General features: G+C 47.0%; 63 protein-coding genes and 1 other RNA gene (2 of these 64 cut by a window edge). 7 read left to right on the top strand and 57 right to left on the bottom strand.

Going from position 1 to position 56,252, the window contains the following annotated elements; translation table 11 throughout:
• The 3 genes from QMZ64_RS01695 to QMZ64_RS01685 all read right to left on the bottom strand — a co-directional run.
• A protein-coding gene (locus QMZ64_RS01695) for an ATP-dependent DNA helicase (protein ID WP_301441099.1) crosses the window boundary here: on the bottom strand, positions 1-1,829 show its 5' portion. It extends 91 nt beyond the left edge of the window; only the first 1,829 of its 1,920 coding nucleotides appear in the window; the start codon lies at positions 1,827-1,829; its stop codon lies beyond the left edge, outside the window.
• 108 nt (positions 1,830-1,937) lie between these two features.
• Positions 1,938-2,114 (bottom strand): hypothetical protein, encoded by a 177-nt coding sequence (locus QMZ64_RS01690; RefSeq protein WP_165427288.1) that lies wholly within the window; start codon positions 2,112-2,114, stop codon positions 1,938-1,940.
• A gap of 202 nt (positions 2,115-2,316) precedes the next feature.
• Positions 2,317-2,679: a hypothetical protein gene (locus QMZ64_RS01685; protein ID WP_265626636.1), complete on the bottom strand. Its 363-nt coding sequence runs from the start codon at positions 2,677-2,679 to the stop codon at positions 2,317-2,319.
• 525 nt (positions 2,680-3,204) lie between these two features.
• Here QMZ64_RS01685 and QMZ64_RS01680 point away from each other — a divergent pair.
• Positions 3,205-3,636 carry a hypothetical protein gene (locus QMZ64_RS01680; RefSeq protein ID WP_301441098.1) on the top strand — a complete coding sequence of 144 codons (432 nt, stop codon included), beginning with the start codon at positions 3,205-3,207 and terminating at the stop codon, positions 3,634-3,636.
• Between the two features lie 127 nt (positions 3,637-3,763).
• On the opposite strand, the gene QMZ64_RS01675 is transcribed toward QMZ64_RS01680, so the two are convergent.
• The 8 genes from QMZ64_RS01675 to QMZ64_RS01640 form a co-directional block, all read right to left on the bottom strand.
• Complete coding sequence (locus tag QMZ64_RS01675) at positions 3,764-4,915, bottom strand: THUMP domain-containing class I SAM-dependent RNA methyltransferase (protein ID WP_243941013.1); 1,152 nt, start codon at positions 4,913-4,915, stop codon at positions 3,764-3,766.
• A gap of 94 nt (positions 4,916-5,009) precedes the next feature.
• Positions 5,010-5,396: RNase P RNA component class B (gene rnpB / locus QMZ64_RS01670), an RNA gene on the bottom strand.
• A 52-nt stretch (positions 5,397-5,448) separates the two neighbouring features.
• Positions 5,449-5,745, bottom strand: coding sequence for a cell division regulator GpsB (gene gpsB, locus QMZ64_RS01665; protein ID WP_003182873.1), 297 nt, complete (start codon positions 5,743-5,745; stop codon positions 5,449-5,451).
• An 80-nt stretch (positions 5,746-5,825) separates the two neighbouring features.
• A complete protein-coding gene (locus QMZ64_RS01660; RefSeq protein WP_265626629.1) occupies positions 5,826-6,377 on the bottom strand; it encodes an SLOG family protein in 552 nt (183 codons plus the stop codon).
• Between the two features lie 116 nt (positions 6,378-6,493).
• Complete coding sequence (locus tag QMZ64_RS01655; protein ID WP_020451911.1) at positions 6,494-6,763, bottom strand: CotD family spore coat protein; 270 nt, start codon at positions 6,761-6,763, stop codon at positions 6,494-6,496.
• A 241-nt stretch (positions 6,764-7,004) separates the two neighbouring features.
• On the bottom strand, positions 7,005-8,318 hold the full coding sequence (locus tag QMZ64_RS01650; protein ID WP_265626625.1) for a ribonuclease H-like domain-containing protein: 1,314 nt from the start codon (positions 8,316-8,318) through the stop codon (positions 7,005-7,007).
• Between the two features lie 5 nt (positions 8,319-8,323).
• Entirely contained in the window at positions 8,324-10,567 is a 2,244-nt protein-coding gene (locus QMZ64_RS01645) for a DEAD/DEAH box helicase (RefSeq protein WP_265627796.1), read from the bottom strand.
• A 132-nt stretch (positions 10,568-10,699) separates the two neighbouring features.
• Positions 10,700-11,206: a PTS sugar transporter subunit IIA gene (locus QMZ64_RS01640; RefSeq protein WP_243941017.1), complete on the bottom strand. Its 507-nt coding sequence runs from the start codon at positions 11,204-11,206 to the stop codon at positions 10,700-10,702.
• A 175-nt stretch (positions 11,207-11,381) separates the two neighbouring features.
• Between QMZ64_RS01640 and QMZ64_RS01635 the strand changes: the two genes are divergently transcribed.
• Positions 11,382-11,801 carry an Hsp20/alpha crystallin family protein gene (locus QMZ64_RS01635; protein ID WP_301441096.1) on the top strand — a complete coding sequence of 140 codons (420 nt, stop codon included), beginning with the start codon at positions 11,382-11,384 and terminating at the stop codon, positions 11,799-11,801.
• Between the two features lie 18 nt (positions 11,802-11,819).
• On the opposite strand, the gene QMZ64_RS01630 is transcribed toward QMZ64_RS01635, so the two are convergent.
• Positions 11,820-12,266 (bottom strand): YppG family protein, encoded by a 447-nt coding sequence (locus tag QMZ64_RS01630; RefSeq protein ID WP_301441095.1) that lies wholly within the window; start codon positions 12,264-12,266, stop codon positions 11,820-11,822.
• A gap of 178 nt (positions 12,267-12,444) precedes the next feature.
• Here QMZ64_RS01630 and QMZ64_RS01625 point away from each other — a divergent pair, with 178 nt between their 5' ends.
• Positions 12,445-12,645 carry a YppF family protein gene (locus QMZ64_RS01625; protein ID WP_011198064.1) on the top strand — a complete coding sequence of 67 codons (201 nt, stop codon included), beginning with the start codon at positions 12,445-12,447 and terminating at the stop codon, positions 12,643-12,645.
• Between the two features lie 235 nt (positions 12,646-12,880).
• On the opposite strand, the gene QMZ64_RS01620 is transcribed toward QMZ64_RS01625, so the two are convergent.
• Both QMZ64_RS01620 and QMZ64_RS01615 read right to left on the bottom strand, forming a co-directional pair.
• Positions 12,881-13,252, bottom strand: a complete 372-nt coding sequence (locus QMZ64_RS01620) for a YppE family protein (protein WP_322784715.1) — start codon at positions 13,250-13,252, stop codon at positions 12,881-12,883.
• Positions 13,253-13,309: 57 nt separating this feature from the next.
• Positions 13,310-13,537 (bottom strand): YppD family protein, encoded by a 228-nt coding sequence (locus QMZ64_RS01615; protein WP_165427381.1) that lies wholly within the window; start codon positions 13,535-13,537, stop codon positions 13,310-13,312.
• A 199-nt stretch (positions 13,538-13,736) separates the two neighbouring features.
• Between QMZ64_RS01615 and sspM the strand changes: the two genes are divergently transcribed.
• A complete protein-coding gene (gene sspM, locus QMZ64_RS01610; protein WP_025811234.1) occupies positions 13,737-13,841 on the top strand; it encodes an acid-soluble spore protein SspM in 105 nt (34 codons plus the stop codon).
• Positions 13,842-13,872: 31 nt separating this feature from the next.
• On the opposite strand, the gene QMZ64_RS01605 is transcribed toward sspM, so the two are convergent.
• Positions 13,873-14,832, bottom strand: coding sequence for a DUF2515 domain-containing protein (locus QMZ64_RS01605; protein WP_409365384.1), 960 nt, complete (start codon positions 14,830-14,832; stop codon positions 13,873-13,875).
• A 54-nt stretch (positions 14,833-14,886) separates the two neighbouring features.
• Between QMZ64_RS01605 and recU the strand changes: the two genes are divergently transcribed.
• Together recU and QMZ64_RS01595 are read left to right on the top strand one after the other, a co-directional pair.
• Complete coding sequence (gene recU / locus QMZ64_RS01600; protein WP_003182896.1) at positions 14,887-15,483, top strand: Holliday junction resolvase RecU; 597 nt, start codon at positions 14,887-14,889, stop codon at positions 15,481-15,483.
• Between the two features lie 58 nt (positions 15,484-15,541).
• Positions 15,542-18,211, top strand: a complete 2,670-nt coding sequence (locus QMZ64_RS01595) for a PBP1A family penicillin-binding protein (protein WP_265626615.1) — start codon at positions 15,542-15,544, stop codon at positions 18,209-18,211.
• A gap of 20 nt (positions 18,212-18,231) precedes the next feature.
• Here QMZ64_RS01595 and QMZ64_RS01590 read toward each other — a convergent pair whose 3' ends face one another.
• The 18 genes from QMZ64_RS01590 to QMZ64_RS01505 all read right to left on the bottom strand — a co-directional run bounded on the left by QMZ64_RS01590 (position 18,232) and on the right by QMZ64_RS01505 (position 34,470).
• Positions 18,232-18,735: a YpoC family protein gene (locus QMZ64_RS01590; RefSeq protein WP_409365383.1), complete on the bottom strand. Its 504-nt coding sequence runs from the start codon at positions 18,733-18,735 to the stop codon at positions 18,232-18,234.
• On the bottom strand, positions 18,732-19,394 hold the full coding sequence (gene nth / locus QMZ64_RS01585; protein ID WP_265626614.1) for an endonuclease III: 663 nt from the start codon (positions 19,392-19,394) through the stop codon (positions 18,732-18,734). The genes QMZ64_RS01590 and nth overlap by 4 nt, the downstream gene beginning before the upstream one ends.
• A 16-nt stretch (positions 19,395-19,410) precedes the next feature.
• On the bottom strand, positions 19,411-20,109 hold the full coding sequence (locus tag QMZ64_RS01580) for a DnaD domain-containing protein (RefSeq protein WP_243941031.1): 699 nt from the start codon (positions 20,107-20,109) through the stop codon (positions 19,411-19,413).
• 74 nt (positions 20,110-20,183) lie between these two features.
• Positions 20,184-21,476, bottom strand: coding sequence for an asparagine--tRNA ligase (asnS, locus tag QMZ64_RS01575; RefSeq protein WP_165427387.1), 1,293 nt, complete (start codon positions 21,474-21,476; stop codon positions 20,184-20,186).
• A gap of 148 nt (positions 21,477-21,624) precedes the next feature.
• Entirely contained in the window at positions 21,625-22,809 is a 1,185-nt protein-coding gene (locus QMZ64_RS01570; protein ID WP_243941033.1) for a pyridoxal phosphate-dependent aminotransferase, read from the bottom strand.
• A gap of 21 nt (positions 22,810-22,830) precedes the next feature.
• Positions 22,831-23,316, bottom strand: a complete 486-nt coding sequence (gene tseB / locus QMZ64_RS01565) for a cell wall elongation/penicillin-binding protein regulator TseB (RefSeq protein ID WP_020451926.1) — start codon at positions 23,314-23,316, stop codon at positions 22,831-22,833.
• A 9-nt stretch (positions 23,317-23,325) separates the two neighbouring features.
• Complete coding sequence (locus QMZ64_RS01560) at positions 23,326-23,496, bottom strand: YpmA family protein (RefSeq protein ID WP_003182913.1); 171 nt, start codon at positions 23,494-23,496, stop codon at positions 23,326-23,328.
• 138 nt (positions 23,497-23,634) lie between these two features.
• On the bottom strand, positions 23,635-26,427 hold the full coding sequence (gene dinG / locus QMZ64_RS01555; RefSeq protein WP_265626608.1) for an ATP-dependent DNA helicase DinG: 2,793 nt from the start codon (positions 26,425-26,427) through the stop codon (positions 23,635-23,637).
• Positions 26,428-26,551: 124 nt separating this feature from the next.
• Complete coding sequence (panD, locus tag QMZ64_RS01550; RefSeq protein WP_003182918.1) at positions 26,552-26,935, bottom strand: aspartate 1-decarboxylase; 384 nt, start codon at positions 26,933-26,935, stop codon at positions 26,552-26,554.
• Positions 26,935-27,801 (bottom strand): pantoate--beta-alanine ligase, encoded by an 867-nt coding sequence (gene panC, locus QMZ64_RS01545; protein ID WP_165427391.1) that lies wholly within the window; start codon positions 27,799-27,801, stop codon positions 26,935-26,937. Before panC ends, panD begins: the two co-directional genes overlap by 1 nt.
• 2 nt (positions 27,802-27,803) lie before the next feature.
• Positions 27,804-28,637, bottom strand: coding sequence for a 3-methyl-2-oxobutanoate hydroxymethyltransferase (gene panB / locus QMZ64_RS01540; protein ID WP_265626603.1), 834 nt, complete (start codon positions 28,635-28,637; stop codon positions 27,804-27,806).
• Between the two features lie 249 nt (positions 28,638-28,886).
• Positions 28,887-29,870, bottom strand: coding sequence for a biotin--[acetyl-CoA-carboxylase] ligase (locus QMZ64_RS01535; RefSeq protein WP_301441094.1), 984 nt, complete (start codon positions 29,868-29,870; stop codon positions 28,887-28,889).
• Positions 29,855-31,048 (bottom strand): CCA tRNA nucleotidyltransferase, encoded by a 1,194-nt coding sequence (locus QMZ64_RS01530; RefSeq protein WP_301441093.1) that lies wholly within the window; start codon positions 31,046-31,048, stop codon positions 29,855-29,857. The genes QMZ64_RS01535 and QMZ64_RS01530 overlap by 16 nt, the downstream gene beginning before the upstream one ends.
• Positions 31,008-32,189: an N-acetyl-alpha-D-glucosaminyl L-malate synthase BshA gene (bshA, locus tag QMZ64_RS01525; RefSeq protein ID WP_165427395.1), complete on the bottom strand. Its 1,182-nt coding sequence runs from the start codon at positions 32,187-32,189 to the stop codon at positions 31,008-31,010. Before bshA ends, QMZ64_RS01530 begins: the two co-directional genes overlap by 41 nt.
• Positions 32,189-32,890: a bacillithiol biosynthesis deacetylase BshB1 gene (bshB1, locus tag QMZ64_RS01520; protein ID WP_243941201.1), complete on the bottom strand. Its 702-nt coding sequence runs from the start codon at positions 32,888-32,890 to the stop codon at positions 32,189-32,191. Before bshB1 ends, bshA begins: the two co-directional genes overlap by 1 nt.
• On the bottom strand, positions 32,883-33,296 hold the full coding sequence (mgsA, locus tag QMZ64_RS01515) for a methylglyoxal synthase (protein WP_265626595.1): 414 nt from the start codon (positions 33,294-33,296) through the stop codon (positions 32,883-32,885). Before mgsA ends, bshB1 begins: the two co-directional genes overlap by 8 nt.
• A gap of 19 nt (positions 33,297-33,315) precedes the next feature.
• The gene (gene dapB / locus QMZ64_RS01510) at positions 33,316-34,119 is read right to left on the bottom strand and encodes a 4-hydroxy-tetrahydrodipicolinate reductase (RefSeq protein ID WP_265627792.1); all 804 of its coding nucleotides are present in this window, start codon (positions 34,117-34,119) and stop codon (positions 33,316-33,318) included.
• Between the two features lie 12 nt (positions 34,120-34,131).
• Positions 34,132-34,470 (bottom strand): nucleotide pyrophosphohydrolase, encoded by a 339-nt coding sequence (locus tag QMZ64_RS01505; RefSeq protein ID WP_265626593.1) that lies wholly within the window; start codon positions 34,468-34,470, stop codon positions 34,132-34,134.
• Between the two features lie 137 nt (positions 34,471-34,607).
• On the opposite strand from QMZ64_RS01505, the gene QMZ64_RS01500 reads away from it, so the two are divergent.
• A complete protein-coding gene (locus tag QMZ64_RS01500) occupies positions 34,608-35,480 on the top strand; it encodes a YitT family protein (RefSeq protein WP_301441092.1) in 873 nt (290 codons plus the stop codon).
• Between the two features lie 43 nt (positions 35,481-35,523).
• Here the strand turns inward: QMZ64_RS01500 and ypjB are convergent, their stop codons facing one another.
• From ypjB to hepT, 24 genes are all read right to left on the bottom strand, one after another.
• Complete coding sequence (gene ypjB / locus QMZ64_RS01495) at positions 35,524-36,324, bottom strand: sporulation protein YpjB (protein ID WP_243941056.1); 801 nt, start codon at positions 36,322-36,324, stop codon at positions 35,524-35,526.
• A 74-nt stretch (positions 36,325-36,398) separates the two neighbouring features.
• The gene (gene lhaT, locus QMZ64_RS01490; RefSeq protein WP_020451941.1) at positions 36,399-36,983 is read right to left on the bottom strand and encodes a lipoprotein heptaprenylglyceryl N-acetyltransferase LhaT; all 585 of its coding nucleotides are present in this window, start codon (positions 36,981-36,983) and stop codon (positions 36,399-36,401) included.
• Between the two features lie 52 nt (positions 36,984-37,035).
• On the bottom strand, positions 37,036-37,185 hold the full coding sequence (locus QMZ64_RS01485; protein WP_265626589.1) for a hypothetical protein: 150 nt from the start codon (positions 37,183-37,185) through the stop codon (positions 37,036-37,038).
• 35 nt (positions 37,186-37,220) lie between these two features.
• Positions 37,221-37,988, bottom strand: a complete 768-nt coding sequence (locus QMZ64_RS01480) for a menaquinol-cytochrome c reductase cytochrome b/c subunit (protein ID WP_165427400.1) — start codon at positions 37,986-37,988, stop codon at positions 37,221-37,223.
• Between the two features lie 32 nt (positions 37,989-38,020).
• Positions 38,021-38,695: a menaquinol-cytochrome c reductase cytochrome b subunit gene (qcrB, locus tag QMZ64_RS01475; RefSeq protein WP_003182952.1), complete on the bottom strand. Its 675-nt coding sequence runs from the start codon at positions 38,693-38,695 to the stop codon at positions 38,021-38,023.
• 2 nt (positions 38,696-38,697) lie between these two features.
• A complete protein-coding gene (locus tag QMZ64_RS01470; protein ID WP_003182954.1) occupies positions 38,698-39,204 on the bottom strand; it encodes a QcrA and Rieske domain-containing protein in 507 nt (168 codons plus the stop codon).
• Between the two features lie 146 nt (positions 39,205-39,350).
• Entirely contained in the window at positions 39,351-39,797 is a 447-nt protein-coding gene (locus tag QMZ64_RS01465; RefSeq protein WP_165427401.1) for a YpiF family protein, read from the bottom strand.
• An 82-nt stretch (positions 39,798-39,879) separates the two neighbouring features.
• Positions 39,880-40,419: a ReoY family proteolytic degradation factor gene (locus tag QMZ64_RS01460; protein ID WP_020451944.1), complete on the bottom strand. Its 540-nt coding sequence runs from the start codon at positions 40,417-40,419 to the stop codon at positions 39,880-39,882.
• A gap of 68 nt (positions 40,420-40,487) precedes the next feature.
• Positions 40,488-41,762, bottom strand: a complete 1,275-nt coding sequence (locus QMZ64_RS01455; RefSeq protein ID WP_265626583.1) for a tetratricopeptide repeat protein — start codon at positions 41,760-41,762, stop codon at positions 40,488-40,490.
• Between the two features lie 232 nt (positions 41,763-41,994).
• Positions 41,995-43,281 carry a 3-phosphoshikimate 1-carboxyvinyltransferase gene (gene aroA / locus QMZ64_RS01450; protein WP_243941060.1) on the bottom strand — a complete coding sequence of 429 codons (1,287 nt, stop codon included), beginning with the start codon at positions 43,279-43,281 and terminating at the stop codon, positions 41,995-41,997.
• A gap of 10 nt (positions 43,282-43,291) precedes the next feature.
• Positions 43,292-44,407: a prephenate dehydrogenase gene (locus QMZ64_RS01445; protein ID WP_243941062.1), complete on the bottom strand. Its 1,116-nt coding sequence runs from the start codon at positions 44,405-44,407 to the stop codon at positions 43,292-43,294.
• Between the two features lie 53 nt (positions 44,408-44,460).
• Positions 44,461-45,546, bottom strand: coding sequence for a histidinol-phosphate transaminase (hisC, locus tag QMZ64_RS01440; RefSeq protein WP_265626581.1), 1,086 nt, complete (start codon positions 45,544-45,546; stop codon positions 44,461-44,463).
• 9 nt (positions 45,547-45,555) lie between these two features.
• Entirely contained in the window at positions 45,556-46,359 is an 804-nt protein-coding gene (trpA, locus tag QMZ64_RS01435; RefSeq protein ID WP_243941064.1) for a tryptophan synthase subunit alpha, read from the bottom strand.
• Positions 46,328-47,554, bottom strand: a complete 1,227-nt coding sequence (gene trpB / locus QMZ64_RS01430) for a tryptophan synthase subunit beta (protein ID WP_265626578.1) — start codon at positions 47,552-47,554, stop codon at positions 46,328-46,330. The genes trpA and trpB overlap by 32 nt, the downstream gene beginning before the upstream one ends.
• The gene (locus QMZ64_RS01425) at positions 47,535-48,191 is read right to left on the bottom strand and encodes a phosphoribosylanthranilate isomerase (RefSeq protein WP_265626576.1); all 657 of its coding nucleotides are present in this window, start codon (positions 48,189-48,191) and stop codon (positions 47,535-47,537) included. Before QMZ64_RS01425 ends, trpB begins: the two co-directional genes overlap by 20 nt.
• A complete protein-coding gene (gene trpC, locus QMZ64_RS01420; RefSeq protein ID WP_265626574.1) occupies positions 48,191-48,949 on the bottom strand; it encodes an indole-3-glycerol phosphate synthase TrpC in 759 nt (252 codons plus the stop codon). Before trpC ends, QMZ64_RS01425 begins: the two co-directional genes overlap by 1 nt.
• Positions 48,942-49,958 carry an anthranilate phosphoribosyltransferase gene (gene trpD, locus QMZ64_RS01415; RefSeq protein WP_265626572.1) on the bottom strand — a complete coding sequence of 339 codons (1,017 nt, stop codon included), beginning with the start codon at positions 49,956-49,958 and terminating at the stop codon, positions 48,942-48,944. Before trpD ends, trpC begins: the two co-directional genes overlap by 8 nt.
• Positions 49,930-51,477, bottom strand: a complete 1,548-nt coding sequence (gene trpE, locus QMZ64_RS01410; RefSeq protein WP_265626570.1) for an anthranilate synthase component I — start codon at positions 51,475-51,477, stop codon at positions 49,930-49,932. Before trpE ends, trpD begins: the two co-directional genes overlap by 29 nt.
• A 246-nt stretch (positions 51,478-51,723) precedes the next feature.
• A complete protein-coding gene (gene aroH / locus QMZ64_RS01405) occupies positions 51,724-52,107 on the bottom strand; it encodes a chorismate mutase (RefSeq protein ID WP_165427411.1) in 384 nt (127 codons plus the stop codon).
• Positions 52,104-53,192, bottom strand: a complete 1,089-nt coding sequence (aroB, locus tag QMZ64_RS01400) for a 3-dehydroquinate synthase (protein ID WP_265626568.1) — start codon at positions 53,190-53,192, stop codon at positions 52,104-52,106. The genes aroH and aroB overlap by 4 nt, the downstream gene beginning before the upstream one ends.
• On the bottom strand, positions 53,192-54,364 hold the full coding sequence (aroC, locus tag QMZ64_RS01395; protein ID WP_265626566.1) for a chorismate synthase: 1,173 nt from the start codon (positions 54,362-54,364) through the stop codon (positions 53,192-53,194). Before aroC ends, aroB begins: the two co-directional genes overlap by 1 nt.
• A gap of 71 nt (positions 54,365-54,435) precedes the next feature.
• The gene (locus QMZ64_RS01390) at positions 54,436-55,203 is read right to left on the bottom strand and encodes a CheR family methyltransferase (RefSeq protein WP_165427414.1); all 768 of its coding nucleotides are present in this window, start codon (positions 55,201-55,203) and stop codon (positions 54,436-54,438) included.
• 140 nt (positions 55,204-55,343) lie between these two features.
• Entirely contained in the window at positions 55,344-55,790 is a 447-nt protein-coding gene (gene ndk, locus QMZ64_RS01385) for a nucleoside-diphosphate kinase (RefSeq protein ID WP_243941079.1), read from the bottom strand.
• A 124-nt stretch (positions 55,791-55,914) separates the two neighbouring features.
• Positions 55,915-56,252 carry the end of a heptaprenyl diphosphate synthase component II gene (gene hepT, locus QMZ64_RS01380; RefSeq protein ID WP_165427416.1) on the bottom strand. The gene runs 625 nt beyond the window's last position, so only the last 338 of its 963 coding nucleotides appear in the window; its start codon lies off the right edge, out of view — the gene reads right to left on this strand; its stop codon occupies positions 55,915-55,917.

Below are 56,252 nucleotides of genomic sequence, written 5' to 3'. Positions count from 1 at the left end.
CCGCGGTCGCCGTTTGATCTGATCAGACGTCCGACGCCTTGGCGCAGTCTTAGCAGCATGTAAGGGAGGTCTACTTCGCGAAAGGCGTTTTCCAAACCGCTCCGCTTCGCTTCAAACACAGGATCATGCGGCGGAAAAGGAAGCGACCAGATGATGACATGTTGCAGCGGGTCTCCGGGAATATCGAGCCCTTCCCATAGATGCACAGAGCACAAAACGGATTCTTCAACCGTTTGAAACTTTTCAACGATTGTACTGATTTCTTCATCCCCTTCAAAGTAAACAGGAAACGAAAATGATTCCTGTGCAGTCCGGCGCTTGAAGGACAGAAGCTCCTCAAAAGACGGAAACAGGATCAGCGTCTTCCCGCCCGATTCTTTGATTGCACGGATTGCCGCTTTTTCTTTCGTTTCTCTTTCCTCAATTCGATGGATGTACACTTTCATCTGCTCTTCATAATCGTACGGCGAATCAACGGTAAATGATAAGTAGTCGCGGATTCCAAGGCTTGTCGCCAAATAATCGAACGATCCGTTTTCCGATAATGTCGCCGATGAGAAAATAAACGGAATCTGCTTGGAGAACACTTTTTCTCCGAGAACTTCGGAGACGGTTCTCGGCATGACGACGAATGTCGACTCGAACTCTTTTTGCTCAAGCCAGCTGATCGCATTTTTCCTGTAGAGCGAAAGGGAGTAAGCCATCTGTTCGAGATACTCCTCGACAACGGTTAAAGCGTATTGGTCAATCGTGTACAGCTCGCCTTCAAAAACGAGCGCCTCCCCGATTTTTTCAAGCAAATCATACAGCTCGGCGGCCGCTTTTTTCAGATTGGCATGATCTTTGATGCGCATGCGCTCAGAGCCTTCTGCTTTTTCGGCATTTTCCGAAAGCAAACCGAAAAATTCGTCGTTGGCGCGAAGCGCTTCTTCGACAAGCTCTGCGAATTCTTCTCTGATATCATTGCCGAGCAGGCGCTCGAGAAACATTTCGAGCGTCGATTGCTTCACCCTATACGTCAGCGCCTTTTGCGCCGGAAACTCGAGCAGATGCCCTTCATCGAAAACCACAGCGCTGTGTTCCGGCAAAAGCGGAAGCTGGCCTTCCCGTTTTCTCGCCTCTTCTGTCCAAACGTGCTCCATATAGAAATCATGGGAACAGATGATGAAATCGGTTGATTTTCGATAATGGTCTCTTGACAGTGTGAGTCCGCAGCGGTGCCTCATATCACACGTGAGACAGTCTTGAAAAGAATCGTAGCCGATTTCAGACCATTCATCATTTGATAAAGACGAATATTCTTTGCGGTCGCCGTATGGATAAAAAGTCTGCATGCCCTGCGATTCGTGAACGAAAGACGGCAGACTTTCGTAAAGGTCAAGCCATTTCTCATCATCAGAGCGCTGCATCGTTTTCTCCAATTTTTTCAAACATAAATATTGATCATGCGATTTGCTGAGCCTTGCGTCAATCGTCAAGCCCAAATGCTCGGAAATTTTGTAAATATCGCCTTCTTTTTTGACGAGCTGTTCGATCAGCGTCTCATCCGCACAAGCGATGACCGCCGGCTTGCCCGTATACCTGGCATAGCTCAAGGCAAACAGAAGATAGACGAGCGTTTTTCCGGTTCCGACTCCGGCTTCTGCAAACATGACCTTCTTTTCCTTAAATGCACGCTCTAATTGAAAAGCCATGAATATTTGCTCATCGCGCAAATCAAAGCCTTTTTCAGGAAGAATATCGTAAAATACATCACCGATCCAATTGTTCAGTTCTTCATAAAAATTTTTTGTTTTTGTTAATGAAAAAGGCAGACGAGATGCTGTCACCCTGCTCCAACCCCCAACTATCGAGTTTTCAGAACTTCTATCCTATCACTATGATTCGGGAAATTCAACAAGAAAGATTTGAAAAAAGGAGCAGGAAGCCTCTCTCAACTATTTCCGGTAAATCGAATGCGTCAAAAACGGATGATCCGTCGATTCCATATGGCTGATCGCGTTTTTCAATTCTTCCTTCGCATATGTAAGGCGCTCATCGCCAATGTCCTCGAGCTGGTTTTCTGACGTCTCCAGCGCTTTTTGAATCATTTGAATGTGATCGCTGTTCAACATGAAATCACCCCTTTTCAAAATCAATAATCCCGAGTATATGCAGGATGAATCGTTTTTATACAGGCTGATTTTATGTTTTTTCTTTCTTTGAGGCTCTGCTAAATTTGGGTGTTGATAAATACGCAAAAATAAAGGGCCTTTCCTTCAATCTTGTTATGTAACTCACCCGATTCCGGAACAATTAAAAAATTTAAGAACCGTCTTATATAAGACGGTTCTCCAAAGATTCGATTGCCAGTTTTAGTGCAGTCAAGCGACGCTCATTTAATGTTTTTTGAGGACTGCCTTCTTTTGCTTTTGCTATTTGTTTTTCAATAGATGGAATGATACCTTGTAAAACTTCTTTAGAAGTCAATATGATTTCTTCGTTATAGCCAAAATCTTCTCCATTCCAAGTACCTTTTAGGCTTTCTAAACCAATTTTTACTGCGTTTAGTCTCTTTTTGACAAGAGTTGTGTTTGGACCTTTTTCTGTCGTGCTTTTATAAGCATTTGTTAGTTTATTAAAAGTTGACTCCAAAGATTGAATGGACAAATCTTGGATTTCTTGGCTGACAGGATTCATATACAAACCTCACTTTTCGTTTTTAATTACTCAACATTTATAAATTTCTATTCAGCAATATAGTTCGATTGTTGAAAACAGCAAATCAACACTTTTTAACAATCCTGCCAATGGTTGAATTAGGACTGCACATTCATTTTTGCGAGGCGTAAACTGTCATATGTCTCTGTCATTCGACTATCAACAAATAAAAACCAAGATATTTCGTAGCGACACATTGTTTTGGGTGTGTCGTAAGTTGCCGGTACTAAACGCTTTGCTCACCTTGATAACTCCCCACCGAATGTTCGTTCTTATCTTGATTGTATCAAAATTTCAGGGAAGTTATCAAATATCAACATTTACGTTTAACCGTTTTCACAGTGGTCAAACACCCTTTTGTCAGGCAAACAAAACCTTAACATCAGATAGCAAGGACTGTGTTAGACAATGTGCGCTTTATCCACAATAAAAACCCAGTCTATTCTGTTTTTCTATCATACCCTGTAGGGACTTAAAAATTTATAGACTAAAGGTGGAGAGTTTATGTACTATTATGAACCGGCAAAGAAAGATTATTGGGATTATGATTATGATCCTTACAAAAAGGATCACGATTATTGCAAAAAAGATTTTTACTATCATGAGCCCTGCAAGAAAGACTTCTATTACCATGAGCCTTGCAAGAAGGATTACGATTATTGCAAAAAGGATTATTACTACCATGATGATTACAAAAAAGACTACGATTACCACAAGCCTTGTAAGAAGGATTACGATTATTGCAAAAAAGACTACGATTACCACAAGCCTTGCAAGAAGGATTACGATTATTGCAAAAAGGACTATTACTACCATGATGATTGCAAAAAAGACTACGATTACCACAAACCTTGCAGGAAAGACTGCTATTATGAGCCGCGAAAAAAATGCTATGATTCGTCTTATAAAAAGAAAAAGGATTCATGGATTTACTAGTGAATCGATGTTTTGCCATGCGCTTTTAAGGATTAAACCCGAGGGGCGCGAATTTAAAAACGCCGTTCGGCGGCTTTCCGGCTATGGAAAGAAAAAAAGGCTGCCGTTTCATGGCAGCCTTTTAGCTTCACTTCTCTTTATTCGATTTTGGCGGCCTTTTCCCCCAATACTGGTAATAGTCCGTCTTAATAAAACCGTTAAAAAGTTTCCGTTTTTTTGTCGCTTTTTTCCCGTAGCACTCTTCAAAACGCTCGTTTGATGTCAGCATGTAAACAGACCACGTATCAAGTCCGGCAAATGCTTCGCCCATCTCTTTATACATGGCTTCGACCGCTTTCTTTTCTCCGAGGCGTTCCCCGTACGGCGGATTTCCGACGATCACGCCGTATTCCTCTTTCGTCCGAAAATCCTTTACTTGCATTTGCTTAAATTCGATGAAATCGGAGAGTCCCGCTTCCTCGGCATTCGCCTTGGCGATCTCGATCATACGATGATCCAGGTCATACCCCGAAATTGAAAGCGGCTGGTCATAATTCGCCTTGTCTTCGACTTCCAGCCTCGCTTGATCCCACACTTCTTTGCCGATCCATTCCCATCTTTCGGATGCAAAATCCCTGTTGAAACCCGGCGCGATATTTTGGCCGATCAAAGCCGCTTCGATCGGTATCGTGCCCGAACCGCAAAACGGATCGACGAAAGGTCTGTCAGGCGTCCAATTTGTCAATAGAATCAATGCTGCAGCAAGGGTTTCTTTCAGCGGCGCTTCCCCTTGGCCTGTTCGGTATCCCCGTTTATGAAGCCCGGCTCCGGATGAATCAAGCGTAATAACCGCTTTGTCTTTTAAAAGGGAGACCTCGATTTTATATTCCGGGCCTGTTTCCTCAAGCCACCCGCCTTGTGTCTGATACGCTGATTTGAGCTTCTCGGCGATCGCTTTTTTGACGATGCGCTGGCAGTCCGGCACGCTTGCGAGCACTGATTTAACAGACTTTCCCGTCACGGGGAATGAGGCGTGTTCAGGAAGATAGGCGCTCCAGTCGATCGCTTTTGTCTTCTCGAATAACTCGTCAAAGGTCTTGGCCGTAAATTCGGCAACCTGCACTTTCACCCTGTCAGCGGTTCTCAGCCACAGATTGGCTCTGCAGATGGCGAGGGCATCACCTTCGAACACGACTTTGCCGTTGTCAACCGTACAATCATATCCAAGATCTCGCACCTCTTTAGCAACGATCGCTTCAATTCCCATCGGCGCTGTTGCAATTAATGTATAGGTTTTCATCATATCACCTGTTTTATGTATGTTTTTTACATGATAAAAGCTCTCCTACCTGCGGAGAGCTTATACATTGTCATCATCATAATAGTGTGTAACGTTCTGTAAGCCATGTTTTGTTCCGTCGTACTGCTGTCGGCTGCTAAGCCTCGTACTCGGGTGGTAATCATCTATCTACAGAGTCAACTCTGTCCTTCTTTCCGTTCATTTCCGTCCAGAAGGTTCCCCTACCAAAATTTGGGTTTCTCGCTCGAGGGGTTTACCGCGTTCCACTCTCTCCATTTCTAGTGAGATTTCGTCACTGTGGCACTTTCAAGGATACTCAGCCATATCCATAAAGGACGTAGGCTTTTTTCCTGCCGTCAGCCTTCTGCAAGGCTGCCCTAGCTTATGACTTCGCTAGGCACGAACACTACGGGCATCTCAGCACCGTGCGAGCATGGACTTTCCTCTACAGATTTAAAATCTGCAGCGATTACCCGAACGTTAAGACATAAACTATTATAGCTTAGTTTGTTCTAAAGGGCAAGCGGTTTTCATCAATCGTATAATTTGCTTCCAAACACATGTTTTTCCAAATTGGAAAGCCGTTTTAGAATATCAAAATTGGTCGTATTTGATTGAGCCGGCTGTCTCTTGTTGGCTTCTTCAAGCTGTTTTTTCAACTGCAGGTTTTCCTGCTGCAATTCTTCGATTTCCTGATGGAAGGCTTCATAGTCTTTAATGACCATGTCCAAGAATTTGTCAACATCTTCCTGCTTATAGCCTCTGACTCCTGTTTTGAATTCTTTTTCCAAAATTTCTTTAGCAGAAAGCTTCACTTTATCAGCAAGCATCTTTTTCACCTCATATCGTGAATCATCATCTTATATTTTTTCAGAAAACGTGTGCAATGTCAAATTTTCTCTTGCACTTTTTACTCTTCATAAAAGCTGCATTCTTCAACGGTAACTCTCAGGTCATCCATCGTAATCGTGTAAATCGAAAAATCGCGTTTTTCCTGAGCCTTTTTTGCTTCATTCAGCATATACACAGGCGAACCTTCTCTTTCTTCGTCGTACAGAATCAATAAGCCATCCGCCTTTTCGATGAAAAACCGGTTTTTTTGTTTAAATTGGACCGGGCTTTCGTACGGCCTGTGTGTCAAGCTTTCAGTGAAATCGCTGGCTGCGAGCACAGCTTCATACTGCTCTTGGTTTTTCTCGTTCCACTTCTTTTCCTGTTCCAAAAACGGAGTGATGACCGCCACTTTCAAGTCGGGATATTCTTCCTGCAGCGAAAACGCGACTTCCGCCGCCCATAGTTCCGTACCGAGCTGGCCTGAGATAAGGATCCATTCCAGGCCTTCCTCAAGCAGGGCGATCAGTCGGTTTTCAAGCGCTTTTTTTATGTAGAACAGGGCCTTGTCATCCTGTTTGAAAATCCCGAGTTCAAACGGCTTGTACCCTGTAACGGCCAATACTTTCATGATAATCACCTGCTAAAAAATGGGGCCGTATTCCGCCCCATTTTTTTAAAAGATATTCTGTTGCTCACGTTCAATCCGGCGCTCGTTCATCCTGACAAAACTTCCGAAAATCCTTTTTAGTAAGGGCCCATACCCATTCCAGGTCCCGGCATCGCTCCAGGCCCGGGCATCATTCCTGCGCCAGGGCTCACGAAGTGCTGGTGTGATGCCTGGTTGACAGCTGATTGAGTTTGCGGGAAGTAATGAACATGCTGAAAATGCTGATGGTTGACATTCGTTGTGTGCTGCGGGTGAATGTGCGGTACGACGGTTTTGCTTTGCGTATGGTTGTAGCAGCATTGAGTAGGATGAACAATCGGCGCCATTACATGCGGTTTACAGTGCATGAAAATTCCCCTTTCTTTAAGCTTCTATATACACTATTAAATTATGAAGCAAGGGGTAAACATGTACTAATATAAAAACCTATTTTAAAAGTAAGCCATAAAGCTTTCCTTGAAATTCGTCATGATCAATACGATAAACAGTACGACGACAAAAAACAGATAAAACAGCCCCTTATACATATCGACGCTCCCTTCACACCATTCTAACGCTATTTTACAAGAAGCGATCGGTTTCTACAATTCATAACATGCTTGAAATGTTTGGCTTTCGAAGATCGTCGTTTTCTGCGCTTGCCCGGGGAATATTTCGTCCGTATTTCCTCTCCAGCCGCTTGCGCCGTTTCAAGAGGCCGGCCATTTCTTTTTCGGTCAGTTCAAACTTTTGTGAACTGTGCTGCTTGAGCAGGTTATCCGTTACTTCGAGAGCGGCCCGGATATCACGCTTTTGATGTTCAAGGTATTTGGCGAGTTCGATGCCTGCGCGCCAGGCGGTTTTTCCATATTCTCCATTTTGGAGCTTCAGCCAAAGGGCTGCGGCTTCTTTTAGCATGCCTTGTTTTTTGTACTGCATGGATAAATCGAATGATGCGCGTTCAGACTGCTCAAAAGGCTTTTTTTCAAGCTCCTGCAATTGCGCTGTCGCAAGCTCTGTCTCCCGGTTGGCGAGGAGCCACTTTGCCATCGCATACTTTTCATTTGCCTCTGCTGTCTGCTCCGGGGCGAGGATTTTTTTCGATAAATGGATGTAAAGAGAGATTAAAGAAAGCACGTCAAGCTCATTGTGGTGCAAAACGCCTTCAATGATTTCCGGACGTTCCTCCTTTAAAAAATGAAAATACATCATCGGCGCGAGGTAGCCCGGCGTATCTTCAGTTCTTACAACGCCCAGCTCTTCCTTTTCCACCGTCCCCAAAGAGACGCGGTCAAATTTATGCTTCCAAAGGCGGCGTGATCCGTGGAGCAGGTCAAAGTGGCCGAAATCCGGCAGCTTTGGGACCCTGTCGCGGATCAGCGTGTGCCTCGTTTTCACCTGGGGCCAGTCGAACGCTTTCCCGTTATAGGTGACAAGAGACTGAATATCGACTTCACTCAGGAAGCTGTGGTAGAGGGCGGCTTCGTGCCCCGGCTTTGGCAGCAGATGCTGTTTAACGACTACGCGGTCGTCATACACCCGTGCATGGCCGAGCAAAAAGATCGCATTGCCGGCTCCTCCTCCGAGACCGGTCGTTTCCGTGTCAAAGAAAAAAAGCTGGCTCGGTGTATATCCTTTGCTTGAAAGCGAATGGGAAACGGCGCTGTTGTTCCAGCGCCGAACCGTCTCATGCAGCTCAGAAAACGCGTAATGGCCATGAACATGTGTCAACGGATAAACGATTTCCCTGATCAGGCAATAGCATTCCTCAAACACATACGGTTTAACACCGAGTTCGGCCCATTCTTTCTCAAAACCGACGGACATGGAAGTCCGCTTTTCTGCCGGAGGATCCGTTTTTTCTTCTTTCGCTTGATTTCCCAGGTGATGCTTATAGCGGTTAAGTTTTCGTTTTAAAGACATGCCGCTCAACCTTTCCAGCCTCTTAAAAGGCGCAGCGCATTGTTTTTCGTCTGATCGCCGCTGCCGCCCACTCCTATGCAGGAAGGGCATCCTGACTCACACGGACATCTTGAAATCAGCCGATGCGCTTCATTGATGATCTCAGGCATTTGTTCATACACTTTCTGAGACAGCCCCACTCCGCCGGGATAGCGATCATACAAAAAGATCGTCGGCTTTTCGTTATGAACGGCTTTAATTTGCGGAAAAACGTGCAGGTCAGACGGATCGCACATCACTTTTAAGGCGGCGACATGTCCGAGGACGTTTGCAGTTCCAAGCAAAGCCTCTTCCAATTTGATGTCATTCCAATTTAGCCGCTCGTCATCGTTCACCTGCACCCAAGCCGCATTGGTATGCAGTTCCTCTTCAGGCAGATGAATCGGTCCTGAACCGATATTTTCATGCGTCTCAAATTTTATTTTCTTAAAAATCGTCGCTTTTGCCTGAACGGTCACATCCCCAAAACCGAACGCTGCGGTTTCCGTCTTTTTCTCCTTGTCAACTTCGAGAACTCTCAATAGGACGGCAAGATTGGCATCCGTATAGTAATCAACTTGAACCTCGCGGACAAACGCCTTTTTCTCCTCCCAGTCAAGCTTTTCCACCTGGTATTGGATGCCTTGATGCAAATAAATGGCTTCATCGTGCAGCAGCGTCATGGCGCTGAACCTGTCCATTTCCCCGATTACTTTCGCCTTCTCGCGCTTTGACTGATCAATAATGACAACATTTTCCTGAGAAGCCGACCTCAAGCTGATGCCGTGCGCCGGAAAAGCGTCATTCATCCAGTGATACGTGTTCCCGGTTAAGTGGAGGACTCTTTCTTCTGCCAGGTAGTCAAGAATGTCCTCGATTTCGGCACCGCCGAATGTGTCCGTTCTTTTGAAAGGCAGTTCAAAGGCTGCGCATTTGATATGATCGACAAGAATGACCAGGTTATCCGGATTAATGACGGCAGTCTCGGGATTTTGTTTAAAGAAATAGTCCGGATTCTGTACGATGTACTGATCGAGCGGGGCGGAACTTGCCACCATGACAATCAGCGCTTCGTTGTGCCTTCTTCCGGCACGGCCGGCCTGCTGCCAGGCGCTCGAGATCGTTCCCGGATATCCGGTCATGATGCATGTCTGCAGCTGTCCGATGTCAACGCCCAGCTCAAGCGCATTCGTGCTGACAACACCTTTAATATCCCCGCTGCGAAGGCCTTTTTCAATGACGCGCCGCTCGTTCGGCAGATAGCCGCCCCTGTACCCCTGAATCGAATGAGGACCGACAATCGGCTTCATCACTTCCTGCAAGTATGTCAATATAATTTCAACCCGGACTCTGCTTCTTGCAAACACAATCGTCTGAATGCCGTTTTTCAGAAATTCGGATGCGAGCTTTCTCACTTCAAGGGTCGCGCTTTTCCTGATGTTAAGCGAACGGTTGACCATCGGCGGGTTGTAAAATAAAAAGTGCTTTCTTCCCGACGGGGCGCCGTTGTTTGAAATCAGATGCATCGGCTGCCCTGTGAGCGTCTCAGCGAGCTCCAATGGATTGGCGATCGTCGCGGATGTACAGATAAACTGCGGCTTGCTTCCATAAAATTCAGCGATCCGCATCAGCCTCCTGATGACATTGGCTACATGGCTGCCAAAGACTCCCCTGTATACGTGAAGCTCATCGATGACGATATATTTCAGATTTTCAAACAATGACACCCATTTTGTATGATGGGGCAAGATCGCCGAGTGCAGCATATCCGGGTTTGTAATGACGATATGTCCTGCTTTTCTGACTTTCTGCCTGATCGAAGGCGACGTATCTCCGTCATATGTATAACAGTTGATCGACGCACCGATTTCATCAATTAATTCATTCAGTTCGCTTTTTTGGTCCTGTGACAATGCCTTTGTCGGAAAAAGATATAAGCTGCGCGCATCTTGGTCTTCTGTGATCCGCTGAATGACGGGCAGGTTGTAGCAAAGCGTCTTCCCAGATGCCGTCGGCGTCACAAGCGTCACGTTTTTGCCGGCGGCGCTGTTCAGAAACGCGTCAGCCTGATGGGAATACAGCTTTTCTATCCCTCTTTGCTGTAAAGCATGCACGATTCTTTTATCTAAACCTTCAGGAAAATCGCGGTAATCCGCTTCTTTTTCCGCAATTGTATGCCAATGAACAATTTGCTTGCTGAAAGCTTGGTCTTCTTTCAGAAGCTGAATCATATCTGTCAAATTTCGATTTTGAAACAACGCTGTCACCTCTCCCTTCTATTTTAGCGAATGTCCGTTCGTTCTGAAAGAGGTGATTTCCTGAGAAAATGAAAAAGCAGAGAATCGCTCTCTGCTTTTTTGCTGTTACTTAACTTTAAGCTCCATGAGCTTTGTCTCGCTTTTTTTCGCCTTTGCCTCTTCATGTTTTGTGACGCGCTCCAACACATCGCCGTTCATAATGACGATCGGCGTAATGGTGCTGCTCGCTTTTTCCTTGATCAGTTCCAAATCGCACGTTATCAAAGGATCGCCGACTTTTACTTTGTCTCCTTCTTTGACATGGGCTGTGAAACCTTCGCCTTCCATCGCTACGGTTTCAAGACCGATATGAATCAAGAGTTCCACGCCGGACAGTGAACGGATGCCGATGGCATGTTTTGTGTGGAACAGCTGGATCACTTCCCCGTCGACAGGTGATACGATCTCGCCAGCGGAAGGCTCGACAGCCATTCCGTCACCCATCATCTTTTGGGAGAAAACGGGGTCAGGGACTTTTGAAAGTTCCAAAACTTGTCCGTCAACCGGTGAAAAAACGGTTTCTTCTTTCACATCATTTTGTTTCTGACCAATACCGAATAATTTTTTCAGCAATACAGTTGGGCTCCTTTCAAAACGCCTCTTTATGATGGCTATTAAAAGAGGAACAGGTTAAATATCAAATCTTTGGATTCCCCACTATTTAACCACACTTTCAAATTCCCATCAATGAATAACCATACCAAGAGCCCCTGCATAAGCTGAAAATAAAAAACCGGGGTGATGAAGAATGGATTTCAAGGAAAACGACAATCATTCGCTCAGCAAGAAAGACGAAATTCAAGAAGCGGTTGAACAGTTATTTTACAATTCACCTTTCCACGATATTTTAAATTCATTCCAAAAACTGATATCAGACCAGCTTCACAATTCCACCATTTCTATGAACATCAGAGAGGAGAATGAGGCGCTTCACGTCGACATCGCCGTTCCTGAAACGTTTCAAAACGGAGATATCATGATTGAAGCGAAATCAAGGTATCTTCATATCGCCTTGAAGGAGAAACAAGAAAGCGGCGGATCTTCATCATTTACAAGCCTGTCCAGAACCGTTCTGCTCCCATATCCCGTCCGCGAAGAAACAATGAAGACGTCGTGGAACCGAAATATCCTCACAGTCTCATTTCCGGAGCAAAAAAAGCATGAATGACCTTCATCCATGCTTTTTTTATTTGAAGAATCCCATAAACCCTTTGGCCAGCGCTCCGACCTGGTTGACCGTGCTCACCATCTGGCCCGCGGTGTCCATCATTTTGCTGAAATCAAACTGCCCGTTCTTTTTTTTGAATTGCGACAGAAAGCTTTGAAACTGTGATGGCTGGTGGAGATTCGGCCGCGGCGAGGGATATGGATGCTGATAAGGAAATGCCTGAAACGGCGGAAGCGGCGGCTGCATTTGCTGCTGAACAGGCTGATGATGGACTGAAAACGGGTCCACATTCTGCTCAATCGGCTGCTGATATGCCTGCGGCCGCTGAACTGGATGAGCGTACGGGACGGTTTCCTGACTGTAGTACGGCTGAACGGGATGATAGGCATAATGGTTTTGCTGATCGGCTTGAACATACGCACAGGGGCCGGAATAAGGATATACGGCGGTTCTCCTCTCTCCCATCTTTCCTCTCCTCCTAAAGCCCTTTTTTATATGTGTATGATATAAAGGCATTTCTTGTTCCAAAGGTTCTGTCACAAGTTTGTCAAAAAGTGTCGAAAATTTTAATATTTGAAAAACAGAAAAAAGTCGAATTGTTATGGTACGATATTATTAATATAAAGGAGAGGGGATGCACCATATGAACGTATCATACTTAAGAAATTGTTTTGCCGAGATGAAACAGTATGAGACAGACTGCATGAACAAACTGATGGATTTCGCCAAGTTTTTGTATATCCAGGGACATCTGACATTAAACGAATTTCGCACAAGTATGAAAGTTCTTGAAGCGAATGGCGCACAGCACCCTGCTTATGATATGAATACGGACGCCAGCTAAACAAACAGCCCTATTAAAAAAGAAGACCGGGATTAGGCCCGGTCTTTCTCAGATTGTTGACAAAATCCCAAAACTGCTCTTAGTTTTGGGATTTTGTCATCCTTTCAGCGTGAATGAAAACCCTTGCAGTCTAGGAAGGTCGAGCATCGGAGCGCAGCGAATGTTGAAATTCGTGAGCACCGACGCGCAGACCTGACAACGAATGCGAGGGTTTGTCAGCACGCTGAGACCGGGATTAGGCCCGGTCTTCTTTTAATATATCGTCTTCTACGTTTTTCAGCGTATAAAGGACGGATTCCGTCAGATCTTTAAAGCGTTTTTTATGGATTTTGCAAAAATAGGACTGCATGAAAATTTCATTTGCATTTTCCTCAACCGAGTTGAGCTGTTCTTCGTAAATGTATTTTGGCCGACTGGCCTTGATATAAGGCAGGCTTTCTGCCAGCCAGTTTTTCACTGTTTGTTCGAATCTCTCGACAGAAGGTTTGACAACTTCGAAAAAATCGTATTCCGTCCCTTCCTCTTTTCCCTTACTGTATCGTTCTTCCGCTTCTTTTACAAGGCGGATTAATTCCCGTGTCTGTACAAGAAGAGATTGTCTATCCAATTTTTTCACCTCGGGTTTATCGTACCAAAGGAAGACGACCGTTACAACGAATCCGGCTTATGCCGTCTCTCCTCTTGGCTCCACTCCCATTAACGTGCTGTTTAAACAAGCCAAGAGCTCTGCCAGTTCTTTTTCAATCAGATCGAGCCGTTCGTTCCATGCAGCCTGCTTTTCATGCTCCGCCCGGCGTACGGCTTCTGTCAAAGCCTTCTCAGCAGACGACATGTCTGATTCCGTTTCCAAAAGCATTTGAAGGACCGAGTCTTTGCTTGCACATCCGTTCATTTGCTTCCCTCCTTTTTGATCGCCTTCTATGCATTCTCCCCTATGCGCCCCCTCTCCTCCGCAGCTGACAAAACTAGAAGCAAACCGCCAAAGAAACTCATTTTCCAGCCAAACGCGCCGCTTTCGACAAGTGATCTTGCGAAAAATGGTATGATCAGCGCTTTTTTGCAAAATCTAAAAAGGTAAGGAGGTGCCCGCTGTGGAAAACAACAAAAAGAAAACACCTGCGAAAACAAAACCTGATGCTAAACAAACAGACACACTGGATAAGAAATTAGGCGGACCTAACCGCCCGTCCACTTAAAAAGCAAGGAGAACCCTTGCTTTTTTCTGTTTTACCTCTTATTCAGCCAATGCTCCAGCGAAAACAATGCCTGCAGCTGCCTTCTTTTTTGGAAATACCAATCGGTGATTTCAATCGTTTTCGGCAGTTTTTCATCTTTGAACATCGCCTCTCTCTTTCCTCCGCGAAACCAATCACATTTTAATCCGTCTAATGAATGGGCAACAACGGGATAACATGTTCTCAAAAACGGCGAAGTTCTGATTTTAACCCCTGCCCAGCGCTCCATATCAAAGCGCGATCCGGTATGCGGAACACGTGATGTAAAGTGGAAAAAACCGGGGAAAAGCTCAGGCGAAAACAGCAGCTCGCTTAATTGCTTGCCGAGCTTGATCCTTTCCTTTAAACTAGTGAAGCGTTTGACAGACACGCCGTAAAAAACGCCTTCAACCGTCGGAAAAATGACCGTATTGAAGTGAAACCATTCACATAGCTGAAAAGGAATCGTCTGAAAAACATTCTTTTTAAACAAAGGATTTTGTATAATAGGAGTTTGGATAGTGTTTTGTTCATTTATAATGAGAGCATACATGAGCCGCTTTTGATCGCGCTCATGCCAGAACCGCTCCCATTCCGTTTTCATAAATGAAGACACGCCAAATGAGGAGAGCAAATGAAACAGCGGCTGGCCAAGCTGCTTGGACCAATGGTATAACAGGAGCTGCGGATAGGCGTCCGAAAAAATCAGCCAGTTCGCTCTCTCATACGTTAAAAACAGCCATTTCTGCTGAAAAGCCGTAAGTCCGAGCTCGAATAAACGCCCTTTTAAATCGGTCATTGACCAGCCGGCATTCCTGGAAACAAATGAAGCCAAAAGCGACCACTTGATTTCAGGATGGCGGTCAAAGTAGCGTTTGTAGGCATTTGTCCGTGAGATATTGTCCTTGTTCAGTTTTGCGGTCAGCTCTTGAATGCGGCTCGTCAGCTCCGCCGCGGAAAAAGTGTTGTGCAAGATCAGCCACTTCCGTTAGTATCCAGATTTTTTTGTAAAAGGAGGATGAAGAAAGTGATTCGTTACCCGAACGGCAAATCGTATCAGCCGAAAACAGCTGCCTCATCCTTGCAAAAGAAGCCGTCGTATTCCAATCGCGGCATGACCCTCGAAGATGACCTGAATGAAACGAATATGTATTATCAATCTCATTCGATTGCGGTCATCCATAAAAAACCGACACCTGTACAGATTGTTCAGGTCGATTATCCGAAGCGAAGCGCTGCGGTGATCAAGGAAGCATATTTCAAGCAGTCGTCAACTACTGATTATAATGGGGTTTATAAAGGCCGCTACATCGATTTTGAAGCGAAAGAAACGAAGAGCCGGACCTCCTTTCCGCTTCAGAATTTCCACGATCATCAGATCGAGCATATGAAGCAGGTTGTGGCGCAAGACGGCATTTGTTTTGTTATCATATCCGCTTTTGAAGAAATTTATTTTTTGGAAGCAGAAAAATTATTTTATTTCTGGGAGCGCAAAAAACAAAACGGCAGAAAATCGATCCGAAAAGACGAGCTTCAGGAAGCCGCTCACCCCATTTCACTTGGATACTCGCCAAGAATTGATTATATTAAGATTATTGATCAGTTGTATTTTTCGCCATCATAAATTATGATTTTAAAGTCATGTGAGCGGAAAGGTTTAACTAACGAAAGGTTGAGATGTTATGTCAGATCAATTTAACAGCCGCCAGGAACGGCGAAAAGCCCAGCAGGGCAAAAGCAGGTCTAATACTCATTCTAAACCCAAGAAAAAGAAAAAAGCAGGATTGTTTAAAAAAATTCTTTTATCCATTTTAATCATCGGTGTTATCGGCTTGATTGCCGGGGGCGTCACTTTTGCCGTGATGGTAGCGGACTCGCCGTCCCTTGATGAAGCAAAACTGAAAACACCGTACTCTTCCACAATCTATGACAAAAACGGAAAAGAAATCGCCGAAATTGGTTCGGAAAAACGGACATACGTGTCGATTAAAGACATACCTGATTCCGTCAAAAACGCATTTCTTGCAACGGAAGACGCGCGTTTCTATGACCACCACGGCGTCGACCCGATCCGGATCGGAGGAGCGCTTCTGGCAAACTTCGAAGGCGGATTCGGTTCTGAAGGCGGAAGTACGATCACACAGCAGGTCGTCAAAAACTCCCTTCTGTCACATGAAAAAACGCTGAAACGGAAAGTCCAGGAAGTCTGGCTGTCGTTCCAGCTTGAAAGAAAATATTCAAAAGACGAGATTCTTGAAATGTATTTAAACCGGATTTACTTCTCGCCGCAGGCCTACGGTGTCGGAAAAGCGGCTGAGCAGTTCTACGGGGTTACAGATCTAAACGACTTGACGGTCGAGCAGGCCGCAACGCTTGCCGGCATGCCGCAAAGCCCGAATAACTACAACCCGATCAAACATCCGGAAAAAGCCGAGAAACGGCGCAACGTCGTGCTGAGCCTGATGAACAAACACGGCTTTATCTCTGACGCAGAATACAACAAAGCGAAAAAAGTAGCCGTCACAAAAGGCCTTGTCTCTCCGAAGGAGTACGCAAAAACAACGTCCAACAAATACAGCGCGTTTGTCGAGCAGGTCGTCGCTGAAGTGAAAGAAAAAGCTAACGTCACTCCGGGAACAGACGGACTAAAGATTTACACGACAATTGATACAGACGCCCAGGATTATGTGGATGAGCTGATGGACGGCGATTCGATCCAGTATACCGAAAAAATGCAGGCCGGCCTCACCTTGCTTGATACAAAAACCGGAGAAATCCGCGCGATCGGTGGCGGGCGAAATCGAAATGCGGGCGACTGGAATTATGCAGTTGATGAAAAACGCCAGCCGGGTTCAACGATCAAACCAATTCTTGACTACGGACCTGTTATTGAGAACAAAAAATGGTCGACATATGAACAGATTAAAGATGAGCCGTACAAATATTCTACCGGACAGGAAATTCATAACTATGACCGGAATTACAAACGCTGGATGTCAATGAGAGAGGCGCTCGCCGATTCAAGAAACATCCCTGCTTTAAAAGCGTTTCAGGCTGCCGGTAAAGATAACGTGTTAAATTTTGCAAAAGGCCTTGGCCTTTCGATTGATAAGGATGAGTTACACGAATCCTATGCGATCGGCGGATTCGGAAACGGTGTATCGACATTGCAAATGGCCGGAGCGTACAGCGCGTTCGGCAACAACGGCTACTACAATGAGCCGCACACCGTCACAGCGGTGGAATTCAATGACGGCACAAAGCTGGATTTGACGCCTGAATCAAAGGCTGCCATGAGCGACTACACGGCATTCATGATGACGGATATGCTGCAAACAGCCGTTCAGACGGGAACAGGTAGAGCCGCGCAAGTTCCTAATGTTACTGTAGCTGGTAAAACAGGTACAACCAACTTTGATGAAGCCGATATCAAAAAGTATGGCATAAATCCAAATGGAGCAAGAGATTCATGGTTTGTCGGCTATACACCGCAATACACAGCTGCCGTTTGGACCGGAAAATCCGGCCATAATTCGCTGAGCGCAAACGAACAGCAAGTCGCCAAGCTCCTGTTCAAAAAACTGATTGCCAAGGTGGACAACGGCAGCGGCTCATTTGAAAAGCCTGACAGCGTCGTTGAAGCGACCGTTCTAAAAGGCTCGAATCCGCCGGTGCTCGCCAGCAGCAACACGCCTAGCGATAAAAAAGTCACTGAGTACTTTGTAAAAGGCACACAGCCGACGACTGTTTCGAAAAAATTTGAGGAAAAAGAAGATGCCGACAAGCCGACAGGGTTGAGCGCAGAATATGATGAAGCATCAAAGAGCATCAAGCTTTCATGGTCATATTCCGGAGACGGTGATGTATCCTTTAAAGTCAAACAATCTATCGACGGAGGCGGATACAGCGAAGTTCAAAGCAGCAGCGCGAAAGAAGCCGTCATACCGAATGCAAAAGAAGGATCCGTCTACAGATTCCAAGTCACGGCCGTTACTGAAGATGGCGAAAGCGACCCTGCTTCTGTGACGCTTAAAGTCAACGCTGCTGAAGATGATGAGTCAAAAGCGGACGATGAAAAGAAAGACGAGGATGACGAGAAGAAGCAGGATGCTGATGATGATCAGGACAAAGACAAACAAAATAACGGCAACTCAAATCAGCCGGATGATCAAAATTCAGGCAATACGGATCAAAACAATCAAAATCCGGGAAATACAGACGGCAGAAAAGATGATGACGCCGATGATCAAAACAAAGATCAGAATAAAGACAAAGACAAAAAACCGGATCAAGACAGCAACACAGATGATCAACAAACAAATTCCAACGGTCAATCAACCGGCAACCATTAATCTAAAAAGCCACTCACAGTTTAGTGAGTGGCTTTTTTATGATTGATGGCAACATATTTATAAAATTGCTTTTTCATTTCCGTAAACAATTCATCAAGCTGAATAAAACAATGGTACTGCGTTGGTTTCTGGAGGATAAACTCGAGGCGTTCCGTCCAGTTCATCGGCTTGGCTCCAAAATCCTTACGGGTGATGATCTCCCAGTTGAGACTTTTGACAGGCTCCCCCATCGTCCAGTGGAAGCTTGCGATCAAGCAGCACACCCCGTTTAGCATATCATCCTGGCTGCACCTTGACTTTCTCGTTTTAAAGACGGGCAGAAGCTTTTCTTTTGTACGCTCCCAAGCCGCAAACAGAAGCGGGACCCATTCTTCCGCATGCTCCCACGGCTTGTCTTCTTCTATGTCCTGAAAAAAATCATAGCAGAGCGGATTTTCCGAAAGAACGTCAAGCCTTTCGCCGGATTCCGGTCTTCTCTTCCGCAGCGTTTTTTCGTATTCGTCCAACAGTGAAACGCTTGTCACGGCAACTTCACCAGCCCTTTTTTATATCGTTTTTGTCCTTCCCTGCACAGAGAAAACAACGGGCATTCTTCACATTTCGGCCTTTGCGCCTTACAGTGATAGCGTCCGAAAAAGATCAGGCGGTGATGAGTAACAGACCACTCTGATTCAGGCACTTTTTTCATCAGCGTCTTTTCGACTTCCGCGACCGAATCCTTCCATCTGCAAATGCCGAGTCTTTTTGAGACCCTTTCCACATGGGTGTCGACTGCAATGGCAGGAACACCGAATGCAACGGAAACGACGACATTGGCGGTTTTTCTCCCGACGCCCGGAAGTTTCACCAGCTCATCCCGGTCTTTCGGCACTTCACCGCTGTATTCTTCCAGCAGCATTTTGCAGAGCTTTTGAATATTTTTGGCTTTGTTCCGGTATAAGCCGATCGATTTGATATCTTGCTGCAGCTCTTCAAGCGAAACGGCAAGATAGTCTTCAGGCTTTTTATATTTTTTGAAAAGCGTTTTCGTCACTTTATTGACAAGCGCGTCTGTGCACTGGGCCGATAAAGCGACGGCGATGACAAGTTCAAACGGATTGTCATGGACTAATTCGCATTCAGCATCCGGAAACATTTCACCGATTGTTTCTAAACAAAACTCGATCTGTTTTTTTGTCAGCATGTCTTCACCTTTCACTTTATTGTTCAAGCCAATTGTAAAAAGGAACTTGTCTTGTATACTCCTTTTGCTCATTTTGCCGCGGAGCGGTCTTCCGCCTGAATCTTTGGCTGTAGTTTGCGGCTTGTTCGACGGTTGAAACGCCGTTTTTCTTCCACTCAAACAAAATCCGGTCAATGTATCGGAAATTTAGTTTTCCTGATATGACGGCTTCTTTGAGAGCTTGTTTGATCAGCTGTGCATCGTGATGATCCTGGTCAAGCCAGATGCTGAGCGTCTCGCATTCCAGCGGAGACAGCGGCCGCGCAAATTCCTCTTCAAAGACCGTATAAAGGCTCTTCTGTTCGCCTTCATTCTGTTCAGCAAGTTGCTTCTGCTCGGCCATTTCAAGATGCTCAAACAGCTTGCCCCAGAGAGGTTCAAGCGAATACTTTTCAAACTTAATGCCGTTCTGGTCTTCGCATTCTTCTATATAGATGAAGCCTTTTTGAATGAACATTCTCAGCATGTTCATACATTGTTCGGTTTCAATCGACATCGTCTTGCTTAATTCCTCCGGGGTCGGAAAAAATGAACCTCTCTCAACATGCATTTTAATGTTTAAGAGCAGCATGAATTCTGTCTCGTTTAAGCCAAGCTCCCGATAGTTCAAAAAAAGCAGATTCGGAATGGTGACAGATCCCATCTCCTGCATCTTAATAAAGTGCTGTTTTTTCATTCGATACACCTCTTACCTTCCAGTATATCATGGATGACTGTGAAAAAGTCTCCTGCAATCAGGAGACTTTTTTCTTAAGGATATAAGCGATTTAATAGTCTTGGGAACGGAATCGTTTCGCGGACGTGCGGAGAGCCGCAGATCCAGGCAACCGTCCGTTCTAGTCCGAGTCCGAATCCTGAATGCGGAACTGATCCGTATTTTCTCAGCTCTGCATACCATTGATAAGCATCCGATTCTAAACCGTGCTCTTTCAGGCGTGCTTCGAGAAGCTCAAGATCATGGATCCGTTCAGATCCGCCGATAATCTCACCGTAGCCTTCAGGCGCAATCAAGTCAGCGCACAGTACGACATCTTCCCTGTCAGGGGCAGGCTGCATATAAAACGGCTTTAATGATGTCGGATAGTGTGTAATAAATACCGGCTTGTCATAGCTTTCGGCAATCGCCGTTTCGTGAGGAGCGCCGAAATCATCGCCCCATTCAATATCGTCAAAGCCTTTCTCTTTTAAGAACTGAAGCGCTTCATCATATGTGATTCTTGGGAAAGGCGCTTTGATAAGCTCCAGTTTTGAAGTGTCTCTGCCGAGCGTATTCAGTTCGATTTTGCAGTTTTCAAGCACGCTTTGGACGACAAAAGAGACATAGTTCTCTTGAACTTCAAGGTTTTCATTGAATTCGACAAACGCCATTTCCGGTTCGATCATCCAGAATTCGATCAGATGGCGCTTCGTTTTTGATTTCTCGGCTCTGAAAGTCGGCCCGAATGAAAAGACTTTTCCTAAAGCCATTGCAGCAGCTTCCATGTAAAGCTGGCCGCTTTGCGAAAGGTAGGCATCTTCGTCAAAATACTTTGTCGCAAAAAGCTCTGTCGTTCCTTCAGGTGCGCTTCCCGTCAAAATTGGAGGATCGACTTTAACAAAGCCTTCCTTATTGAAAAATTCGTATGTAGCGCGAATGATTTCATTGCGGATTTTCATCGTTGCGTGCTGCCGTTTTGAACGGAGCCACAAATGTCTGTGATCCATCAAAAATTCTGTTCCGTGTTCTTTTGGTGTAATCGGATAATCTGTCGCTTCATGGATGACTTCAAGCGATGTGACAGCAAGCTCGTAGCCGAGTGGCGAACGCTCGTCTTCTTTGACGACGCCTTTTACATATAGCGATGTTTCCTGTGTGACAGATTTAGCGGCTTGAAATGTTTCTTCATCCACTTCCGCTTTGACGACGACTCCTTGGATAAAGCCTGTCCCGTCTCTTAGCTGCAAAAACGCAATTTTGCCGCTTGAGCGTTTGTTGGCGATCCAAGCGCCGATTGTTACTTCTTCACCAACATGCTTGTACACTTGGTTTATTGTTGTTTTCACTATCGTTTCCCTCCAAAACACGAAAGAATTCGGTCAAGCCCTCATTCTTTCTGACGTCCATAACGTATATTATACCTTTTTTGAATCGTTCAGGTCAATGCAGCTTGCGTGCATGCAAAAAGCGTCCAGCTGCGGACGCTTTCTGCTTCTAGCGGCTGCGATTCACGACAAAGCGGCGAATCCGTGTGACCGCTTCTTCCAAAAGTGACAGGGATGTCGCATACGACAGACGGATGTTGTCCGGTGCGCCGAACCCTGAACCGGGAACAATCGCAACTTTTTCTTCTTCCAAAAGCGCTTCGGCGAATTCATCAACGCTTGAAAAGCCGCACGATTCTGCCGCTTTTTTTGCATTTGGGAACAAGTAGAAGGCCCCTTCAGGCTTCAGGCATGTCAATCCCGGAATGTCAACAAGCAGTTCATACACCTTGTTCAGCCGGTCTTCAAAAGCTTTTCTCATCTCTTCAACAGGCTCGTTTGGTCCATTGTAAGCGGCAATGGCTCCGTATTGTGCGACAGATGTCGGATTTGACGTGCTGTGGCTGGCAAGGTTCGTCATCGCTTTAATGATCGGTTCGCTGCCTGCCGCATACCCGATTCTCCAGCCGGTCATGCTGTGTGACTTGGAAACCCCGTTGATGATCACGGTTTGGTTTTTAAGTTCTGGAGAAAGCTGTGCAATGGATACATGTTTTTTTCCGCCGTATATCAGCTTTTCATATATTTCATCAGATACGATTAAAATGTCGCGGCGAAGGCATACTTCACCGAGCGCTTTAAGCTCTTCTTCCGTATACATCATGCCTGTCGGATTGCTTGGGGAATTGATGATCACAGCCTTCGTTTTTTCCGTGACGGCTTTTTCAAGCTGCTCCGGAGAAATTTTGAAGCTGTTTTCCTCAAGGCCTTCCACAAATACCGGTTTGCCGCCTGCAAGCTTGACTTGTTCAGGATAGCTGACCCAGTACGGAGTCGGAATAATCACTTCGTCCCCCTCGTCGAGGAGCACTTGAAATAGGGTGTAAAGAGCATGCTTTGCACCTGTGCAGACGATAACTTCAGATTGGCGGTACTCGATTCCCTGATCGCGCTTGAATTTTTCGCGGATGCTGTCTTTCAGTGCCGCAAGACCTCCGGAAGGCGTGTATTTGGTATGTCCTTCATTCATCGAACGGACAGCCGCCTCAATGATGTGCTCAGGCGTATTAAAATCCGGTTCACCCGCCCCAAGACCGATGACATCGTGCCCTGCCGCTTTTAAATCTTTTGCTTTTGCAGTGATTGCCAATGTTGCAGATGGTGTTAACGCTGATACTCTTTTAGCTAGATTCAACTTGATTTCCCCCTGTTTCGTCTAAGGCGTAATATTTTTGTGAATTTTTCCGTTTATAAAGTCCACATAGCTTAAACTGTACTGCCCATCTTTATTTAAGTATGTAACTTCCCACAATAGAACATTGCCTTCCCTTGCAAGGTGCACCTCTTTAAGCTCAGACACAAGACCTTCATCCTGAACCGCTTTTGAAGCCTGGCGGCCGGTAATGCCGTCTGCCGCTTTTTTGTAAATCGTTTTCTGCTTTTTGTCAGCAGGCACCCAAACATACATTTTGCCGCCTTTTTTGTCCGTCCCTGTGACAATGTACTGCTTTTCTTTGCCGACAAACGTCTCCACGCTGTCAACTTGTTTTAAGCCTGCTTCCTGCTTGGCTGTTTCGGCAGCCTGCTCGTGGCCGCTTTCTTTCTGATCCATTGCCGTACGGTAGACATTCGCTCCCGCAAGAAGTGCTGTTAAAAAGATAATACCAAATATCAGTATGAAAATTAATGTTTTTTTGCCCATTTTCTGCTCCTAAGTACGATAAATCGTAAAAATGGCCTGTTTTTGATCTTCTTCATCGAGAGCGAGGCCGAACATGAGATCATCGCGTTTGAGCGTGCGGTTCAAAAGGTCGACGATTTTATACAGGTCTTCTGAATGCTCGACGCTTACGGTAGATAGAATTTCGATTTTGTTTTCCATTTTTCAAATCCCTCCGAACGAAACAATAATTGTAATTCATACTCTTTGTGCCTAAAGCCATACTAGTTGTTACAACGGGATAACCGTTTAAATATAAAACCTTAATCCACACCATTTAAGAGCCGCTTTATGCGGCTTTTAGCCGTTTTTCCCGGCTATGTAGGCTTCAAGCTCAAGGAATGTAGGCTCCATGACTTTTGCAGGGGGGAGAGCCTTCATAAACACCGTGCCGTAGGAAGAGGTGCGGATGCGGCGGTCGAGAATCACGACCGTTCCGCTGTCTTTCTCCGAGCGGAGCAGCCTGCCGATCCCCTGCCTGAATGCCAGGACAGCTTCCGGCAGAGATACCGCTTGAAACGGGCTTTCTCCCCTTCTCTTCGCCCGGTCGCACTTGGCTGATTCAACAGGGTGGTCAGGCGGCCTGAACGGCAGCCTTGCGATGACAAGCGTCGTCAGCTCGTCACCCGGAAAGTCAACGCCCTCCCAAAAATGGTTCGTTCCGAGGAGAACCGCATGGGGATACGATCTAAACAATTTCATGACCTTGACGGGGCTTCCGCCGGAAATCCCCTGCGCAAGGAGCTGACAAGGAAAGTCTTCCTCATGTTTTATTGCATGGTAGACGTCTCGCAGCATATCATGTGACGTAAACAGGACGAGCACTTTGGCGTTTTTCTGCTTTGCAAGCGCCTTGACATAACGTGAGACATCCTGAATATAGTCTTCAGGATCGTTTTGAATCGGGCTCACATCCGTCGGAATCATGATGTTCATATGCTTATCATAAGAAAAAGGCGCCTCGATTTGCAAGGTCCTCGGATAGAAATCGCTTAAACCGAGCTTTTTGATCATATAGTCAAATGAATTCTCGACGACAAGCGTTCCCGATGTGAGCACAACGCTTTTTTTCTCGGTGAAAAACCGGTCGGCCAGAATTTCTCTTGTATCAAGCGGCTGAGCGTAAATGGCCGCGGCGTTTTTTGCGCCCTTCGCGTCAATTTCAATCCAGACGACCTCATCTTCGACAGGGTCAAACATCAAGCGGGCCAGCGTCTTTCGATATTCTTCAAGGTCGTTCATGCATGAATCGTATTCGTCTAACAAAAACGCCTGGCGGCTGGTGAAAGAAGCCTGTTTTTCAGCGAGGCTTTTCTTTTGATCCGTAAACAGCCGGTGCATGTCATACAGCAAGGAACACAGTCTTCTCGCGCCTTCTTCAAGCCTGTTCCACGCCCTGCTTTCATCGGTTTCGCCGATCTTATATAAGAGACGGTTTAGATCGTTTCTTGGTTTCCTCCGCTTGACAAAAGAATGAACAGCCGTAAAGAACAGATCGCTTTCTTCAAGAAGCTGAGCGAGCCATTCGTCTATTTGGAAAAAAGATTCTGATGAAATGCCTGCGGACCGGTAGAGGCGTTCGGCTTTTTTTAAAATCCCCCTTTGCTTGAGGGTGCCGAGCCGCATCAACCTTTTATGGAGAAAGACATAGTCTGCTCTTGCTCCATACTGCTCACCCGCCGCGCGTTCAAAGTGATGGGCTTCATCTATAACAAACGTATCGGCATCACCGGTATGAATTCGCTGATTCGCTTCGTCAGTCAACAGAAGCGCATGATTGGTAATGATCATATCAGCCTTCTGCGCCCGCGCTTTGGCTCTCTCATAAAAACACAATTTCCTTATGCTGCTGTTTTCTGCATATGAATGCGAATCATATGCCAGTCTGTCCCAGAGAAGCTTTCCGCCTGACGGAAGATTAATTTCTGATAAATCGCCCGTTTCTGTATCTGTCAGCCAGACGAGAATTTGCGCTTTAGCAAGGACGCTATCATAATTGTCATCATCTTCCTGTAAAATATGCTTGAACTTGCGAATCGATAAATAATGGGAGCGACCCTTTAAAACCGCGGCTTTGACCGGAAAAGGAAAAATCTTTTCCAAAAGCGGGATATCGCGGTTGATCATCTGCTGCTGAAGCAATGTCGTATATGTACTGATCACGACCGGCTTGCCTGTTTGCTTGGCATGGATTGCAGCCGGCACGAGATATCCGAGCGTTTTTCCGATTCCAGTGGCGGCTTCGATCAGAGCATGCTCATGATTTTGAAAAGCGGTCCAGACCTCCCGCATCATTTCCGTCTGTCCTTCTCTCTTGTCAAACCGGTCGTCCAATGAAGAAAGCCCGCCGTCTTTTTCCCAAATAAGCGGCTCTGTCTGCGAGATCCGGCTCTTATGACCGGCCTCTTCATCCTCGTCTTCAGGGGTCCTGATCACAAAGGAACCGACCTTCATAAAGCCTGCCTCAAGCTCAGCATCGGCGCTTTTTTCAGCGATCAAGCCATCAAAAAGCTCCTGCGCGTCGCTGATCAAATGCCAGGATAGACGTCTGATCGATTTCAAAACAGGAATCGGCAGCCTTTTCAGTCTGTCCATCATATGTAAAAAGATCAAAGCGGTCACTTCTGCATCGCTGTCAGCCCTGTGCGGGTTTTCATGGCGAATCTGAAGCTCTTCGCTCAGTTCAGTCAATTTATAGCCGTCAAAACCCGGAAAAACGATTCTCGAAAGCTCCACCGTATCGAGAACGCTGCATTCAAGCTCGCCAAAACCGGCCTGCTGCAGCTCATGCTTTACAAAAGCAAGATCAAAATGAATGTTATGAGCGATAAAACAGCTGTCTTGAAGCAGCTCAAAAATATCTTCGGCAATCGCCGAAAATGGTTCTTCATTTTCAACCATTTCATTTGAAATTCCCGTAAGCTGCTCGATAAAAGCGGGAATCGGCTGATTAGGATTCACATATTTGGAGAAACGTTCGGTCATTTGTCCATTTTCAATCACAACCGCTGCAATTTGAATGATTCTGTCGCCTTTTTTCGGCGAATTACCTGTCGTTTCCACATCAATGACCACATATCGTTGATTGTTCATTCAATGGACACCTCAATTTCGATACCTTCGACAAAAGTGTAACACGTTTTAGAAAGGTGCGGGGGGAAAAGCTTCACCTTTTACGCTTTCTAAACGATATGAAAGCCCCCTAAAGGCAAGGGGGCTACAGAATGGTACGGGCTGGCTCCTGACCCAGCATTTCCTCGATTTCGTTTCTCTCGTTCAAAACGGCAACCTTCGGCTTATGGGTCTTGGCTTCCTCTTCAGACATCATGGCATAAGAAACGATGATGACGACATCTCCCACCTGGACAAGGCGGGCGGCAGCTCCGTTTAAACAAACGACGCCGCTCCCCCTTTCACCGGGTATAATGTACGTTTCCAGCCGGGCCCCGTTATTATTATTTACAATTTGCACTTTTTCATTTGCCATCATTCCGACGGCATCCAGCAAATCTTCATCAATTGTCACGCTGCCGACGTAATTCAAATTGGCCTCCGTCACTCTCGCTCTGTGAAGTTTTGCGCTCATTAACGTACGGTACATCACAAATCCTCCTTTTGATCTGCCGGGATATCGACGATGATATTATCAATTAAGCGGGCTTTGGAAAACTGAACGGCAACCGCTATGATGACTTTTCCAGTCAAAGGCTCCCTGATCTCCAGATCGGGATATGAATAAATATCCGCATAATCAATGACACCGCTCGTTTTTTCAAGAATGCTCCGAACCTCTCGCTTAACAGCTGCCGCGTCCCTCTCTCCATCGCGGATCAGCTCGGCGCCGCGCTGAAGGGCTTGATAGAGAGCGGGTGCTTCCTGCCGTTCTTCAGCTCGCAGATTGACATTTCTTGAGCTTTTGGCAAGCCCGTCTTCTTCCCGTTTTGTTTCAACCGGGATCAGCTCAATATCCATGAAAAAGTCGTTGATCAGCCCGTCGACAACGGCAACCTGCTGCGCATCTTTCATGCCAAAATAAACCCTTGTCGGAAAGGTGAGATTGAACAGCTTTGTGAGCACTGTTGCGACACCGTCGAAATGACCTTCCCTTGAACGGCCGCAAAGGACGTCTGTCCGCTTTTTCACGCTTGCGGTAACCGTCGGCTCCTGGCCGTACATTTCTTCAGGCTCAGGAGTGAACAAAATGTCCACTCCGCCGTCGGCCGCAAGCTGCCGGTCCCTTTCGATATCTCTCGGGTACGCTTCATAGTCTTCACCCGGACCGAACTGCATAGGATTGACAAAAATGCTCATCACGACAATATCGTTGTCTTTTCGCGCTTTTTCCACAAGCGACATATGGCCTTCATGAAGGAAGCCCATTGTCGGCACAAAACCGATCGTTTTGCCTTCTTTGCGGTAATTTTTCGTTACATTTTGTATATCTTTTGCTGAATGGATCTGAATCATGCTTATTTCCCTCCGTATAATCCTTCAAGAACTTGCTGATCGATACGGAATGAATGAGCATCTTCAGGAAACACGCGGCTTCTGACATCCTCAACATATCCTCGAAGCGCTTTTTCAAGCGGCTGATCGATTTGCACATACTGTTTTACAAATTTAGGCGTCCGGCTCACTCCGTGTCCGACAACATCATGGTATACGAGAACTTGTCCGTCCGTACCCGGGCCTGCTCCAATGCCGATGACAGGAATCGTGAGCTCCTTTGAAATCTGTTCAGCGAGCGCTGCCGGGACGCATTCGAGAACGAGCGCAATCGCGCCTGCTTCTTCACAGCGCTTGCTGTCTTCAATCAGCTTGCGGGCGCTTTCTTCATCTTTCCCCTGAACTTTATAGCCTCCCAAGACACCGACGGATTGAGGAGTCAAGCCTAAGTGGCTGACAACTGGTATTCCGCCGCGTGTTAAAGCCGTGATCGTCTCAAACACCCCGTCGCCGCCTTCAAGCTTCAAAGCATCGGCTCCGCTTTCCTGAACGATCGCCTTAGCATAATTCAGAGCGCTTTCCAAAGAGCAGTGATAAGACATAAACGGCATATCCGTCACAACAAACGTATCTTTTGCCCCGCGTTTGACGGCTTTTGTATGGTGGATCATATCAGCGACCGTCACAGATACTGTCGAATCAAGGCCGAGCACAACCATGCCGAGCGAATCGCCGACAAGAATCATATCGACGCCGGCCTGTTCGGCAAGCTTTGCCGCCGGATAATCGTAGGCCGTCAGCATGACGATCGGCTCTCCCTCTTGTTTCATTTTTAGAAAATCAATCTTTGTCTTCATGTTTTCTCCTCCTCTTTTTCAGAGGAGATGAGCTGCCGTGCTTGCATGTGCATCTTTTCGGACAGCAAAAAAACCTTCCGGCAAGGAGAAGGATTTCGAATCGTCCGTGTTCGGCAAGAATCATCCCTCTGTCCCAGTCCTTTTTGGATCAAGGCAGACTGTTTTTTTATCAGTTGCATGTTTACCAGGTGCAGTTCCTACAGGATACTGCCCATCCGAAGTATACCAAAAACGCATGGATCCTTCCAACTATGACGGATTTATATCGATATCAGCGGAGTATATTTTTTTGATGCCGTCACTCGTTTCCAAGATTAAGACGCCTTCTTCGTCAATTCCAAGCGCTTTGCCGTGAAACGTTCCGTTCAGCGTCCTGGCCGTCAATTCGCGGTTCAGGCTCAAAGCGTAGCTCTCCCATAAAAGCTTGATCGGTTCGAAACCGTAGGCGAGATAGTCTTCATACCTTTTTTCAAATATCGCCATTATCGTTTGAATCAAAGCCGCTCTGTCGATTTTTTCGCCGCTTGCGAGACGAAGGCTTGTCGCTGTTTCTTTTAATTCTTCCGGAAAGTCGTCAGCTATCTGATTGACGTTGATCCCCGGTCCGACGATGACAGAATGGACCTGATCGGCTTCCGCCTGCAGTTCGGTTAAGATCCCGACGACTTTTTTGCCGTTGATCAAAATATCGTTCGGCCATTTGATTTCGGCTGCGATGCCGGTTTGCTCTTCGATTGCCTGAACGATCGCGACTGCGGCTAAAAGCGTCAGTTGCGGCGTTTTTTGCACGGGCATTTCAGGTCTTAAAATGATGCTCATCCAAATGCCGTTTCCTTCCGGGGAATGCCATGCTCTCGCCATTCTTCCCCTTCCTTCAGTCTGCTTGTCGGCAACGATGATCGTTCCTTCCGGCGCACCGTTGTTTGCTAGCTCATGGGCGATTTTTTGAGTTGATGAGACAACATCCTGAAAATGGATGGTCTGTCCCATTTTTTTCGTTTTTAACCCGAGCCTGATTTCATCTTCGGTGATTTTGTCAGGTTTTTTTATCATTTTATAGCCGAGCTTTCGGACCGCTTCAAGTTCATATCCCGATTTTCTCAGATCTTCGATATGCTTCCACACAGCGGTCCTTGAGCATCCGAGCTCTTCGCTGATTTTCTGTCCTGAAATGAATTCGCCGTCGGCTTCTGTAAACAATTGAATGAGTTTCTTTCTTAAATTTGACTGCATGAATCCAGCCACTCCTCTATGGCTTTTTTTTGATTGGCGAGCTCCCCGTTTAACACGGCCCGCTCAATCCGTTTCAAATCATCGGACACCCATTTCCCGGCCGGCTTCTTTCTGAAGTTCAGCAAATCGCTTCCAGACACCGCCAGATCTTTCAGGCTTTTAATCGGAAGCGCATGGTACGACTGTTTGATTTCAGCCAGCCGCTTTTCATCGATTGCCTGCTTGTCCCTTAAGCTGCGGATGGCGGAAGCGGACAGCAGCGTCTCTTCCCCCGCCTCATACATTGAGACGGCGTCCCATTTTTGATCGATTCGCTCAGCCGTCAGGAGCGCCTGTTTTATGACTTTCCCCGGAAGCTTCCACCCTTTTAAAAACCGGTGCGCTTCAGCTGGATCGATCGATATCATGTGAATGAAAGCCGCCCATATATCCGCTCTTTTTTGAAGTTGATAAAAAGGAAAAGCTCGGGCAGCCAGAACGCGCTCCTTTTTGCCGTCCAGCCCCGGAAGCTCCTTGTAAAGCCCTGTTTCAGCCGCCGCTTCCAAAGCCCTGTCCGCTGCTTTTCCTTTTAAAAGTTTTTCGAATTCAACCGTTTTCCGCTCTGTAGAAATATGAGCCAAGAGCAGACGGTTTTCGCAAATCGCCTTTTTTGTATTTGGAGAAAGCTCAAACTCGAGCTGACTCATAAAACGGAGCGCCCGCAGCATGCGAAGCGCATCTTCGTGAAAACGCTCTGCCGGGTCGCCGACCGTTTGAATCAATTTTTCCTGTATGTCGCGGAGTCCGCCGAAATAGTCGATCAGTCTCCCCTGTTCATCCATCGCCATGGCATTAATCGTCAAGTCCCGCCTCTTCAGGTCTTCTTTCAGCGATTTGATAAACTGAACGCCCCTCGGCCTTCTGTAATCCTCGTACTCAAGCTCTGCCCGAAAGGTCGTCACCTCATAAGATTCTCCCTCAAAGAGGACGATGATGGTTCCGTGTTCCTTTCCGACATCAACGGTTTTCGGAAAAATGGCTTCAATTTCTTCCGGGGATGCATCTGTAGCGATGTCAATATCACCGACAAACCGGTTCATTTGGGCATCCCTGACGGCTCCGCCTACAAAGTAGGCCTGCCGGCCGTGTTTTTTCAGCTCACGAAGGAGAGGAAGAGCCTTCAAAAAGAGATCCTCCATTGTCACACTCCCCGTCTGTTAATTGTTGATAAATTTCTTCATATTGCGCGATGATTTTGCTGGAAGAAAAGCGCGCCTTGATGCTTTCCAGCGCCGCTTCCGCAAACTGGCGCTGCAGGCTTTCATCAGTCAGCAAATGGAGCGCCTTACGAGCTGCATCTTCAATATCTCCTACATCGACCAAGTAACCGGATTTACCGTTTTTGATCACCTCGGGAATCCCTCCGATATTGGTGCCGATGCACGGAACGCCGCAGGCCATCGCCTCCAGCAGCACTAAACCGAAGCTTTCCTTCTCGGACAAGAGCAGCTTTAAATCGCTGATGGCGTAAAGCTCTTCTACGCTGTCCTGTTTGCCCAGGAAAAGAACGTCGTCTTTTAATCCGAGCTGTCTGACAAGCTGGCAGATCACGGTCATTTCCGGCCCGTCGCCGACGAGAATCAGCTTCGATTTCATTCGTTTGACAATGCGGCTGAAGACATGGATGACGTCCTGTACACGCTTCACCTGTCTGAAATTGGATACGTGGATGATCACTTTTTCATCAGGGGCAATGCCGTACTGCTCTTTCAGCGAATGATGCTCCTGCTTTTTTAAATACACGCGCTCATCCACAAAATTATAGATCGTTTCGATTTTTTTGTTCGGTTTGATCAAATCATACGTTTGCGCGGCAAGAGCTGAAGAAACCGCGGTTACGCGGTCAGACGACTCGATCGCAAACTTGATCAGGTCTTTTAAAGACGGATCATAGCCGAGCACGGTTATATCTGTGCCGTGCAGCGTTGTGACCGTTTTAATGTTTCCGTTCAGCATTTGCTTTGCTAAAAAAGCGGAAATCGCGTGAGGCACCGCGTAGTGGGCATGCAGAACATCAAGCTGTTCCCGCTTCGCCACCTCCGCCATTTTGCTGGCCAAAGCCAAATCATACGGCGGGTACTTAAACACGGCATATTGATTGACTTCGACTTCGTGAAAATAGATGTTGGAATACACTTTATTGAGCCTGTACGGAACACTTGATGTAATAAAATGAATTTCATGTCCTTTTTCCGCAAGGAGCTTGCCGAGCTCGGTAGCGATAATTCCTGATCCTCCGACACTCGGATAACATGTGATTCCGATTTTTAACTGTTTCATCATCCGCCCCCAAATAAATCGTTGTTTAACAGAAGAGTTCGCTTTGAAAAAAACCCTTCCGCGTATGCGACGCCGACCTCTTTTCCCAAAAGCTTTTCCCTTGCTTCGACCGTTTCAATATATCCGTTCGTCAGCGGTGTTTCAACCGACTGCCGGGAACGGGTGAACTGGCTCTGATAAGCAGCAAGGCTATCCTTTTTTTGATTGATCGTTTCGGAAATGTCGATGACAAATTCAGGTTTATGAAAACCGTTGATCATATAGTAGTACACGTTTTGGACTTTATGGGCCGGCTGTTTTTCTGCATCTTCATATTTATGTATTCCAGCGGAAAAGACCGCTTCTTCGACGATTTCCGCTGCGTGCCCGTGATCGGGATGCCGGTCCTTCGGATAAGGAACAAAAACAAGCTTCGGCTTATGTTTCCGAATGACGGCAACCGCTTCCCTGATCGCCGCCTGGCTGGGAAACAGCCCCCTGTCCGGCAGCGTGAGGGAAATCCGCGAACTGGCGCCGAGAATGTCGGCCGCCAGCGCCGCTTCGCTTTTTCTCGTTTCAACTGTTCCGTTTGAAGACAGTTCAGCCTGGGTTAAATCGCAAATTCCAATTTGAAAGCCTTTTTTAGTATATTTGGCAATGGTTCCTCCCATGCCGATTTCTACATCATCGCTGTGCGCGCCGAAAGCCAGTATATCAAGCATCTCGATCCCCGCCGTGGACAATGTTTCTGAATTCAAATGCGCCTTCCTCGACAGAGCGGATCAAGACTTCCGCCGTTCCCATGTTGGTGGCGAGCGGAATGGCGTAAACGTCAGACAAGCGGATAAGAGCTGACACATCAGGTTCGTGCGGCTGGGCCGTCAGCGGGTCTCGCAGAAAAATCACAAGATCGATGTCGTTTTTCGCGATCAAAGCGCCGATCTGCTGGTCTCCGCCAAGCGGCCCCGATTGAAAGCGCACGACAGGCAGCCCTGTCGCTTCGGTGATTTTTAAACCGGTCGTTCCTGTCGCAAACAGCTCGTGCTTTTTTAAAATGTCTTTATAAGCGGTCGTCAGCTGAATCATGTCCTGTTTTTTTCGGTCATGGGCAATTAAGGCGATTTTCAAAGCGATTTCCCCCTTTTTGTTACTCTATGATATTTTCAAGGCCGTAGACAAGCTGATCGATTTTCATCACTTGTTCAACAGCCAGTTTCACACCAGACATAAAAGATGCGCGGTTGTATGAATCGTGACGGATTTTCAGGGTTTGGCCGTCTCCGCCGAACATTACTTCCTGATGGGCGATCAATCCCGGCAGACGAACGCTGTGGAGACGGATTCCGTTTTGATCGGCGCCTCTTGCTCCCGGCAGAATTTCTTTTTCATCCGGATGTCCCTGCGTTTTCGCTTCGCGAACAGCCGAAATCATTTCCGCCGTTTTCAAGGCCGTTCCGCTTGGTGCGTCAAGCTTTTGATCATGGTGCTGTTCAATGATTTCGACATCAGTAAAATAGTTGGCAGCCATTTGCGAAAACTTCATCATCAGCACGGCTCCGAGCGCGAAGTTTGGCGCGATGATGGCTCCGATCCCCTTCTCGTCGGTCAGTTCCATAAGCTCGTTCAAGTCGCTCTCAGAAAATCCTGTCGTTCCCACAACAGGACGGACGCCGTGCTCGAGCGCGATTTTTGTATGGAGCTTGCCGATTTCCGGCGTTGTCAAATCAATTAGAACTTCCGGAGCCGTTTCTGAAAAGCATTCGGTAATGTCGGTGTAAATGACGGCATCTGAACTTGACATCATCACGTCTGACAGCTTTTCACGGTTATATGTACGGTCGATTGCACCGACCAGCTCAAAATGTGCGGTATCTTCAACAAGTTTGACCGCTTCGCTTCCCATTCTTCCGCGCGGTCCTGCTATGGCGATTTTAATGGTCTCCTTTTGCATCTTCATTCTCCTCTACTTTCCTTCTTCTTTTCTTGTCCAGCGGTCTTTGTCACGGGTGTTGAACTTCTCCATGACCATATCATGCGCTTCATCCAATGATATATGAAGCGAATTCGCAAGACAAACTAAAACGAACAATACGTCGCCGATTTCTTCATCGATCTTTTTTTCCGATTCGGTTTTTTTCTTCGGTTTTTCGCCGTAATGATGGTTGATTTCCCTCGCCAGTTCGCCAAGCTCTTCCGTCAGCCTGGCCATCATGGCAAGCGGACTGAAATAGCCTTCTTTAAACTGGCCGATATATTCGTCAACCTCACACTGTATATCTTTCATCGTTTTTTCTTTCGTCATGCTGACAAAACCTCCTGTCATCTCTTACATGTTAGCGAATTCAAACAAGTTTGACAAATGTTTAAGACTGGTTTGCTGTTTTAAAACGGATACACTATAATATTAACGCCAGCTTATGGAAGGAAAGGAGTTTTTTTATGTTCGGAGACATCAGAATGAAGAACGTCCTGTTTATTTTAGCAGGCGCCGCAGTTTTTTCCTTTGGACTCGTTCATTTTAATATGCAGAACAACTTGTCGGAAGGCGGTTTTACCGGCATTACCCTGCTGCTTTATTTCCTGTTTAACATCGATCCTTCCATATCCAATCTGGTGCTGAACATCCCGGTCTTCTTCATCGGTTGGAAACTCCTCGGCAGAACGGTCTTCTCATATACCATTCTCGGCACAGTCAGTCTGTCGGTGTTTTTATGGATTTTTCAGCGCTTCCAGATTCATATGCCGCTACAGAACGATCTTGCGCTCGCGGCTCTTTTTGCAGGCGTGTTTATCGGTACCGGATTGGGCATTATTTTCAGATACGGCGGAACGACGGGCGGCGTCGATATTATTGTGCGGCTGATCAACAAATATTTTCAAGTGCCGATGGGCAAAGCCATGTTTGTGTTTGACGCCTGCGTTATTACATTATCCCTTATTTTTTACCTCTCTTATAAGGAAGCGATGTACACGCTTGTTGCCGTATTTGTCGCCTCAAAAGTCATCGATTTTATGCAGGAAGGCGGTTATGCCGCAAAAGGCGCCACCATCATCTCTGAAAAGAACGATAAGATCCAGCGCAAAATCATTGAAGAAATGGAAAGAGGCGTCACGGTTTTAAAAGGTCAGGGGTCATATACGAAAACAGACCGGGACGTTCTCTACTGCGTCGTTCCGAAAAATGAAGTTTTCCAGCTGAAAAATGTGATTACCTCGGTCGACCCGCACGCTTTTGTAGCCGTAAGCGACGTCCACGACGTTCTGGGAGAAGGGTTTACGCTTGATGAGAACAAAAATCCCATCACCCGCTGATTGAAGGTCAGCAAAAAAAGAAGCTCGCGATCAGCGGAGCTTCTTATTTCGGCCAATCTTTTTCTCTTTTTCTGCGCCTGTCCTCTTCGGCTTTATACTTTCTGAACCCGACATATGTCAGCGTCGAGAGGATAATGCTTCCCGTCGTCAGGATGACCCATAACAGTGAAGGGTCTGCATCATCTTCTTCTACTTGATCAAACACATCTTCCAAATCTTTTTCCAAAAGCGTCAGCCTTTCCAGCTTGCTGCTCTCCGTCATTTGCTGAAAGCCCCCGTTCTCCACGACTGCAATATGGTTGGAGACGCTTTTTAACTGCTTTGGCGAAACATCAATCGTTAAGCTTGGATAAATCGTATCATACAAGGATAAAAAATGATTCCACTTTTCCCTGAATGTCAGGTTGTCTTCTTTCTGAATCCCGGCCTTCAAAGCGCTGAAAGCATCCATGATCGGCTTTTTCAAACTGCTCCACAGCGGATCATGGTCAGATTCTATGGCGTCCATCAGCATTCTAAACTGGGCGGCGGCTTTAAATTTCTCCTGCTGTGCGACCTCTTCGCTTTCCAGCCTTTTCAGCGTATCATGGTAGGCCAGACTGACCTGGCGGATTTCCGAGCCTGTCATAATACCCTCTGTTTCGCCTTTCTCCGCTGCTTTCAGCCGTTTTTCAAAGTATTGAAGAATTTGTACCGCTTCCTCATATTGAGACTGCCTTGTTAGCTGGAATACCGTATCTGACAGTTCCGTCAATTCCTGCAAAGCCGATGATTCTTCCGCTTTTAAACCGGCCGCAGGAAAAACAAGCGCAAGCATCATGCAAAGGATCACCTTTCGTATCATTACGGTCCCTCCCACTCCTTCTATTAAAGCCTATGAAGAGAGGGACAAGGTTAGACCAAGATTGTGAATCCGTGTTACAGCTTAAAAGCTTTCCTGGACAAAACCAAGTAATAGGCCAAACCGATCGAAGCGATGCTGAGCCAAAATGTAAAATAGCCGATCTGCGGCATATATTGATCGAGCATTGAATAATTCGGCATCATGCCAAACAAGTAATCAATGACATCGTTATGCAGCGTCCACACAGCCGCAAGCGCCAAATGCCACCCTTTAAACCGGTAATGAGGGGCGTACAGCACGCCTTGCACAGCCATTGCGAAGTGCGACGCGATCAGCATATAGCCCGTCCAATGGAGGCTTCCGGACACCGCAAGCACGAGGATATTCATCACAACCGCCCACAGCCCGTATTTGACGAGCGTAACAAGCGCAAGCGCCTCAAAGAGAGGAGCATTCCTTCCCAATAAAAGTCCGATGAGAACAAATAAAAAAAACAATGTCGCCGTCGGGCTGTCGGGAACGAAAATCAGAAATTTCGCAGGCGTATTCGTCAGCTGCGGAAGGTACCAATAATACCCGTAAACCGTACCGAAGAAATTAATGATCAAAAGCAGCAGAAGCAGCGGCTTTTGAGCGAGCATGTAGGAAATCAGTTTCAAAGCAATCAACTCACAGTCTCTTTAAATAAAAAAAGCCGCCGCCGAGTCAGCTTCACAGACTGACCGCAGAAACGTGCGCCAAGAAGCAGCGGCCTTTCCGGCTTCCGTACGGTTCACGATCAGCAGCGGTCAAATTTGACAAGGCCATCGACATCGTCGACAGCCCGAGAGGCTGACTTGGCGTCAGCTTCAACTCTATCAAGAGTATAGCCTGCCTTCATCAACTTGACAACCGTTTTATTTCGCCGTTGTTTCGGAAATGAATTTAGACAGTTCTTTAAGCTCTTTATCAGATCCTTTAAAAACGCCAGCAGGCATTTCGCCTTTTCCTTCCTTGGCGATTTTCGCAATCTCTTCCGGAGACAAGCCGTTGTCAACGAGAGACGGGCCTGCCGCTCCTCCCTGCATGTTGTCTCCATGGCACGAGATACAGCCTTGCTCCTGATAAATCTTATACCCTGCTGCACTCGTATCAATATTGGCCTCTTCCTTGATTTTACCCTGCTCTTCAGCAGCGGCCCAGTCGTGAGTTGCAACTGACTGCCATGTTAAGAAAACAGTCGCTGAAATGGCCAAAAGCATCAACCCTACGGCAACCGGGCGTTTAAACGGCCTTCTTTCAGGGCCTCTGTCAAGAAACGGCGCCAATAAAAGCGCTCCGAATGCAATTGTCGGGATAATAATTGCGCCGACCACGGTATACGGTCCGGCAGCATATTCGTATTTCAGCAATTGGTAAAGAAATAGAAAATACCAGTCTGGCAAAGGTATGTAGCCGGTATCGGTCGGATCTGCCATCCGCTCGAGCGGAGGCTCATGGACGATGGTCAGCACGAGAAAACCGACAAGGAAAACCGCCCCGACCATCCATTCTTTCAGCAGGAAATTCGGCCAGAACGCTTCCGTTTTCCCTGGAAATTCGGAATAATCTTTTGGAATATTCGGTTTTCTTTCCGCCGGGATCCGTGAATCACCGACAAACTTCATCCCTTTTCCCCTTTTCATGCCATCCCCTCCTTCTCAATTGAGTCGCTCGTTTACAGCGGCCCAGAAATTCCTTGCTTGCGAATCATGATAAAGTGTGCAGCCATCAGTCCGAACAGAGCGGCTGGCAGGAAAAAGACGTGTATGGCAAAAAAGCGCGTCAACGTCTGAGCGCCGACAATATCCGGATGACCGGCAAGCAGCGTTTTAATTTCCGAGCCGATCAGCGGCGTCGCCTCAGCAATCTGCAAACCTACTTTTGTCGCAAACAGAGCTTTCATATCCCAAGGCAAAAGGTAGCCTGTAAAACCTAAACCGAGCATGACAAAGAAGATCAAAACGCCGACAATCCAGTTCAGCTCTCTCGGCTTCTTATAGGCCCCCTGGAAGAAAACCCTGAGCGTATGAAGAAACATCATCACAATGACCAAGCTTGCACCCCAGTGGTGCATTCCCCTTACAATCTGTCCGAACGCCACTTCATTCTGCAAATAATAAACAGATTCCCAAGCATTTTTAATATCCGGAACGTAATACATCGTCAAAAACATGCCGGACAGCACCTGAATCACAGTAACGAAAAACGTCAATCCCCCGAAGCAGTACACGAAAGCTGAAAAATGGTGAGCCGGGTTCACGTGTTCAGGAACTTCATGGTCGGCGATGTCCCGCCAGAGCGGCGTAATGTCAAGTCTTTCGTCCACCCAGTCATAAATTTTGTTTAGCATGATCACCCATCCTTCCTCGGCTTGGCTTTCCCTAAGTAAAGGTAGCCGTCTTTAACCTCTTGCTCATAGCGGTCCAAAGGAGCAAGCGGCGGAGTTCCGGGCACGTTGGTACCATCCTTTTCATAAAGTCCGTAATGGCACGGACAAAAGAACTTATTCGGATTTTTAGGATCGCTGTTCCAGTTGACCGTACACCCCAAATGTTTACAAACCGGTGATAAAGCTACAATTTCGTCCCCACTTTTGAAAACCCACGCTGATCTCGATTCTTCCGATTCGTACCAGGCATCCACTTGTTTGATTTTAAAATCGAAGCGCTGCGGTTCATTTGTCAATTCATCAACGCTGACAACCTGAACCATGTCCTGATCTTCAGTCGGCCTTAAAACCGGATCGAGCGCGAAGCGAACCATAGGCATGAGCATCCCCGCCGCCATAAAGCCGCCGACTCCAGTCAGCGTATAGTTTAAAAACTGACGTCTGGATACCCGATGTCTTTTTTCGCTCATCTTCATATCCCCCCTCAAGTCCCCAGCTACAATATAACTGAAATAGAAAAAAATTCATGAAACTAGGACACCCTCATAATATATCAATATTTTAGGAAGGTCAACATTCCCAAAATCATTATACAAAGGAAATGTAAGTGTTTTTATTAAGAGTTCCAATATTGTAACAAAATGTTCAATATTTGCTCAATTTGGTCTTCCAGCAGCTTCTGTTTTAACGAATCCTTCATATGTTCGAGCGGAATCGCCGGAACCCACAGCAGCTTTTGCTCGCTTTCGAGCACCTGCTTCCAGCGTTCATCCGTCGTTAAAAACACGATGTGGCGAAAATGTTTTCCGGCCATTTCTTTTAAATCGGCGATATGCTGCGCCGATTTTTCATCCGCATCTAAATATGTACAGGGCGGAAACAAATAGATTCTGCCCTTCAGCTGCCTTTCAAGTTCTTCTGCAAGTATAGACGTAAATTCCCCTTTTGATACGGCTGATTTAAACTGATCTCCCAAATCAACCGATATTAAAGGGATGACAGCTGTATCGATGTATTCTTTCGCGTTCAAGTAAACATCCGCATCGTGCGTATTCCATTTCACGGCTCCCGGCCTCCTCATTTTGACAGCGCTTTCTCCGGAGCTGAACAAGCCTTGCTCTCGGCAAGGCTTGATTGGCTGCGGATTATCGCAGCTGGCTCAGTTGTTTAGCTAGTTTTTCGAAGCTTTCTTTATCTTGGCGGTCAAGCGCTTCATCGATTTCCCGCAGCAGCTTTTGTCTCTGAAAAGTGGAAATGGAATGCTCCAAAATCTGTTCAGCGACAATTTTATCTTTTTCATTTTCATATAGGTCTTTCGGAATATGGGGATTGGCTTCGAGTACAGCCGCATATTCCGGAGAATTATAGGCTGAGCGGAAGTTCAGCTGGATAAAGAGATCCTGCTGCTTATTCAGCCTGATATCATGAAATGATTTTTCTGCATCGGTCGTCATGACATTTTCTTTATAAAAACGAAAAGGCACTTCCTCAACGCAGTGGGTAGACATGATAATGCCCCTCGGACAAAATTCGGCCTGCTCGACAAAATGCACTTTTTCCATCAGCGAGTCATGGCTCATTAAATAATTCAGAATCCATACACACTCTCTTCGTTTCAGCTGATAATGGTTGAGAAACCAGCGGATAAAATCTTTTTTTTCATTGACAGAAACAGGGGTCTGCATGTTATTCCCTCCTCTATCGCATCTTGTGTATTACTTTATAAATTCCACACAAACCGATCATATCCTGCTTATTCAAAGGAATTTTCATCTTCGATTCTGAAAATCGTCTCCTGGACTTCCTCGTTTGCCGGGTCGAGCTCTGCCAGTTTTTTCAGCAGAGGAAGCGCTTCTTTCCGCCGTCCTTCTTCAAGCAGAAACATTGAATATTCGTAAAGGAAATCGGCGTCATCCCGATAGTGCAAAAATGCGTTCTCATATTCCTCACGCGCCTTGTCGTACGCCTCTGTCCGGGCGAACGCCGATGCCAGATGCCAGCTGAACTTCGGATCATCCTCTCCGTATTTGCGCACTTCCTGTACGAGTTCAATGATGCTCTCATCGTCTTCTTCTTCAAGAAACAGGGCAAGCAGCATATGGACGGCTTCCAGATATCCGGGGTCCAGCGCCAGCGCTTCACGAAGCAGCTCTTTCGCTTCCGAATGCCTTTTCGTTTTTAAGGCTGCTTTTGCAGCGGAAAGATAAAGCTCTTTGTTGAATTCATCGAAGCGGATTCCTTCTTTTGCCGTTTCAAATGCTTCTTCATAAAGCCCTTCTGCTTCAAAACTGTTTGCCAGAGGCTTGTAAAGTGAAGAATAAGCGGGATCCATTTCCTTCAGCTCTGTCAGCTGTTTAATCGCAGTTTTAGGATACCCCGCTTTCAGCGCCGTAAAACCAAACCCGAACAGTGTGTTGGGCTCCGGGTTCTCCTTGACGGCTTTTTCATACCATTCAAGCGCTTCTTCAAACGCGCCGGATGAACTCAATGATTCCGCCAGCCTTTGGTACACATTGACACCGCCGATGACGGCTTCTTCTTCGGCCGCTTTTTTGAATTGACGGACCGCTTTGCCGTAAGCTCCCTGAGTGAAATACAGCTCTCCCAAAGCAAAATCGATTACCGGCTCATCCGGCAAAATGGCTTGCGCCTTCAACAGCTTTTGCTCGCTGACTTCAAACAGACCCTGCATCTGATAGAGGTCAGCCATTAAAAGCAGGCACTGCGGGTACGCTTCGTCTGTTTCCGGAATCGTTTCAAGCACGCTGAGCGCTTTTTCTTCCTGATCGGTTTCGATGAGGAGTTCGGCATAAAAGCATGTCAGTTCCGTTTCATCCGGATACAGTTCATGGAGATCATTCGCGATAGCGATAGCCTTATCGACAATTCCCCATTCGTAATACAGCTGAGCTACTATGGCTTTGTCTTCATCATGAAGGTCAGACTCGATATCAGCAAGCTTTTTCAATCCGCTTTCCGTGTGGCCTGCTTCAACTAATTTTATGGCTTCTTGAATCGAAGTATTCAAATCTAAACGTCCCTTTCTTTCGTCAATTCATCGCCTGCCGTATCAGCCGGCATATCGCGGTGAGTTACTTACTATCATAATTCACGCGGCGGCTTCCGGCAAATATGTTGCCCGCACAGCTGGATGAAGCAGATTGATTCTGTTAAGACAAGCTATGCGGGAGACATTCGTTTTATGATCAAACGCCCGGCTTTCATGATTTTCCGGGCTGAAAAAGCCTGAGCACAAGGCTTCAGGCTTTTTTTGCAAGCTTTTCGATATGTTCAAAAAACGAAGGATATGAGACGCTCACAGCTTCAGGCTGTAAAATGTCGATCGGCTGCTTGCAGATGCAGGCGGCGATTCCCAGCATCATTCCGATCCGGTGGTCCCCGTGGCTTGAGACTTTCGCGCCGCCTGTAAGAGGCGTCCTGCCGTGAATCTTCATCCCGTCTTCTGTCGGCTCGATGTTCGCACCGATTTTTTTCAGCTCTGAGGCGACGGTGTCGATTCGGTTCGTTTCTTTTACTTTGAGCTCAGCCGCGTCTTTGATGACCGTCGTTCCTTCAGCCTGTGTAGCGAGAAGAGCGATGATCGGTATTTCATCGATGAGGCGCGGGATCAAATCGCCCGAAATTTCAGCGGCTTTCAAGGAGGACGTTTTGATTCTCAGATCGCCGTACGGCTCGGCGTTTCCGGCATTTTTTTCTTCGATGTCAAGATCGGCTCCCATTTCTTTCAAAACATCGATGATTCCCGTCCTGGTCGGATTGAGTCCGACATTGCGAAGCACGACTTCACTGTCAGGAACTAGCGATGCCGCTGCCAGGAAAAACGCAGCTGATGAAATATCACCCGGCACGAAGACTTCGGCCGCTTTCAGGTGCTGCCCGCCCTCAATCGTTACGCTTGTTTCATCTTCCTGAAGGCTGACGCCGAACATCGACAGCATCCGTTCCGTATGGTCTCTTGATTTATGAGGCTCCGTCACCGTTGTGGCGCCTTCGGCCTGCAGACCCGCAAGCAGAACGGCAGATTTGATTTGCGCACTTGCAACAGGCGACTGAAAATCGATCGCTGCCAGATGTCCGCCGCGGACAGAAAGCGGTGTGTATTCCCCTCCGGCGCGGCCGTCGATTTTCGCTCCCATTTTTCGAAGCGGTTCTGTGACACGCTTCATCGGCCTTTTGGCGATACTCTCATCGCCGGCGACTGTACTGTGAAACGGGCGTCCCGCCAAAATGCCGAGCATCAGCCTGATCGTCGTTCCGGAATTCCCTACGTCAAGGAGCTCCGCAGGCTCAGCCAGCTGATCGAGCCCTTTGCCGAGGACGGTGACATCACTGCCATTCTGTTCGATTTCCACGCCCATTTTCCGAAAGCAGGCGATCGTGCTCAAGCAGTCGGCCCCTGGCAAAAAGTTTTTGATGACCGTTTTCCCTTCTGCTATGGCTCCGAACATAACAGAGCGGTGAGAGATGGATTTATCTCCCGGAATATGAAGCTCTCCTTTTAGTGAACTGATTTTTCCTCTTTTCATGTGTTCCACCTCAATCAGCATAAAATGTTTCATATTTTGCGCGGGTTTGAATGCATTTTTCGGCGCGTTTTCGATCTTCATCGGATTGAAAGCTGATTCTGAGAACACCGTTTATGTCTTCCCTCGTTTCAATAATCCGGATGTTCGTAATGCTGATTTTCTCGTCAGCGAGAATCGCCGTAATTTCCGAGATGACCCCGGGATGGTCGGGGACATCGACATAAAGATCGTAAAAGGAAGGGATCGCGCCTTTTTGCCGCAAAGGCAGACCGTCGCGGTATTCCTTGGCCTGCCGAAAAAATTCAAACAGCCCGTCTGCATCTTCATTTTCGACAAAAGACTGAATTCTGTCCAGCTCATATTTCCATTCGTCAAACCGCTCCAATATTTTATCTTTATTGTGTAAAAGAATATCGCGCCACATCGCCGGGCTGCTTGAGGCAATTCTCGTAATATCGCGGAAGCCCCCTGCGGCAAAACGCTTGACGAGCGGGTACTGATCTTCGAATTTGACGGTCTGGTGGACGAGACTGGCCGCTACGACGTGCGGAAAGTGGCTGATCACGCTTGTAACGGCGTCGTGTTCAGCCGGAGACATTTCCACAAACTTTGCATTTGTTCCCTTGAGCAGATCTTTTAAGGAAGCAACTGCTTCTTTGCCGGCGGAGCCGGAAGGCGTCAAAATATAAAACGCGTTCTCGAAAAGGAAGTCTTTGGCGGCTGCGACGCCCGATTTATGCGATCCGGCCATCGGATGGCCCCCGATAAACCTGTATTCATCCGGCAGCACTTTCTCGGCATGGCTGACGACCTTTTGTTTCGTGCTGCCGACATCTGTAATGAGCAGCTTTTTTTTGATGCCTGAAGCGGCAAGTTCATCAAGCATGTGAAGCGTCTGTTCGACCGGCGCCGCTAAAAAAACGGTTGACGCTTCTTTCACCCCTTCTAAAAAAGAAGCAGCCGGAGCATCAATAACGCCAAGCTTTTGTGCAGCTCTTGCCTGCTCTTCTGACACGTCAAACCCGATGATCCGTTTGCCGGGGTGTTCCTTTTTGATGGCAAGGGCGATCGATCCGCCGATTAAGCCCAAACCGGCCAATAAAATCGTTTCATTTGGTTGAGTCATTTTTTATCACCTAGTTCATCAATAGACTAAAGAGGTGACTGAATCATCACCTCTTACAACATGCCGGCTAACGTTTTCAACAAGCCTTCGTTCTGTTCCTTCGTACCGACCGATATTCTAAGGAATGTCGGAAAGCCGAGCGCATTCCCCGATCTGACGATATAGCCTTTTTTCAGCAGCTCCAGGAAAAGTTCGTCTGCATCCCGTTTAAAATCGATCAGCACAAAGTTCGTTTGTGAAGGATAGTAAGTTAGTCCGTGCTCATCACAGAAATCGTAGTACTGTTTGAGCCCTTCATTGTTTTTTCTCACGCAATCGTCGATAAATGCCTGATCGCCAAGGGCGGCAAGCGCCGCAGCCTGGCCGAGCCGGTTTGTATTAAACGGCTGTCTCGCCGGCTCAACCGCCTGAATCAGCTGTTCAGAGGCAATCCCGTAGCCGACCCTCAAAGACGCTAAACCGTAAGCTTTTGAAAACGTCCTGAGAATCATCAGGTTCGGAAAGCGTTCTAAAAGCGGAATGGTCTCAGGGTAGTCTTCAGCCGTTACGTATTCGTAATAAGCTTCATCGACGACAGCAAGGACATGTTCAGGGACTTTTTCAAGAAAACGGATCAGGTTGCGGCCGGATTCATACGTTCCGGTCGGATTGTTCGGGCTGCAAACCCAGACAACCTTCGTCTGTTCATCGATCGCCTCCAGCATTGCATCAAGGTCGTGGCAGCCGTTTTCAAGCAGGCCGATTTCCCTGACTTCCGCTCCTTCTATGACAGCATTGTGCTTGTATTGTGAAAATGTCGGATTCGCCATTACAGTGTTTGAGACAGGGTCCAACAAAGAGCGGGAAATAATTTGAATGACTTCGTCTGTTCCGTTTCCCAAGATGATGTTCGTTTCGTTTACGCCGAGATGGGAGGCAAGCTTTGTTCTCAATGCCGCACTATAGCCGTCAGGATAGAGAGCCATTTGCTGCACTTCGGTCTGGAGCGCTGCTTTTGCCGCTTCCGAACAGCCGTAAGGATTTTCATTTGAAGCAAGCTTGACGACCCGGTCGAGGTTGAATTCTTTTTTGACCTCTTCAATGGGTTTGCCCGGCTTGTAAGGCGTTAATTGTTTTAACTGTTCTTTAATTTGCAACATTCTGTCACCTCATTTTACCATGTACGATCCGCTAAATGTCTTAGCGTATGCCTCAAACGCCTTTAAGGCTTGTTCCCTTGTCTCAGGAGCGATGAGTTCGTCTTTCAGCTCTTCGATTTTTCTGACAAGGGCGCTTCCCACGACAACACCGTCCGCCAGTTCATTCATCATCTCCACTTGTTTGGAGCTGGAAATCCCAAACCCAACGGCAACCGGGACGGAGCTCATTCCTTTAACAGACCTGATAAATGAAGAAACAGAATCTTCGAATTCATTGCGCACACCTGTCACACCGAGCGAAGAAACGCAATACACAAAACCTTCCGCCTGCTGCGTTATTTTTTGAATACGCGATTCGCTTGTCGGCGCGACCAGCGAAATATAGGTAATCCCGTGTTTTTTACACTGCTGCTGCAAATATACGCTTTCCTCAAAAGGAAGGTCCGGTACAAGGAGTCCGTCTAGCCGATTTTGTCGCAGTAAAGCGAAAAAGTGATCTGTATCTAATTGTAACACAGGATTATAATACGTAAAGAGAATAATCGGAATATGGACGCCGTTTTTTTTCATTTCACCGCCAAGCCTGATCGCTTTTACGATGTTCATGTCGTTGTCAAGCGCCCTTTTGGACGCGCGCTGAATCACCGGGCCGTCAGCGAGCGGATCAGAATACGGAACCCCGAGTTCAAGGGCGGACGCCCCCGCCTCCTGAAGGGATTTCGCCAGCTCGATCGAGATTTCAGGCAGCGGATCTCCCGCTGTAATAAACGGAACAAATAACTTATCGGACGGCTGATTTTTCAGATTGAACATCTTGATTCACCTCTTCTTCCAACACCTTCATCAAGGTATGGACGTCTTTGTCTCCCCTGCCTGAAAGGCAGACGAGAACACTTTTCTCTCTCGGCAGTTCTTTAGCGATGTCAAATGCTTTTGCCAATGCATGGGCGGATTCAATAGCCGGCAAAATGCCCTCTGTCTCTGTCAGCAGCCTTAATGCCGAGACCGCTTCATCATCTGTGACAGATTCATACGTGACGCGCCCTGTTTGATGAAGATGCGCGTGCTCGGGGCCGACCCCCGGATAATCAAGTCCGGCTGAGATGGAATAAGGCTCAATGATCTGTCCGTACTTGTCTTGGATCAAGTAGGTCAAAGAACCGTGGATGACGCCTTTTGTCCCCTTTGTGATCGTTGCCGCATGAAGGGGGGTGTCGACACCTTTTCCCGCAGCTTCGACTCCGATCAGTTCAACAGTTTCTTCAATGAACGCGCTGAACATCCCGATCGCATTGCTGCCGCCTCCGACACAGGCGACAACTTTATCTGGGAGGCTTTGCTCCAATTGATAAAACTGCGCTTTCGCCTCTTCGCCGATCATCCGTTGAAATTCGCGGACGATATAAGGATACGGGTGCGGCCCGACGACGGAACCGATCATGTAAAAATGATCCTGGCAATGCTGAACCCAGTAGCGGATCGCCTCGTTTGTAGCATCTTTTAATGTCCCGTTTCCACTTGACACCGGAACGACCTCCGCTCCCAAGAGCTTCATCCGAAACACGTTCAGCGATTGTCTGGCAACATCTTCTTCACCCATAAAGACAATGCATGACAAGCCGAACTTTGCAGCGACCGTCGCCGCAGCCACGCCGTGCTGTCCTGCGCCGGTTTCAGCGATGAGCTTTGTTTTCCCCATTTTCTTGGCCAGGAGCGCCTGGCCGAGGGCATTGTTGATTTTGTGGGCGCCTGTATGGTTTAAATCTTCTCTTTTTAAGTAAATCTTCGCTCCGCCCAGCTGTTTTGTGAGCTGGTCTGCGAATGTCAAAGCCGTCGGCCTGCCTGAGTAGTCATTTAAAAGTTTTTGATAAACCTGTTGAAATGAAGGGTCGTCTTTCAGTTCAAGAAACGCTTTTTCGATTTCTTCCAAAGGCTGCATGAGTGTTTCCGGGACGAATTTCCCGCCAAAATCACCAAACCTGCCTTGTTCATTCGGATATGAATACATGTTCGAACATCCTTTCTTCTAGAAGGCTGATCAGCTTTTCGCTTTTCTTGCCTCTTTCTTCAATTCCGCTTGCCAGGTCGATTCCCGGCGTGCGCCGCTTTACAAGATCTGCGATTGTATCCGGGTTCACGCCCCCGGCGATAAACAGGCGTTTTCCCTCTCTTTGTGCTGCATCTTTATACTTTGGGACGCTGTCCCACGAAAACGAAACGCCCGTTCCTCCTCTCATCCCTTTAACAGATGAGTCGATGACATACCCGTCGATGTAAGGTGCGAAAGATGCCATTCGCTGAACGGTATCATCCCTATGATGGAGTGCCTTCCAAATCTCGCAGTCTGTCATGCTTTTCAGCCGCTTGATGTCTGCCGCCGTTTCATCTCCGTGAAGCTGGATCACGTCCAAACCGGCATCTTTTACGATTTCTGCTATTCTGCAAATGTTCTCATTAACAAAGACGCCGACAAGCTTTTTACCTGCTGTATCCGTTTTGCCACACCAAAGTTTCACATCCTCCGGGTCTGCCGATCGTTTGCTTTCGGCGAAAATAAATCCGAGATAATCGGCTTTCGAGCGGGCTGTCACCTTTAAATCTTCCAATGAATGAATCCCGCAATATTTTAAGCTCGGTTTCTCCATCATCCGTTCTCTCCGAATAACGCATGGACAGCCTTCAGCTGTGACGGCTCTCTCATCAACGATTCGCCGACAAGCACGGCCCGGGCTCCGCACGCTTTTACAAATGCGAGGTCTTCCGGTTTTCCGATGCCGCTTTCGCTGATGAGAACGGTCCCTGACGGAACGAGTTTTGCCATACGCTCTGTTTGCCCGACGGACGTTTCAAAGGTTTTTAGATTTCGATTGTTTACGCCGATGATTTCGGGTGTAAAGACATTTAAAATGCCCTCAAGCGTCTCTTCACCATGAACTTCGACGAGCACATCCATGCCTTTTTCAGCGGCTTGCCGGTAGAGTTCAAACAGCTTTTGCGGTTCAAGCGCCTCTCCGATCAGCAGGATCGCATCCGCTCCGATGCGGTCCGCTTCTTCAATCTGAATGGAATCAATGATAAAATCCTTGCGCAGAACAGGCAGGGAAACCGAGCGTTTCACATCTGACAAATAGCTGTTCCTCCCTTGAAAAAAAGGTGTATCTGTCAGAACAGATAAACAATCGGCTTTAGCCTGTTCGTACTGTTTAGCGATCTTTACGGGCTCAAAATCTTCCTGAATCACGCCTTTTGACGGAGAAGCTTTTTTCACCTCCGCAATTAAAGCGATAAACCGGTTCGGAGAAAGGAGCGCCTTTTTAAATGACCGCTTTGGCAGCTTTAAATCTTCCGGCAGTTCGATCTTTAGAATGTCTTCTCGTTTTCTATCAATAATTTGATTAAGCATACAACTCTTCCTCTTTCTGTTTTAATCGCTCCAGCTGATTGAGCGCCTCTCCGCTTGCAACAGCTTCTAAAGCGAGCGCAACGCCCTCTTTTAAATCCGCTGCCTGTTCTGCGGCGTATAAAGCGGCTCCGGCGTTAAACGCCGCGATATGAACAGCCGAATCCGGAGCGCGGTTTTTCAAAATATCGACGATGAGACGGCCGCTTTCTTCAGGCGTCGCCACCTGAATGTCGCTCAGCCTGCCGAGCGGCAGACCGACATCGCCAGGCTCAACGGTGTATTCGTACGTTTTGCCGCCTTTCAGTTCAATAACATCTGTCGGCGATGTGATCGACAGTTCATCAAGGCCGTCCCTGCTCGACACAAACAATACGTGTTCCGTTTCAAACGCTTCAAGAGCGCGGGCCATGAGCTTTGCTTTTTCGATCGAGTAGACGCCGATCACCTGGCGTTTGGCTTTCATCGGGTTGCTGAGCGGGCCGAGCAGATTGAATACGGTTCTGAAAGCCAGATCCTTCCTTGCGCCGGCCACGTGCTTCATGGAAGAGTGATAGCTTGGCGCATACAGGAACCCCATGTTGCGGTGTTCAATGCTTTGAATTGTTTCTTCAGGCGACGTCTGAATTGAAACGCCGAGATATTCGAGAACATCAGCGCTCCCGCTTTTTGAAGAAACCGAACGATTCCCGTGTTTTGCGATTTTTGCCCCGGCTGATGAAGCGATGATCGCCGCCGCTGTGGAAATATTGAAGGTGGAGCTTCCGTCTCCTCCGGTTCCGCACGTATCGACAACATGTTCCGGCCCGTCTATTGTATGTGCCTGCTCCCGCATGGCTCTGACAAATCCCGCAATCTCTTCAGCCGTTTCTCCCCTGTAGGCGAGAACGGACAGGAGGGCTCCGATTTCCGCGGCGCTCAGCGAGCCGGTCATCATATCACGCATGATGCTGTATGCCTCGGTTTCATTCATTGTCCCTCCGTTAACGCATGATTTCAGCAGTTCGTTCATTGCCGTCCTCCCCCTTTTCGAGAAACATTTCTTCTGCGATTTGAATCGTTTTTAACAGAGCCCCCGCTTTATTACACGTCTCTTCCCACTCTTTTTCAGGCACGGAGTCGGCTACGATGCCTGCTCCGGCCTGAATGGACGCCACTCCGTTTTTCACGCTCATCGTCCGGATCGTGATGCATGAATCGATATTTCCGTCAAATCCGATATAAGCAATGCATCCCCCGTAGGTTTCCCTCGGTTCGGGCTCGAGCTCATTCAAAAGCTGAATCGCGCGGATTTTCGGAGCGCCGGTCAAAGTTCCGGCCGGAAATGCGCTCATTAAAGCGTCTACCGGATGAACGCCCGCTTTTAAAGAGCCGGTTACGATCGAAATGATGTGCATGACATGTGAAAAGGAAACGATTTTCGTAAACTCGGGCACTTGGACAGATCCGTACTCAGCTACTCTGCCGATATCATTTCTCGCCAAATCGACGAGCATGTAATGTTCCGCTTTTTCTTTCTCATCAGCCAAAAGCTCTTTTTCGAGCCGCTTATCCTCAGCCTGATCAGCGCCTCTTTTCCTCGTACCGGCGATCGGATGAATTTCAAGATGACCGTTTTGAACATGGATCAGGCGTTCAGGCGAACTTCCCACAAGATCGCGGTCAGGAAGCTTCATGTAGTACATGTACGGGGACGGGTTGACCATTCTCAGCACTCTGTATAACTCAAAAGAACTGACCTTCACCGGAATATCGAACCTTTGCGAAAGGACGCCTTGAAAAATGTCTCCCGCTTTAATGTACTCTTTCAAGCGATCGACATCGGCCAGAAACCGGGATTTCTCATATGTTGATTGAACCCCTTCAAAGCTGGGGGCCGTGTGCCGGCCTTGCGGGAGAAACAGCTCTTTCGGCGCTTTCCGGTCTGACAGCCTGTGTGTAAGCTGTTTGAGCTCTTCTTTCCCTTTTTTGAAAATGCGCTGTTTTTCCTCCCTTGTTTCACTGCCTTCAAGCCTTGCATAGTGGATGAAATGCAGCTTTTTCAGCTCGTGATCATAAGCGATCATCGTCCGGCAGACAAACAGGAGGCATTTTTCCATCTCCGTTTCTTTGCTGTGCCCTTTGATCGACGGTTCAATGAGCGGCATTAAATCGTAGCTTAAATAGCCGACCGCTCCCCCTGTAAACGGGATGTCGAGCTCAGGCGCTTTGATCGAATACGTCTCTGACATCCATTCGAGAATTTCTTTTAACTGTGAAGCTGAATAAAGCTTCTTCTGCTTTTGATCGCAGGCGTGAAACCGGCCGCATTCTTCTTTGATCGTCAAAAAGGGGTCTAAGCCGATGAAAGAATATCTTGACCATGCGGAGGTTTCATCCTGGCTTTCCAGCAAATACACGATGTCTTCCTGCAGCTTCTCGACCAGTTGAACGGGCGTCAACGTATCGACGGAAAAATTCTCGATTATCGGTATCGTTTTAAAGTGTGAAGTATCCTCTGAAAAAGAGGCAAAATCGGTTTGCAGACTCAACAATCTCTCACTCCTTATAGAGGCGGAGAGAATGAGAAGAAGGCCTTTAGAGGACAAATGATTGAATTGAAGAGGGGAAAACGAAACAAACCCAAAAGAACATGTCTTTTGGGTAGAATGAATAAACGTTTTGTCTCAACTCAGCTCATCTCAGCTCATTCTCAATCTACCCTAGTCTCATACTCAGCTTTTCTAAACTAAAACCCCATACACACTCCTGTGTATTTCAAGGTTTCTACAATCGTATTACAATTCAGTATTTTTTGTCAATGATAAATCAGGCCTGAGCGTTACGGCATTTTCTAAATAAACGTGGCGGACTTCATCCTGCCGCATATCCGTCTGAACCGTCATCATCACTCTGATGCATTTTTTAAGAGCGTGTTCAACATCCATTTCCTGCATGCACATGACGGGCACATGCTGCCAGCCGTCAAACATTCTGACGACCTTCGCGGGAAAAGCAGCGTGAATATCAGAAGTAGCAGAAATTAAAATCTGCACGACTTGTTCAGGTTTGAGCTGATTTTCATCGATCATTTTTCCGATCAGCTGCTTCGTCCGCTCCGTAATGTCTTTTTCTGTATCCCGGTCAACTGTCGTCGCTCCCCGAATTCCGCGCATCATCATTTGTCTCCCTCCAATCTCCACATATTCAGCCATCGTTCGATTTCTTCGGCTTTAAAGGAGTGCAGCTGCACACTGCCGATCTTATCCAGCAAGACAAACTGAATGATGCCTCCGCGTGTTTTTTTATCGTTCATCATCCGGTTGATCAGAGCTTCTGTCGACACTTCGCGTTTTACGCTTTCCGGATAGCCGAGACTTTTCAGCCAGGCGGCGATTTTTGTGCGGTCAACAGGACAATTCAGCACCTTCTCGCTGACAAATAAAGCAAATTGCATGCCTAAAGCGACGGCATCGCCATGGGTCATCTCTCCATAGCCGTATTCGGCTTCAACGGCGTGGCCAAGCGTGTGCCCAAAGTTCAGATAGGCCCTGATTCCCTGTTCGCGCTCGTCTTGTGAGACAACTTCCGCTTTAATCGAAATGCCTTTGTACACCATTTCACTGAGCTGGCCGGTCGTAATCGCTTTTATTGAATCAATTTTAAGCAATTCGTTCAAGAAAGATTCATCACGGATAAATGCGTGCTTAATGACTTCCGCAAGACCTGAGCGCATTTCTTTTTCAGAAAGCGTGCTCAAGCACTCGGTATCATAAACCACCGCCTTCGGCTGATGAAAAGCGCCGATTAAGTTTTTTCCGAGCGGATGATTAATGGCAACTTTCCCTCCGACCGCGCTGTCATGAGACAGCAGAGTCGTTGGGAATTGCACATAATCGATGCCCCTCATAAAAGTTGAAGCGACAAACCCTGCAAGATCGCCGACAACGCCGCCGCCCAGCGCCACAATGCATGACGAACGGTCAAGGTGAAATTGAATGGCTTCCGTCTGGAGCTTCATAAACATATCGATTGATTTGGCCTGTTCACCGCTTGGCACCGCGACCTTTTTGACGGGCCATTTGCTGCGGAGAAGGCCGAACAGTTCTTCTCCATAGTGTTTATCAACTTCTTCGTCGGTGATCAATAGCACTTTCGTCATCGGAAGGTTCAAGGATGACAAGAGTTCTGCCGCGTTTTTTCTAATGCCTCCCCCGATGAACACCGGGTAGGCCAAAGAAGCGGTTTCGATTTGAAGTGATTTCATTAAAACTCCCTCGCAAGCTTTCGCATTTTCTCAACATTTTCAGCGATCCGGTCCATTTGGTCAACGCCAAACTGCTCGACGATCGCCTTTGCGATTTCCCATGCAACAACCGCTTCAGCCACCACGCTTGCGGCAGGGACAGCGCAGGAATCGGAACGCTCGATGCTTGCTGTAAACGGCTCTTTTGTCTCGATATCAACGCTTTTGAGCGGTTTGTATAAGGTTGGAATCGGCTTCATCACGCCTCTGACAACAATCGGCATTCCCGTTGTCATCCCGCCTTCAAGGCCGCCGAGACGGTTTGTAGCGCGCGTATAGCCTTTTTCTTCGTCCCAAATGATTTCGTCATGGACTTCACTGCCGTTTTTGCGTGCAGCTTCAAAGCCGATGCCGAATTCAACACCTTTAAAAGCATTGATGCTCAGCACGGCGGCAGCCAGCTTGCTGTCGAGTTTGCGGTCGTAATGGACATAGCTGCCGACTCCTACCGGCACCCCTTCAACAATCACTTCAACGATTCCGCCGATCGAATCGCCATTTGCTTTTGCTTCATCGATCGCGTCCATCATTTTTCTGCCCGCTTCTTCGTCGTAGCATCTGACAGGGGACTCTTCGGTTACTTTTTTCAAGTCTTCGATCGATTCGTAATTTGTCTTTTCGGCTTTTACTCCGCCGATCTCCAGCACGTGGCCGGCCACTTGAATGCCCAGCTGGGAAAGGATCTTTTTGGCGACGGCTCCTGCTGCCACACGGACGGTCGTTTCTCTGGCAGATGAACGTTCAAGCACGTTGCGCATATCTCTGTGCCCGTATTTGATCGCGCCGTTCAAATCGGCGTGACCCGGTCTCGGCCTTGAAATCTGTCGTTTTATTTCGATTTCTTCTTCAGCTGTGATCGGCTCTGATCCCATGATTTTCGTCCAGTGTTTCCAGTCATTGTTTTCGACGACGAGAGCGATCGGCGATCCAAGAGAACGCCCGTGCCTTACACCGCTTGTGATCCGCGCCTGATCTTTTTCGATTTGCATCCGGCGTCCGCGGCCGTGGCCTTTTTGACGTCTTTGAAGCTCGTAATCAATGTCTTCTTTTGTGATATAAAGCCCTGCTGGGACTCCTTCGATAATTGTCGTAAGCTGCGGACCGTGAGATTCACCGGCTGTTAAATACCTCATGCTTTCGTTCTCCCTTCATCACATTAACGCTTTTAAGTAAAACTATAACATAACCTTTTATAAAAAGTCAGCTAACTTTTTTGATAGAAAAACGTATCTGTCGATTGAAAACCGTATTTTTCCGGATTGAAGATCTGTTCCGTGCTTCCGACAAACAAAACTCCCTTATTCTTCAAACTGCCGCTGAACTTATGATAGATCTTCTCTTTTGCTTCCTCTGTAAAATATATGAGAACATTTCGGCATACGATGATATCAAAATCTTTCTCATATGCATCAGCCAGTAAATTGTGTTTTTGAAAGCGAATGTTTTTCTTGATCTCGTCTTTGACGGCAAACCGGTTTCCGTCTTGCGTAAAATAAAGTTCCTTTATCTCTTTCGGCACTTCCTGCAGAGATCTTTCCTGATACACGCCTTCTTTCGCTTTCGCAAGAACTTTGTCATCGATATCTGTTGCGATGATCTGATAGTCTGAGAGACTTTTCTGTCTGCTTAAAATCATCGATAATGTATATGGCTCTTCACCGGTTGAACACGCCGCACTCCATACTTTCAATGTTTTCGCAGGCTTTAAAAGCGGAAGGATGGTTTTTTCGAGTACCTCCCACCTCTTATAGTTTCTGTAAAATTCTGAAACATTAATCGTCATCCTGTCCAGCGTTTCCTGCAGAAGAGCTTCATTCTTTTCTAAAGCGAGCGCAAATTCGCGGAAATCGCCGTACCCCTTTTTTTCATAAAGAGATGTTAGCCTTCTTTTCATTTGCGCCTCTTTGTACAATGCCAAATCCACACCAGTTATTTTTTTCCATTTATCAACGAAGAAACTGTAATTGTCCATGTTTTCTCTCCTAATCGTCGTGCTGATATGAGTACAATTATAGCTTGTTTTCTTTTAAATTTGTATCTTTAAAAAGAAAAAAGCCTGCCCGGCGGCAGCCATTCAGATCCATATAAAAAAATCAGCTTTTCAGCTGATTTTTAGTAAATCCATTGATTCATTAACTTCTCGCCTTCAACAAGTTCGTCTTCTTTAAAAAACAAGTTGATTTCGCGTGCTGCACTTTCAAGAGAATCTGAACCGTGAATGATATTTTTTCCGACAAACATGCCGAAGTCTCCGCGAATTGTTCCTGGGAGCGCTTCCTTAGGGTTCGTCTTCCCGATCAGCTGTCTGGCGACCGCGATTGCGTCCTCGCCTTCCCACACCATGGCGAATACCGGGCCTGAAGTAATAAAGTCGACAAGCTCGCCGAAAAACGGTTTCCCGTTATGTTCTTTATAATGCTCGCCTGCCGTCTCTTCTGAGACCTTCATCAGCTTGGCTCCGATTAATTGTAAGCCCTTACGTTCGAATCTTAACAAAATTTCGCCGATCAGCTGACGCTGAACGCCGTCAGGTTTTACCATCACAAAGGTTTTTTCCATAGTCGATTCTCCACCCCGCTAATATGTATAGGCTTTCAACACTACAACAGAAATATAGCATTTTTCAAACAATTAATCAATAAAGGGTGGAGAATATTCATACTTTCGACTCATTTGACGTTTTTTAGAACTTTCGTTTGCCGATGTATTTCGCAATTTGGCCCAGTGCCGTCCGCGCCCTGTTTTTCGGGAGCGTCTCAAGCAGTTCAAAAGCCTTGTTCAAATACATTTCGCTGATTCTGAACGATTGTTCTATGGCATCGGTTTTCTTCAGTTCTTCGATCACTGGTTTGATCTGTTCCGGAGTCGTTTCACTGTTGACCAGCATCAGCCGCGCTTTTAATTCAGGCGATTTCCGTGCATATAATACGGGAAGCGTGACATTCCCCTGAAGCAGATCACTGCCCACAGGCTTGCCAAGCTCCTTTTCGCTTGAGGTGAAATCGAGGATGTCATCAATAA

Origin of the sequence: Bacillus sp. LB7 (genome assembly GCF_030449715.1) — a bacterium.
Lineage (GTDB): Bacteria > Bacillota > Bacilli > Bacillales > Bacillaceae > Bacillus > Bacillus paralicheniformis.
Note: the sequence above shows the minus strand (reverse complement) of the source record. Positions and strands in the feature narration are given on the sequence as shown.

Excerpts from the sequence above, each read along its gene's own strand:
- QMZ64_RS01690 (WP_165427288.1), bottom strand. The coding sequence starts at position 2,114 with ATGTTGAACAGCGATCACATTCAAATGATTCAAAAAGCGCTGGAGACG.
- QMZ64_RS01685 (WP_265626636.1), bottom strand. The coding sequence starts at position 2,679 with ATGAATCCTGTCAGCCAAGAAATCCAAGATTTGTCCATTCAATCTTTG.
- QMZ64_RS01680 (WP_301441098.1), top strand. The coding sequence starts at position 3,205 with ATGTACTATTATGAACCGGCAAAGAAAGATTATTGGGATTATGATTAT.
- QMZ64_RS01675 (WP_243941013.1), bottom strand. The coding sequence starts at position 4,915 with ATGAAAACCTATACATTAATTGCAACAGCGCCGATGGGAATTGAAGCG.
- gpsB (WP_003182873.1), bottom strand. The coding sequence starts at position 5,745 with ATGCTTGCTGATAAAGTGAAGCTTTCTGCTAAAGAAATTTTGGAAAAA.
- QMZ64_RS01660 (WP_265626629.1), bottom strand. The coding sequence starts at position 6,377 with ATGAAAGTATTGGCCGTTACAGGGTACAAGCCGTTTGAACTCGGGATT.
- QMZ64_RS01655 (WP_020451911.1), bottom strand. The coding sequence starts at position 6,763 with ATGCACTGTAAACCGCATGTAATGGCGCCGATTGTTCATCCTACTCAA.
- QMZ64_RS01650 (WP_265626625.1), bottom strand. The coding sequence starts at position 8,318 with ATGTCTTTAAAACGAAAACTTAACCGCTATAAGCATCACCTGGGAAAT.
- QMZ64_RS01645 (WP_265627796.1), bottom strand. The coding sequence starts at position 10,567 with ATGATTCAGCTTCTGAAAGAAGACCAAGCTTTCAGCAAGCAAATTGTT.
- QMZ64_RS01635 (WP_301441096.1), top strand. The coding sequence starts at position 11,382 with ATGGATTTCAAGGAAAACGACAATCATTCGCTCAGCAAGAAAGACGAA.
- QMZ64_RS01630 (WP_301441095.1), bottom strand. The coding sequence starts at position 12,266 with ATGGGAGAGAGGAGAACCGCCGTATATCCTTATTCCGGCCCCTGTGCG.
- QMZ64_RS01625 (WP_011198064.1), top strand. The coding sequence starts at position 12,445 with ATGAACGTATCATACTTAAGAAATTGTTTTGCCGAGATGAAACAGTAT.
- QMZ64_RS01615 (WP_165427381.1), bottom strand. The coding sequence starts at position 13,537 with ATGAACGGATGTGCAAGCAAAGACTCGGTCCTTCAAATGCTTTTGGAA.
- QMZ64_RS01595 (WP_265626615.1), top strand. The coding sequence starts at position 15,542 with ATGTCAGATCAATTTAACAGCCGCCAGGAACGGCGAAAAGCCCAGCAG.
- nth (WP_265626614.1), bottom strand. The coding sequence starts at position 19,394 with ATGCTGACAAAAAAACAGATCGAGTTTTGTTTAGAAACAATCGGTGAA.
- QMZ64_RS01580 (WP_243941031.1), bottom strand. The coding sequence starts at position 20,109 with ATGAAAAAACAGCACTTTATTAAGATGCAGGAGATGGGATCTGTCACC.
- tseB (WP_020451926.1), bottom strand. The coding sequence starts at position 23,316 with ATGGGCAAAAAAACATTAATTTTCATACTGATATTTGGTATTATCTTT.
- QMZ64_RS01560 (WP_003182913.1), bottom strand. The coding sequence starts at position 23,496 with ATGGAAAACAAAATCGAAATTCTATCTACCGTAAGCGTCGAGCATTCA.
- dinG (WP_265626608.1), bottom strand. The coding sequence starts at position 26,427 with ATGAACAATCAACGATATGTGGTCATTGATGTGGAAACGACAGGTAAT.
- panD (WP_003182918.1), bottom strand. The coding sequence starts at position 26,935 with ATGTACCGTACGTTAATGAGCGCAAAACTTCACAGAGCGAGAGTGACG.
- panC (WP_165427391.1), bottom strand. The coding sequence starts at position 27,801 with ATGATTCAGATCCATTCAGCAAAAGATATACAAAATGTAACGAAAAAT.
- panB (WP_265626603.1), bottom strand. The coding sequence starts at position 28,637 with ATGAAGACAAAGATTGATTTTCTAAAAATGAAACAAGAGGGAGAGCCG.
- QMZ64_RS01535 (WP_301441094.1), bottom strand. The coding sequence starts at position 29,870 with ATGCAGTCAAATTTAAGAAAGAAACTCATTCAATTGTTTACAGAAGCC.
- QMZ64_RS01530 (WP_301441093.1), bottom strand. The coding sequence starts at position 31,048 with ATGGAGGATCTCTTTTTGAAGGCTCTTCCTCTCCTTCGTGAGCTGAAA.
- bshA (WP_165427395.1), bottom strand. The coding sequence starts at position 32,189 with ATGAAACAGTTAAAAATCGGAATCACATGTTATCCGAGTGTCGGAGGA.
- bshB1 (WP_243941201.1), bottom strand. The coding sequence starts at position 32,890 with ATGCTTGATATACTGGCTTTCGGCGCGCACAGCGATGATGTAGAAATC.
- dapB (WP_265627792.1), bottom strand. The coding sequence starts at position 34,119 with ATGCAAAAGGAGACCATTAAAATCGCCATAGCAGGACCGCGCGGAAGA.
- QMZ64_RS01505 (WP_265626593.1), bottom strand. The coding sequence starts at position 34,470 with ATGACGAAAGAAAAAACGATGAAAGATATACAGTGTGAGGTTGACGAA.
- QMZ64_RS01500 (WP_301441092.1), top strand. The coding sequence starts at position 34,608 with ATGTTCGGAGACATCAGAATGAAGAACGTCCTGTTTATTTTAGCAGGC.
- ypjB (WP_243941056.1), bottom strand. The coding sequence starts at position 36,324 with ATGATACGAAAGGTGATCCTTTGCATGATGCTTGCGCTTGTTTTTCCT.
- QMZ64_RS01480 (WP_165427400.1), bottom strand. The coding sequence starts at position 37,988 with ATGAAAAGGGGAAAAGGGATGAAGTTTGTCGGTGATTCACGGATCCCG.
- qcrB (WP_003182952.1), bottom strand. The coding sequence starts at position 38,695 with ATGCTAAACAAAATTTATGACTGGGTGGACGAAAGACTTGACATTACG.
- QMZ64_RS01470 (WP_003182954.1), bottom strand. The coding sequence starts at position 39,204 with ATGAGCGAAAAAAGACATCGGGTATCCAGACGTCAGTTTTTAAACTAT.
- QMZ64_RS01460 (WP_020451944.1), bottom strand. The coding sequence starts at position 40,419 with ATGCAGACCCCTGTTTCTGTCAATGAAAAAAAAGATTTTATCCGCTGG.
- aroA (WP_243941060.1), bottom strand. The coding sequence starts at position 43,281 with ATGAAAAGAGGAAAAATCAGTTCACTAAAAGGAGAGCTTCATATTCCG.
- QMZ64_RS01445 (WP_243941062.1), bottom strand. The coding sequence starts at position 44,407 with ATGACTCAACCAAATGAAACGATTTTATTGGCCGGTTTGGGCTTAATC.
- hisC (WP_265626581.1), bottom strand. The coding sequence starts at position 45,546 with ATGTTGCAAATTAAAGAACAGTTAAAACAATTAACGCCTTACAAGCCG.
- trpA (WP_243941064.1), bottom strand. The coding sequence starts at position 46,359 with ATGTTCAATCTGAAAAATCAGCCGTCCGATAAGTTATTTGTTCCGTTT.
- trpB (WP_265626578.1), bottom strand. The coding sequence starts at position 47,554 with ATGTATTCATATCCGAATGAACAAGGCAGGTTTGGTGATTTTGGCGGG.
- QMZ64_RS01425 (WP_265626576.1), bottom strand. The coding sequence starts at position 48,191 with ATGGAGAAACCGAGCTTAAAATATTGCGGGATTCATTCATTGGAAGAT.
- trpC (WP_265626574.1), bottom strand. The coding sequence starts at position 48,949 with ATGCTTAATCAAATTATTGATAGAAAACGAGAAGACATTCTAAAGATC.
- trpD (WP_265626572.1), bottom strand. The coding sequence starts at position 49,958 with ATGAACGAACTGCTGAAATCATGCGTTAACGGAGGGACAATGAATGAA.
- aroH (WP_165427411.1), bottom strand. The coding sequence starts at position 52,107 with ATGATGATGCGCGGAATTCGGGGAGCGACGACAGTTGACCGGGATACA.
- aroB (WP_265626568.1), bottom strand. The coding sequence starts at position 53,192 with ATGAAATCACTTCAAATCGAAACCGCTTCTTTGGCCTACCCGGTGTTC.
- aroC (WP_265626566.1), bottom strand. The coding sequence starts at position 54,364 with ATGAGGTATTTAACAGCCGGTGAATCTCACGGTCCGCAGCTTACGACA.
- QMZ64_RS01390 (WP_165427414.1), bottom strand. The coding sequence starts at position 55,203 with ATGGACAATTACAGTTTCTTCGTTGATAAATGGAAAAAAATAACTGGT.
- ndk (WP_243941079.1), bottom strand. The coding sequence starts at position 55,790 with ATGGAAAAAACCTTTGTGATGGTAAAACCTGACGGCGTTCAGCGTCAG.